This window comes from Sphingobium sp. TomTYG74 (assembly GCF_055393875.1).
In genome coordinates this window covers 218837-275674 of the sequence record NZ_AP027341.1, presented here as the reverse complement: position 1 = coordinate 275674, position 56838 = coordinate 218837, and the positions used below count along the sequence as shown (strand labels likewise).

Below are 56838 nucleotides of genomic sequence, written 5' to 3'. Positions count from 1 at the left end.
GACGATGATGCTGGGCGGCCATGTCATGTGGATTGCGGGACTGACCATGGCCGTCGGCAGCATCACAGGCAGCCAGATCGGATCGCGGCTGGCCATGCGGTTTGGCAGCAAGCTGATACGGCCCCTGCTGATCATCATGTCTCTGGGGCTGACGGCGAAGATGCTGCTCGATCCGGGAAACCCGATGCACGAGTTGCTATTCGGATAAGCTCATTCTTTTCGGCGCTGCCTTTCGCCTCGCACAGCGGGATTGCACCGGATGCCGATTGGCGCGAGAGGGACAGGCATGAATGCCGCGCTGCCGATCCATGATATCCTTCCCCGGCTGCTGGACGCCTTGCGGCGGGGGAATAGCGCCGTTCTGGTCGCGCCGCCGGGAGCAGGCAAGACGACGGCGGTGGCGCCCGCGCTGCTGGATGAGCCATGGTGCACGGGGCAGGTGCTGCTGCTGTCCCCCCGCAGGCTGGCGGCTCGCGCGGCGGCAGAGCGCATTGCCGAACTGATGGGCGGCGTGCCGGGCGGGATCGTCGGCTATGCGACGCGGATGGATAGCAGGCAGTCGGCCGCGACCCGCCTGCTGGTCTTGACGGAGGGCATTTTCGTCCGCCGTATTCAGGATGATCCGGAGCTTGCGGGCGTATCGGCGGTCCTGTTCGATGAAGTGCATGAGCGGAGTTTGGACAGCGACTTTGGCCTGGCATTGGCGCTGGATGCACAGGCGGCATTGCGGCCGGACCTGCGCATCGTGCCGATGTCGGCGACGCTGGACGGGGCGCGTTTTGCTGCGCTGCTGGACGATGCGCCGGTGCTGGAGAGCGAAGGGCGGATACAGCCGCTGGAGCTGCGGCATATCGGCAGGGCTGCGGAAAAGCGGATCGAGGATGAGATGGCCGGGGCCGTGCGAAGGGCGCTGGCTGAGGAGGCAGAGGGCGACCTGCTCGCCTTCCTGCCCGGCGTGGCGGAGATTGAGCGGACGGCGGAACGGCTGGAGGGGCTTGGCGTCGAGGTGCATCGGCTCCACGGCAGTCTGGACCCGGCGGCGCAGCGGGCCGCTATCCGTCCTTCGCGGGAGGGGCGGCGAAAGGTGATCCTTGCCACATCGATCGCCGAGACCAGCCTTACGATTGATGGGGTGCGGATTGTGATCGACTCCGGGCTTGCGCGGCGGCCGCGTTATGACCGGGCGGCGGGGGTGACGCGGCTCGTCACGGAGCGGGCGAGCCAGGCGGCTGCGACCCAGCGCGCGGGGCGTGCCGCAAGGCAACGGCCGGGCGTCGCCTATCGGCTGTGGGAGGCGGCGGCCACGGCGGGCATGCCGCCCTTCGATCCGCCCGAGATATTAGAGAGCGACCTTTCCAGCCTGCTGCTCGATTGCGCACTTTGGGGGGTGAGCGATCCGGCGAGCTTGCGCTGGCTCGACTCGCCGCCGCCCGCTGCGCTGGATGAGGCGCGCAAGCGGCTGACGGTGCTGGAGGCACTGGACGAGGATGGGCGGATCACGGCGCATGGCAAAGCGCTGGCGCGATTGCCGGTGGAGCCGCGTATCGGGCATATGCTGGTGCGCGCGGGCGAGCTGGGACTGGCGGAGGTCGCGGCGGAGGTGGCCGTACTGCTGGGAGAGCGCGGGGTTGGCGGGCAGGATGTGGACCTGTCGCAACGGCGCGTGCGCTGGCGGCGGGAAAGCGGGAAGCGGGCCGATGCGGCGCGGGCGATGGCGAAGCGGTGGGCGAAGCTGGTCGGCTCCGGGCAGAAGGCAGCGGCGGGCGAGCATGATGCGGGGCTATGTCTTGCGCTGGCCTTTCCTGATCGGGTGGCCAAGCGGCGCTCCGCCGATGGTGCGGAATGGGCCAGCGTTGGTGGACGCGGATTCCGGCTTGATCCGTTAAGCCCGCTGGCGCGTGACGAATGGCTCGCGGTGGGGGAAGTGCAGGGTAGCGCGGCTGGGGCGCGCATTCTATCCGCCGCGCCGATCAGCGAAACAGAAGTGCTGCGCCTGTTCAGCGGGCGGGTGAAGGAACATCGGACGGTGCGGTTCCGGGCGGAAACCGGAGGGATCGAGGCTCTGCGGGAAAGGCGGCTGGGTGCGGTACGACTGTCGTCGGGATCGGACGACAGGCCGGACCCGGAGGCTGTCGTCGCGGCTTTACTGGAGGGCGTCAGGCAGGGCGGGATCGACCTGCTGCCTTGGTCCGATGCGGCGCAGTCGTTGCGGATGCGGGCTGGCTTTGCAGGCATAGAGGCGCTGTCGGATGCTTCGATGCTGGCGACGCTCGACGATTGGTTGGCGCCCCTGCTCGCGGGCAAGCGGCGACTGTCCGACATTGACCGATCGCAATTGTCCGGCGTTCTGGAGGGCATCATTGGCTGGGATGGCAAACAGCAGCTCGACAGGCTGGCTCCTCCGGCATTTCAGTCCCCCGCCGGGAGCAGCCATGAGATCGACTATGCGGCCGAGGGCGGGCCGCGCGTAGAGCTTCGGGTGCAGGCGCTGTTTGGGCTTGCCGAGCATCCGGTCGTCGGCAGCGGGCGTATTCCGCTGGTCCTGTCCCTCACATCCCCGGCGGGGCGGCCGATACAAACGACGCGGGACTTGCCGGGTTTCTGGTCGGGAAGCTGGAGCGCGGTCGCAAAGGAGATGCGCGGGCGCTATCCCCGGCATCCCTGGCCCGACGACCCGGCTGGCGCCGCCGCCACGCTGCGCACGAAACGGGCCGATGCCCGTGGCAAGCCTTGACTTCCGCCCGCCCGCTGGTGCAACGGACGCATCGCCCTTCCCAGGAGTTTGACGCCACGATGGCTGCGCGCATCTATCAGATTCAGAAGAACGCCCTTCAGTCCGGCAAGGCACGGACCGACAAATGGGTGCTGGAATTTGCGCCGAGCGAGGCGAAGAAGCCCGACCCGCTGACCGGCTGGGCCGGATCGGGCGATACGCAGAGCCAGGTCAAGCTGACCTTCCCATCGCTGGACGCGGCGCGCGCCTACGCCGACAGATATGAAATCGGCTACACTTTCATCCCGACGCCGCCCAAGACGCTGAAGATCCAGGCCTACGCCGACAATTTCCGCTAAAGGCGCGCACGGGGCGGCTCATAATCGGGCGCGATGCTGCCCGATTGCCGCCTTATTCCCTTGCCAAAAGGCGGGACTTGGGGGCAAAAGTCGCCCTTTCATGGGAAAGCTTTGAACAGATAATGACGGATCGCCAGCAGATTTTCGACAGCATCGCCGCGCAGATCGCTCCTTTCAACAAGAAGGGCGTTGACCTCAGCGAGGCTACCAGCTTTGCGGGCGACCTGGAGTGGGACAGCCTGACCGTCATGGACTTCGTCGCAGCGATCGAGGATGAGTTCGATATCATCATCACGATGAACATGCAGGCTGAGATCGAGAATATCGGCCAGCTTGTGGACGCTGTAGCAAAGTTGAAGGGCTAATCTAGCCTTCCCCGTTCACATCGAGCCGGTTCGCCTTTGCCGAGGACCGATGGTCGAGATGACGGGAAAACTTTCGCCTGACGCATCTCGACATGCTCGATGCTGCTCGAACCGAACGGATATATGCGATGACCGACGCTGCTGAAACCGCCACCGACGCCCACACGCCCGCCGAAGTGGCTGATGCGCGCGACCTCTTCTCCAAATTCGATCCGCTGATCGCCGAGCGCGAGGCGCTGCTGGCGACCGGGGTGCGCGATCCCTTTGCGATCGTGATGGACGAGGTGAAGTCCCCCACCCAGGCGGTGATCAAGGGCAAGGACACGATCCTGCTCGGCACCTATAACTATATGGGCATGACTTTCGACCCGGACGTCGTCGCGGCGGGCAAGAAGGCGTTGGACGAGTTTGGTGCAGGAACGACCGGCAGCCGCGTGCTCAACGGCACCTATCAGGGCCATAAGGAAGTCGAAAACGCGCTGATGGACTTTTACGGCACTTCCGGTGCCATGGTGTTTTCGACCGGCTATCAGGCCAATCTCGGCATGATTTCCACATTGGCGGGCCGGGGCGACTATGTCGTGCTGGATGCCGACAGCCATGCGTCCATCTATGACGGCTGTTTCCTGGGCGATGCGGAAATCGTCCGCTTCCGCCACAACAGCGTCGAGGATCTGGACAAGCGCCTTGGCCGCTTGCCCGCCGACGCACAAAAGCTGGTGGTACTGGAAGGCGTCTATTCGATGCTGGGCGATGTCGCCCCCCTGCCCGAGATGGTGGCGGCGGTGCGCAAGCATCCCAACTGCATGATCCTGGTCGATGAAGCTCACGGCATGGGCTTTTTCGGCGCCAATGGCCGCGGCGTGTATGAGGAGCAAGGCGTCGGGAACGATGTCGACTTCGTCGTCGGCACCTTCTCCAAGTCGGTCGGCACGGTTGGCGGCTTTTGCGTATCCAACCACCCCAAGTTCGAGGTGCTGCGCCTCGTCTGCCGTCCCTATGTCTTCACCGCTTCGCTGCCGCCGAGCGTGGTCGCGACCGCCGCAACGTCCATCCGCAAGCTGATGCACGCGGGCGAAAAGCGCGCACATCTGTGGAAGAATAGCCAGCGGCTGCACAAGGGCCTTACCGATCTTGGCTTCAAGCTCGGCACGGAGACGCCGCAATCGGCGATCATTGCCGTTATCCTGACGGATCAGACGCAGGCGGTCGCCATGTGGCAGGCGCTGCTGGAGTTGGGCCTCTATGTGAATATGGCGCGCCCGCCCGCCACACCGGCAGGGACCTTCCTGCTCCGTTGCTCGCTGTGCGCCGAGCATAGCGACGAGCAGGTTGGCCAGATTATCGGCATGTTCGAGGCAGCAGGCAAGGCAACGAGAGCAATCGGCTGATCGCGAGCGGCCACGATTGCCGCGATAAGAGGAGATAGAAGGGCAGTGAAGCGTAGCTGCCCGTTGGAACCTTTTATTCCTTGATATTTCGTCTGTAATGCTGTTCGACTAAGATCTGGGGTTAATGGCAGACAGCTATTACATGGACGACCAGGATTCTGGCTGGCGGGCTGCGGTAAGACGCTTCCTTCCGCTGGTCCTCGTGATATTGCTGGTAGGGGCGCTTGGCACCCTGCTCTACAGCGCGAGCAACGCGTCGCGCGACCATGAACGAGCGTTGCAGGAACAACGCCGCAGCTTTGAAATCATCGCCCTGGCCAGAGCTTTTGAAGCCAAGACGGCACGCGCCGAAGTCACCCTCGCCCGATATGTGATCAGCCTCGATCCCGATGTCGGCCGTCTCTTTCAGGATCAGTGGCGCACGGCATCCAGCCAGCTCAAGCTGCTGAACTACGCCACCCGCCGGTCAGGATGGCAGCGCACCAATGTCCGCGAATTGCAGCAGGCATTCACACAGCGTGGCAAGACGCTGAGCGAAATCGGGCTGCGCACGACCTATGATCAGAAGATGGCCGCGCTCGCCCAATTCCACAGGGCTGGGCGATCCGAAGACCTGAAACACATCACCACGTTGCTGGATCGCGTCATCCAGGCTGAAAATGCCCGCCTGCGCGAGCGGAGCCTCGCCGTGAAGCTGGCTGGCAACCGGACGCAATCTGTGGACCGCACGTCGCGGCTCTTCGGGCTGGTGCTGCTGATATGCGTCCTCTTCGCGCTTTGGGTCGCCAATGCCGCCTATACAGAGCGGCGCAACGCGCGACGCATGGCTGAGATGGAGACGGAACGCGCCGACCGGCTGGAGGAAGCGGTGACGGCGCGCACGGCCGAGCTGTCCGATGCCTATGAACAATTGAAGAAGGAAACGTCCGAGCGCGCGGTGGCCGAAGAAAATCTGCGCCAGATGCAGAAGATGGACGCGGTCGGCCAGCTGACTGGCGGCATCGCCCATGACTTCAACAATATGTTGGCGGTGGTCGTCGGCGGACTGGAACTGGCCAAGCGCAGATTGCGTCTCAAGCCGCAGGAGGCCGCGCGTCATCTGGACAATGCGATGGAAGGCGCCAATCGGGCCGCCGCCCTGACTCGCCGCCTTCTCGCCTTTGCGCGGTCAGAACCGCTGCTGCCCAGCGCCGTGGACCCTGACGCTCTGGTCAGGGGCATGGTGGAGTTGATCGACCGGTCGATCGGCGATCAAATCACCGTTGCGATCGAGAACCAGGCCAAGGGCTGGCGCATCTTCGTCGATCAGCATCAGATGGAAAATGCCATTCTCAACCTGTGCGTCAATGCGCGGGACGCGATGGATGGACGCGGGCGGCTGGTGATCGGGACGGGCCAGGTGCATCTGGCGGATCATGAAATCGGCGAATGTGCCGAAGGGGATTATGTCACGCTGAGCGTCAAGGACGATGGCTGTGGCATGACGCCCGATGTGCTGGCCCGCGTGTTCGAACCTTTCTTCACCACCAAGCCGGTGGGCAAGGGAACAGGCCTGGGGCTCAGCCAGATTTTCGGCTTCGTCCGACAGAGCCAGGGTGAAATCCGTATCGAATCCCAGGTTGGTGAAGGCACCTGCGTTTCCCTATATCTGCCGCGCAAGGCAGTGGCCGACAGCGCGCTACAAACGGACCCGTCGCTGCCCGAACGCGAACCGGTACTGCATCCGCCGACACGCATATTGGTGGTGGAGGATGATCCCCGCGTGCTGAACCAGACGATGGCGGCTCTCGCGGAACTGGGCCATTTGCCCGTTGCCTGCGATCATCCGTCGAAAGCGGCGAAGCTGCTGACGAGCCATCGCGACATCGGCCTGATCATAAGCGACGTGCTGATGCCAGAAATGACCGGCCCGGAAATGGTCCGCACCCTACCCGCCGCCTATGCCAGCCTGCCAGTGTTGTTCGTCACCGGTTATGCGGGGGACATTGCGGAGGGCACTGACTTTGGCGGACATGAGGTGTTGCGCAAGCCTTACACACTGAAGGGCCTGTCACACGCGCTGTCCAACGCGCTTAGCGGATCGCACCACCCCGGAACAGCCGCGGCAGCAGAGTAAGCGCGCCGATCAGGGGCCAGCGGCGCTGCCAGGGCTTTATCTGGATCGCGGTTCCGGCATGGCGGTTGATCTTCCACGCCAGATAATCGATGCCGCTCGCATAGGTGAAGCTGGCCTTTGCCAGGCGAATGACGGACAGATATTTGCCGCGTCGTTGCAGCGCGCGCCAATGCTTGGCGGGTTTCGGCGGCGATGGCGGCAGGCCCTGTGCCAAGGCGGCTTCTCCGAAGCGGCGATAACGATCGGGGTCGGCATCGACGATCGAAACCGAACGCCCCTTCTTCTCCGCCCGCAATTCGGCGTTGTAGGTGAGCGTAAAGCCAGCTTTCCAGATCGACAGCGCGTCCTGCGCGTCCGTCATGGGGCGGGCGAGCGACAGCAAGGTGGGCGCGGCGCCCGCAACTGCGCTGATCGCTCGCTGCCGGGCGAGGTCGTCCGCTGCCCACAGCAGCCGGGAGGGTTGGGCAAAGCGCGCCCAGACCGAGACATTGTCAGCGGCTGGGCCGTTGAGGCGCGCGAAGTCCGCTTCCGACAGCACAGCATATTTCGCCATCAGGCCATTATGTTCGAACGGAAAGACATTGGGCGGGATCAGCCGGTTGGCCGTGGCGAGCCAGCGCTTTCCATAGGCCGCGCGATAGTCCGACACGATAAGGTAGAAATCGAGCATCAGCCCGTCGAGATTCTGCTCACGCAGACAGGAGCCGTAAAAGAGCACGGCGCGGGCGGCATGCGGATATTGCGCCGCCAGAGCCCCGCCCATCGCCGCCGCGCGTGGATCGGCGGGCGCGGTGAGTTCGGCGGTCACAAGGGGCAGGAGTTGATTGGGCATTGCGCTTCCCATATCCGTTCGGCCTAAGCTTGTCGAAGGGTCAGCGCGGGCCGGCTTTCAGGAAGAAGCCCTTCGGAACAACAGCGACAGATTGTTGGCGGGCATTTCCACAAGCCGCTCCAACGCCAGCCCGCTCGCCCCTGCGGCTGCGACAACATCCTCGACGCGGCGCAAGCCCCATTGCGGATCGCGCGCCTTTAGCGAGGCGTCGAAGGCAAGATTGCTGGGCGCGGTGTCCACATCATCGCGGATGAACGGCCCATAGAGGTAGAGCAATCCGCCCGGCGGCAGCGCCCTCCCCGCCCCCGCCATCAGGCCAAGGGTCGCCGCCCATGGGCTGATATGGGTCATGTTGATGCAAAGGATCGCGTCAGCTGTTGTGACCGGCCATGCGGCGGCGGCATCAAGTCTGATGGGGGCGCGAAGGTTCGGAAGCTGCGCCTCGGCGCGCCATGCCTCGATCGATGCCAGCGCAACGGGATCGGGGTCGCTCGGCTGCCATTCGAGGGCGGGCAGCGCCGCCGCGAAATAGCAGGCATGTTCGCCGCTACCACTCGCCACCTCCAGCACCAGGCCAACGGGCGGGAGCGCCTCACGCAATATCGCAAGGATGGCGTCGCGATTGCGCTGCGTCGCGGGCGCATAGCGCTTGCCCGACGCGACGGGACCGGAGCCGGGTTCCCACGGCTCCGGCCTGTCTGTCATTCGGCCGCTTCCGCGAGTGCCGGGTCGCTCCAGCTAAGGACAGGTTTGCGCGCGGCAAGCGTTTCATCAAGGCGGCGGCGGGGCGCGAAATAGGGCGCGCCCTTCAGCGCTTCGTCACCGGCCTTGGCACGTTCAGCCAGGCTGCGCAGCGCGAGGATGAACTGGTCGAGCACGGCCTTGCTTTCCGTTTCGGTGGGTTCGACCAGCATCGCACCGTGGACAACCAACGGGAAATACATGGTCATCGGGTGGAAGCCTTCGTCGATCAAGCCCTTCGCGATGTCGAGCGTGGTGAAGCCTTCGGCGAGCCCCTTGTCGCTAAACAGCGCCTCATGCATGCAAGGGCCGCTTTGCCCGAACGGTGCGTCCAGCACATCGTCCAGGCTACGTAGAATGTAGTTGGCGTTCAGCACCGCGTCGCTCGCGACCTGACGCAGGCCGTCCGCGCCGTGGCTGAGGATATAGGTCAGCGCGCGGGTGAACATGCCCATCTGGCCGTGGAAGGCGACCATGCGGCCGAAACTGCTGGCATGATGTTCACCGGCGGTTTCTTCCTCGACCAGGACGAACTGGCCGTCCTGCTTTTCCACGAAGGGCAGCGGAGCGAAGGGAGTCAGCGCCTCCGACAGCACGACCGGGCCGGATCCAGGACCGCCGCCACCATGGGGTGTCGAGAAGGTCTTGTGCAGGTTGATGTGCATCGCATCGACGCCGAGGTCGCCGGGGCGAACCCGGCCGACGATGGCGTTGAAGTTCGCGCCGTCGCAATAGACGAAGGCCCCGGCGGCATGGACCGCGTCGGAAATGGTCTTCATGTCGCGCTCGAACAGGCCGCAGGTGTTGGGGTTGGTGATCATCACCGCCGCGACGTCCGGGCCGAGGCGCGCCTTGAGAGCCGCCAGATCGACGCGGCCATCGGGGGTCGCGGGAATATCTTCGACCTTATAGCCGCAGAAGGCTGCGGTCGCCGGGTTGGTGCCGTGCGCGCTTTCCGGGACCAGGATGACACTGCGCGCGTCGCCACGGGCTTCGAGCGCGGCGCGGATCGCGAGCAGGCCGCACAGTTCGCCATGCGCGCCCGCCTTGGGGCTCATCGCGACCGAGTGCATGCCGGTCAGCTTGATCAGCCATTCGGCGAGTTCATGGATCACCGCCAGCGCGCCTTGCACCGTCGACTGCGGGGCAAGTGGGTGAAGGTCGGCAAAACCGGGCATCCGCGCGACCTTTTCATTGAGGCGCGGGTTGTGCTTCATCGTGCAGCTGCCCAGCGGGAACAGGCCAAGGTCGATGGCGTAATTCTGGCGGCTGAGGCGGGTGTAATGGCGCACCGTCTCCTGCTCCGACAGGCCGGGCAAGCCGATGGCGTCGGTGCGAGCGAGATTGCCGAGGCGGCTGGCGACCTTGGGGGCATCGGCGAAGTCAACGCCGGTGGTTTCGGTCGATCCGATCTCGAAGATCAGGGCTTCTTCCAGCATCAGCGCGCGGTTGCCCGTGGCGGTTACGGGGGCGCTATCGGCTCCGGTGATGGCTTGAGGCGCAGTGGGGCGGCCTTCCTTGAGCATAGTCATGCCAGTTCCTCCTCAAGCGCCTGGGCAAAGGCTTCGATATCCTCCGGCGTCACGGTCTCTGTGACGGCGACGACCAGACCGTTGCCGATCTCCGCCGCATCCGGGAACAAGCGGCCGAGAGAAACGCCGCCAAGCACGCCCTTGTCGGCGAGATTGCGGACGACATCGCGGGCATCTTTCGACAGGACCAGCGTGAACTCGTTGAAGAAGCTGTCGTTGAGCAGCTTGACGCCCGGCACCTGTGCCAGACGCTCGGCTGCCTGAACGGCGAGGCCATGGTTGAGCGTCGCGAGGTCCCGCAGACCCTTTTCGCCCAGCAGCGTCATATGGATGCTGAACGCCAGCGCGCAGAGGCCCGAATTGGTGCAGATGTTCGATGTCGCCTTTTCTCGCCGGATGTGCTGCTCGCGGGTCGAAAGGGTCAGCACGAAGCCACGCTTGCCCGCAGCATCCACGGTCTCGCCACAAAGGCGACCGGGCATCTGGCGGACATACTTCTGCTTGCACGCGAAGAGGCCGAGATAAGGACCGCCGAACTGGAGGCCTACGCCGATGGACTGGCCTTCGCCCACGACGATGTCCGCGCCCATATGGCCCGGCGCGCGAATTGCGCCCAGCGCTACCGGCTCGGTCACCACCGCAACCAGCAACGCGCCTACCGCATGGGCGGCGTCGGCGAGCGGTGTCAGGTCGGCAATACGACCGAGAATGTCGGGATATTGAACGACGACGCAGCTCGTATCCTTGTCGATCCCGGCGATCAGCGCATCGATATCGGTGGCAGCGTCGAGCGTAGGCGCCTGATGCACCAGCGCGTCGCCGGTGAACTTCGCCATGGTGTTCGCCACCGAGACATAATGGGGATGCAGACCAGAGGACAGGATCGCCTTGCCACGCTTGGTGATGCGGCGGGCCATGCCGATCGCTTCCCAGCAGGCGGTCGAGCCGTCATACATGGAGGCGTTGGCGACATCGCAGCCCAGCAGACGCGCGACCTGCGTCTGGAATTCGAACAGCACCTGCAAAGTGCCCTGCGCGATTTCGGGCTGGTAGGGCGTGTAGGCGGTCAGGAACTCACCGCGCTGGATCAGATGATCGACGCTGGCGGGAACATGATGCCGATATGCGCCCGCGCCCAGGAAGAAAGGCGCCTCCCCCGCCGACAGGTTTTTCCGCGCGAGGGCCGCCATGTGGCGCTCCACCGCCAGTTCGCTGGCATGATCGGGCAGTCCCGCGATCTTGCCGGAAAGGCGGGCCTCGGCGGGCACGTCCACGAACAGGTCATCGACCGAAGACGCGCCGATGACGGACAGCATGTCCTGCCTGTCTGTGTCGGTAAGGGGTAGGTAGCGCATTCATATCTCCTCTCCCCTCCCCTTCAGGGGAGGGGCCGGGGGTGGGGGCTTACCGCCGGGCACAGTGCGTTGGGCGATCCCCCACTCCAACCCCTCCCCTGAAGGGGAGGGGCTATTTGGTTCTCAAAGCGAGGCCACGAACTTTTTGTAGGCGGCTTCGTTCATCAGTCCTTCCAGCTCGCTCGCGTCGGCGATGCGCAGCTTGAAGAACCAGCCATCCTCTTCGGCATCGCTGTTCACAAGGGCGGGCTCTTCCTCCAGCGCGCCATTTGCTTCGACGACCTCGCCGGAAATCGGCGCATAGACGTCCGAAGCGGCCTTCACGGATTCAACGACGGCGGCATCGTCGCCCTTTTCGAACGTTGCGCCCTCCACAGGCAGTTCGACGAACACGATGTCGCCCAACTGCTCCTGCGCATAATCGGTGATGCCGACGGTGGCGATCTCGCCCTCTACGTCGATCCATTCATGTTCGTCGGTGAAATAACGGCTCATTTTACTGCTCCCCTCGGAGTGATTTACTTGAAAATCACGACCAACAAAAAACCAGGAAATTCAGGCCTTGCGGCGGTAACGATGCGGCACAAACGGCATAGGCGCGACGGTGGCGGCGATGCGCTTGCCGCGCACTTCGATTTCCAGCGCGGTGTCGATGGCGCTGTGCGGCAGACTGACCCAGCCCATGGCGATGGGAGCGCCCACGGTTGGCGCAAAGCCGCCAGAGGTGACCTCTCCCACCTTGACACCATCGGCGAAGATGGGCGCGCCTTCGCGGGCGGGCAGTCGGCCTTCGATCTTCAGGCCCACGCGCTTCGAGCCCGGCCCATCGGCCAGTTCCTTCATAACCCGCGCATGACCGATGAAGCCGCCCTCCTCCCGGCGGCGCTTCTGGATGGCAAAGCCAAGATCCGCGCCGATGGTGCTGACAGCGGGCGTCAGGTCGTGGCCGTAAAGAGGAAGGCCAGCCTCAAGCCGAAGCGAATCGCGCGCGCCCAGCCCGATCGGCTTTACCTGGGGCAGGGCGCATAGCGCATCGGCCAGCAGCACGGCGTCTGCGGCGGGAACGCTGATTTCGAACCCGTCTTCGCCGGTATAACCCGAACGGCTGACCCACAGCGGAACGCCGCGCCAGGTGAAAAGGCCCGACTGCATGAAAATGAGGTCGGCGGTGCCGGGGATCAGGCTGGCCAGCGCCTCGCCCGCTTCAGGACCCTGCAGGGCGAGCAGCGCCTGCTCGTCCATATGGTTCATGACGACCTCATCAGGCAGATGTTCGATCATCCAGCCCATATCGTCATATTTGGTCGCGCCATTGACGACCATATAGATGTCCGCGCCGTCAAACGCCCCCGCACCAAGGCGCGAGACCATGAGGTCGTCAAGGATGCCGCCCTCTTGATCAAGCAGCATCGAGTAACGCTGGCGAAAGGGCTTCAGACCCTTGATGTCGCTGGGCAGCAAATGCTCCAGCGCCTCGTCAACGCCTTCACCGGAAAAGGTGAGCTGACCCATATGGCTGACGTCGAACAGCCCAGCATGCTCGCGAGTCCAGCCATGTTCGGCCATGATGCCTTCATATTGGATGGGCATATGATAGCCCGCAAAGCCGACCATGCGCGCACCCTTGTCGCGATGCCAGGCGTCGAGCGGCAAGTCCTGCAGCGGCAATTCTTCTTCGATATGGGCGATGTCGTCATTGCCGGACATGAGAGCGGCCTTTCGTGGCAAGGGTCATGGCGACAGACTAATGATCCGGAGTCGGAATCCCGGCGTCTGCCACCCCCTCTGTCACGGAACCTGAGAGCTTTGACCACCGGCCCAGCGACCGGATGGCTTACCCCTTCGGTGGGACGGAATGACCCGTCCGCTTTCCAGAGTGCCTGCCCATGATGCGGTCCTTTAGCCTGAGAGATTCCGGGGCGGTTGCTCCTTCGGCGACGGGGTGGCCTGAAAGGCTTCCCATGCTCTCCCGCATCATGTCCGGACCCGAATCTATCGGGCGCCGGTGACCCTCTCGCATTGCGGGAAATGGGAGGCGCCGTCAATTGCTCAATCGGCTGGCTCGTAGTGATGGTCTTGAAAATGGGGTGCGTTCAGACGAGTGCCATCTCTCCGAAAATTTCCGCATGGCGCTTTTCCGCATAACGATCAGTCATGCCCGCGATGAAGTCGCCTATATGCCTGCTGCGACCCGGCTCATTCAGTAGACGCTCGTCCTGCCATTCGGATGGCATGAGTTCCGGTTGCTGCTGATAAGCCCGGAACAGGTCGCGCACGATGATCCGCGCACGGTTCGCGGCGGCGAGTTGCGATGGATGGTGATAGAGCGACGCGTACATGAAGCGCTTCAGGTCGCGTTCCTGCGCGGCGAGTTCAGGCGAGAAGCAGACCAGAGGGCGTCCGGCGGATCGCACATCCTCGACCGTTTCAACGCGGGCCTCGGCGATGTTCCGCCGGGTGGAAGCGATGAGATCGTTTGCCATGAGGCCGATCTGTTCACGCACCAGTTCGCGAAGCAGGCGATCCTGCGGGATGTCCGGATAGCGGGCGCGCACCCGGTCCCAGCAATGTTTGACGACGGGCACGGCAAGCAGCTGATCCAGCGTCAGCAACCCAGCGCGCAGGCCATCGTCAATGTCGTGATTGTCATAAGCGATATCGTCGGCGATCGCCGCCAGTTGCGCCTCCAGCGAGGCATGAGAGGATAGCTCCAGCGGAAAGAGCGCATCGACTTCCCGCATCGCCCAGCCGGGATGATCGACAGGACCATTATGCTTGGCAAGACCCTCCAGCATCTCCCAACTGAGATTAAGCCCCTGGAAACAGGGATAAGGCGATTCAAGCAACATGAGCGTCCGCAGGGTGTGCGCATTATGATCGAAGCCGCCATGATCATCCAGCGCCGCTTCCAACGCATCTTCGCCCGCATGGCCGAAGGGCGGGTGGCCGATATCATGGGCAAGGCACAGCGCCTCGGTCAGATCTTCATTGAGGCCCAGAGTGCGCGCTGTCGTCCGGCCGATCTGCGCCACCTCCAGACTGTGGGTCAGGCGGACACGGAAATGATCGCCATCGGGGGACACGAATACTTGCGTTTTGTGCCGCAACCTACGGAAGGCGATGGAATGGATGATGCGATCGCGATCGCGCTGGAAGATGTCACGGGGGCCGCGCGTCTCGCCTCCCGCTTCGGGATGCAGGCGGCCACGGCTTCGGGCAGGGTGCGCGGCATAGGGGGCGAGCGTCGTCATCGGACGCCCTTACTTGCCTCCGAGCTGTTCGACCACCTCGCCCGCGTCGCTTTGCCAGGCGAAGGCATCGGCACCGGCGGACTTCAGCTTCGCTTCCACCGTCTTGGCGCGCGTGAAGCTGGCGAAGGGACCGATCAGCAGACGGTTGGTGCGGCCCCAGCTGGCGACCCAGCCGTCCTGCGGCGCAACAGCGTCATATTTCCGGCGAAGAGCCTTGAGCGTGAAGCCCAGTGCATTGCGATTGGCACCCGTGCCGATCTGCACCCAATTGCGCGAAGGATTGGCGGCAAGCCGCGCCTTTTCCTCGGCGGCTTTCTTCGCCTTGGCGTCAGCTTCGGCTTTCGCTTTGGCCTTGGCTGCAGCGTCGGCCTTTTCCTTGGCCGCCGTGGTTGCCTTCTTCGCCTTGTCGGCGGCGGCCTGCCGTTCTGCGCGGCGGGCGGCCTGAAGCGCTTCGATCTCGGACAGGTCGACAGCGGCTACGCTCGCCTGGCGTTCGGATTCGGGGACGTCAATGGCATGGATGATGTCGGCCAATGTCCGGGTCGCTTGCGGATCGGGTTGCTGGCGCTGGACGGGGGCGGCGGCAGCGGTCTGCTGCGGCGCTGAAACGGATGCTTGCGCAGGGGCGCGGGGCTGGCTTGCGGGAGCGGCCAGCGAGGCGGCCGGGCGGGCGGACGGCGCCGGAAGCGGGTCAGGCGGCCCCTGTACCTGTGCCGGGCGTGTTTCAGTTGATGTCTGCGCGAAAGTGGAGGGCGCGGGGCTGGCAGGCGCCGGGCGGGCGGACGGCGCGGGGGGCGTTGGCTTGACCGCTATCGAAGGCCGGGTTGGCTGTGGCAGTTGTGCGCGCGCCGCCGGGATGGCGGGCTGCGCGGGGGCCGGGGGCGCTGCCTGAACTGGAGCCGGGGCCACCGCTGGCGCGGAAGGCCGGGGCGTCGCAGCCGCCAGCGACGTCCCCACATTGGTCGGGAAGTGACCGAAATGCACCGCCGCCGCTTTCTGCGCCGGGGTGAGATAGGGCATCTTCTCCATATAGGGCGCCAAAGCTGCGGCAAGTTGCGCGGGCAAGGTCTGGCTGGCGATCTTTCGTGCTTCGGCCTGCTTGTTGTTCATCGCAAGGATGAACGCGCGGTATCGCCATGCGGCGCGATCGCTTTTGTACAGCAGCGGCTGGAGCGTCTTTTCAGCTGCATCGACCTGACCCGAAATCCCCAGCGACGCGGCATAGCGATAGGTTAGTTCGGCATCGTCAGGGGCACGCTTGAGCGCGGCCTGATAATCCCGCTGCGCCCCGGCCTGATCGCCGGTCATGTCCCGTGCAAGGCCACGATCCGCCAACAGCGTCGCCTCGCCGTAGCCAAGGCGTGTAGCCTGATCGAACAAGCGCAAGGCTTCGGCGGGATTTTGCGCTTTGAGCGCGGCCCGGCCAAGACCGGCCTTCACGCGCCCATTATTCGGCTGGATCGCGTCGGCACGCGAGAAGAAGCCCGCCGCAGCGCGCATGTCGTCCATCTCGATCGCAGCCTCACCCGCGCCGATCAACGCATCGACGTCGCGGGGATTGGATGCGAGGCGAGACAGATTCCGGCTGAGATTTTCAGCGCCTGACGGCCTGATCGACTGAATCTGGGCGGGCTGTGCCTGGGCGGTTCCTGTCAGGAGCAGGCCGCCAAGGATCCATAAAGCTGAGCGTTTCACACTAGCCCTTTACCGGATCGATGCGTGAATGGGAAATTTACCGAAAGATAAAGCGCGCCCGACCGCCCGATGCAGTCGATGGCGCGCTTAAAAACATAAAACAGCCTATGGACCGCCGTCTTACTGGTTGCTTTGACGGTTGAGGAAGCGCGGAATGTCGGGCGTCGATCCGGCATCATCGCTCAGTCCGGCATTCTTGTCGGAACCCCGCGTGAGACCGGCCATACGTTCGAACAGGGTTCCGCCAGAAGCGGCGCGCGGCGCAGCCTGAGGCGCGGGAGCGGGAGCCGGTGCAGGCTGTGCTTCGACTTCCTCTGCGCCGAGCAGCAGTTCATCCTGCGACGGGTCCTCATCCGAAAACACGGCAGCAGGACGCGCGGAGGCAGCCGCCGGGGCAGGCCGGGGCGCTGCGGCGGCCCGCTCCTCGACCGGCGCGGCGATCGGCGCAGGTTCAGGCGCGGCAGGCACATCGAGTTCGAGCGTTTCGGGCTCGGCTTCGGGCGCTGAAGCAGGAGCGGGCTGCGGGGCCGGACGCGATGCTGCGGGAGGAACGGCGACAGCCGGGCGGCTGGCGAAGCTGAACGGCTGGGTCAGCGGCGCGGCGCCGCCAGTCGCTTCGCTGTCGATGCCCGTGGCAACAACCGAAACGCGGATCTTGCCGTTGAGGCCGTCATTGAAGGCCGAACCCCAGATGATGTTCGCATCCGGATCAACCAGTTCGCGGATATGATTGGCGGCTTCGTCGACTTCCATCAGGCGCATGTCGTCGCCACCCACGATGGAAACGATAACGCCCTTCGCGCCGCGCATCGACACGCCGTCCAGCAGCGGGTTGGCGATCGCCTTTTCCGCCGCCTGAAGCGCACGGCCGTCGCCCTCGGCTTCGCCCGTACCCATCATCGCCTTGCCCATCTCGCCCATCACTGAACGGACGTCGGCAAAGTCGAGGTTGATGAGGCCCGGCATGACCATGAGGTCGGTGATGCCACGAACGCCCTGCTGCAACACCTCGTCAGCCATCTGGAAGGCTTCTTTGAAGGTGGTGTTGGGGTTGGCGATCAGGAACAGGTTCTGGTTCGGGATGACGATGAGGGTATCGACATGCTTTTGCAGTTCCTCGATGCCACTCTCGGCCGACTTCATGCGGCGATTGCCCTCGAAGGTGAAGGGCTTGGTCACCACGCCGACGGTCAGGATGCCCTTGTCGCGCGCCGCCTTGGCGATGACGGGCGCAGCGCCGGTTCCGGTGCCGCCGCCCATGCCAGCGGCGATAAAGCACATATGCGCGCCGTTCAGCGCTTCTTCGACCGAGACGATAGTTTCCTCAGCCGCCGCTTTGCCGATTTCCGGACGCGAACCTGCGCCCAGACCTTCGGTGATCTGCGGGCCAAGTTGAATACGGCGCTCGGCGGGCGAGGCGTTCAGCGCCTGCGCGTCGGTGTTGGCGACGATGAAATCCACGCCCTCAACCGACGCGGCGATCATGTTCGCGATGGCGTTGCCGCCCGCGCCGCCTACGCCGATCACCGCGATGCGAGGCTTCAACTCGTCCACATGCGGTGGGCTGATCTCAATGCTCATAAATTCTAGCTCCCTCCAGCTTCGGCGACATGAGCGAAACTGTCATCGAAAGTTAATGCAACAGAAAATAGCGTATTTCACTAGCAAAGTTCGTCTGGCTTTAGATTTATTCAATAGTTTGTCTTCATCGCCCGCACCATCCGCTGCCACCATAGCGGCGCATTGATACGATGAACGGTCTGGGGCGCAGGCGCTATCGTTCTAAGATCAACCGGGTTCGATGCGCCGTAAAGCGCCAGACCGGCCAGCGTTGCGAAGGCAGGGCCGCTATGTGCTTCGGGCAATGCGGCCAATCCCCGAGGCCTGCCGATGCGGACGGCCCGGCCGAGCGCACCCTGCGCATAGTCGGCAATGCCCTTCATTTCCGCACCGCCACCGGTCAGCACGACCTGACGCCCGGTCGGCGTGTTGAAACCCATGCCCGCGAGCGCCGCGTTGATTTCCGTCATCAACTGGTTCAGCCGTTCGCAGATGACGGCGACCAGCGCGGCCCGTGTGATCTTGCCGCCGTCCGCATTGGGACCTGCGCTTTGGCCCGGCACGGCCACGTCGCCATGAGGCGCCGCGATCTCGATCATCTCGCGGAAGTCGCGGCGGTTCTGCATGGCCGAACCGTAAAAGCATTTGATGCGCTCAGCCTGGCTGCGGCGAATGCCGAAGGCTGAGGCGATGTCGTCGGTGATGTCCGAGGCGCCGATTGGGATGCTGTGCAGGCCAACCAGCATGCCGCCCGCGTAGAGCGAGACGTTGGTCACGCCCGCGCCCAATTCCACCAGCGCGACGCCGAGGTCCCTTTCCTCTTCGGAAAGGCAAGCAAGGCCTGTCGCGATCGGCGAAGCGACAATCGAATTGACGTTGAGATAGGCCCCGCGCACGCACAGGTCGAGGTTGGCGAGCGGCGCGCCATCCGCCAGCACGACGTGGATATCGACGCCCAACAGGTCCGCATGCATGCCGAGCGGCTTTTTCACCGGTACCTTGCCATTGATGGTGAAGCAGGTTGGCTGGGCATGGAGGACGACCCGCCCATCGGGATCGATGCCCTGCTGACCGGTCGCGAGAAGATCGTCGATGTCGGGCTGCTCGACGCGATAACCGCCCATGTCGCGCTCAACCGTCACAACGTCGCTGACCAGACTACCGCCCGAAAAGCTGACCCACACGTCCTCGATGTTGGTGCCCGCGACGCGTTCCGCCTGCTCGACCGTTTCGCGTACCGCCAACTCGGTGCGCTCCATGTCGGCGATGAAGCCCCGCCGTACACCACGGCTTTCCCGTTGGCCCGTGCCCAAAATGGCCAATTCACCCGTTTCGGTCCGGCCAGCAATAAGCGCGGAAACCTTCCACGATCCGATGTCGATCGCGGTGACGAGTTTATCGACCTTGGGCTGGCCCATGCGCGTCAGCCTTCCTCGCCCTGAGGCGCGGCGGGAGCATTGACTTCGGCTTTATCGCTCACCTGGTTCTGCGGCAGGCGCAGGATGAAGCGATCCGGGTCGCGCATGTCGAACTTCACGATGCCGCGGCCCAATAGGCGGTTGACGCCGTCCATGCGCGCGAAATTGACGAGCGCGGTTGCAGAGGCCCTGTCTCCTTCAGGCAGCGAAAGCGTTTCGCCGGACTGAAAGCGCAAATCCCACCGGCGGTTCCCGACCCAGGTCGCACCGGCCAGCATGGGCTTCAGCGCAGGCGCATTCTCCATGAGCTTGTTGAGGCCCGCAGTCTGGCGATTGGCATCCGGGCCGACGACCAGCGGCAAGTCCGGCATCGCATCCGTAGACACGGATTGAAGCACCACGCCCTGAACGTCGATCAAGTGCAACTGCCCATCATGCTGCCACACAGCGACCGGATCGCGCTCCACAATATCGACCACCAGCGTGTCCGGCAGGCGGCGCGAAATGCGCGCGTCCTTGACCCAACCGAGCTTCAGCATTTCGTCGCGCACCTTGGGCAGGTCGAGCGACAGCATGGAGCGGTCTACCTGACCCAGCGCGATATTATAGACTGGCAGTTCGTCCATGCGCTCGACGCCGCGCACTTCGACCTTCTGAACCTCGAAACCGGCATTGGCTGCGACCTCCGCCGCCTTCTGTCCGGCCATCGCTGGCACGCCCAGCAGCATGGCGATGCCACCGACGGCGGCGACGACGATGCCCACGATGGCCCAGCTCGCCATGCGTTGCAGCGTGTCTTCGCTCACCGGAAGCGCGTGCAGCATGCGGCCGAACCAGGAACGACGCTTGCCCGGCTTGCCCCGGCCCGATCCATTGCGGCCGCGAGGTCCACCCGCACCCGTCAGACGCGCCGTGCTTCCCCGCCGGATGCGTGCTTCAGCCATGCCCTGCCCCCTTTGCGCCTTGTTTCTGGTTGAGCGCGTCCTCGACAATACGCTCGACCAGCTCGGCATAGTCAATGCCCAGTTTCGCCGCCTGCTCCGGCACAAGGCTGAGCGGCGTCATGCCGGGCTGGGTGTTCACCTCCAGCAGGTAGAGCCCCTCGACCCCCTGCGTATCGTCCCAGCGGAAATCGGATCGCGAAGCGCCCTTGCAGCCCAGAAGCTGATGCGCGCGCAGGGCGATGGCCTTGCACGCTTCGCCGATGTCGTCCGGAATTTCGGCCGGGCAGACATGTTCAGTCATGCCGTCGGTATATTTGGCGTCGAAATCATAGAAGCCACTCTTGGGACGCAGTTCGGTCACCAACAGAGCCTCATCGCCCAAGACGGCGGTGGTCAGTTCCCGGCCCCGGATATAGGGCTCGGCAAGGAGCTGATCGAAATGCTGCCACGGACCTTCCACATCGCGGCCAACGGGCGACCCGTAATTGCCGTCCTGCGTGACGATGGCGACGCCGACGGAGCTGCCTTCGTTGACCGGCTTCACCACATAGGGACGCGGCAGGGGATCGGCTTCGAACAGGCTAGCGCTGTCAACGATGTGACCGCCGGGCATTGGGATGCCTTGAGGGACCAGTGCCTGCTTGGTCAGTTGCTTGTCGATCGCGATGACCGAGGTGGCGAGACCCGAATGAGTATAGGTAAGGCCCATCAGGTCCATCATGCCCTGTACCGTGCCATCCTCGCCCGGCACGCCATGAAGCGCGTTGAAAACCACATCTGCTTTGGTTTCGGCGAGCCGGGCGGCGACATTGTGGTCCATGTCGATCCGCGTGACCTGATGCCCACGCGATTCCAGTGCTTTGGCGACCCCCTCGCCGCTCGACAGCGACACTGGGCGCTCGGCGGACCAGCCTCCCATGAGGACGGCGACATGCCAGGGGCCACGGGTCATTTGTAGAACTCCAGAACAAATATATTCGTCATCTCAGCGAAAGCTGGGAAGGAGGAAGGAGATCCCAGCTTCCGCTGGGATGACGGGAAGGAGGAGAGGGTCACTTCTTCACTCCCACCCGCTGAATTTCCCATTCAAGCTCGACGCCGCTCTTTGCCTTCACCCGGCGGCGGACTTCCTCACCCAGCGCCTCGATGTCGGCGCTGCTGGCGTCGCCAAGGTTGAGGAGGAAGTTGGTATGCTTTTCCGAAACCTGAGCGCCACCCAATTGCAGTCCCCGGCAGCCCGCCTCATCAACCAGAGCCCAGGCCTTGTGACCGTCCGGATTCTTGAAGGTCGATCCGCCGGTCTTGCTGCGGAGCGGCTGGCTTTCCTCGCGCGCTGCGGCGATGCGATCCATTTCGGCCTGAATAGCGGCAGGATCACCCGGAACACCCCGGAACACGGCGCTGACCACCACCGCGCCTTCGGGCAGGCTACTGTGCCGATAGGTATAGCCCAAGGCGTCGAGCGGCAGCGTCACCCGCTCGCCGGAGCGCAGCACCACGTCGCACTCGACCAAAATGTCGCAAGTCTCGCGCCCATAGGCGCCGCCATTCATACGCACGAAACCGCCCACCGTGCCGGGGATGGAGCGCAGGAACTCAAGCCCCGCAATGCCCGCATCCCGCGCGGTTGAGGATACGAGGATGCCGGACGCCCCTCCCCCACAGCGGAGCGAGGTCGCGTCGATCTGCTCAACTTTCGCGAAGGGCTTGCCCAGACGCACGACGACGCCCGGAACGCCGCCATCACGCACGATCAGGTTGGAGCCGAGACCAAGCGCCATCACCGGAACCGCCGGGTCCAGATGGGCAAGAAAGTCAGCCAAATCCTCGGCATCCTTGGGCTCGAACAGCCACTGCGCCACGCCACCCGCCTTGAACCAGACGAGCGGAGCCAGCGGGGCGTCAGCCTTCAGCGACCCGCGAACCTGAGGAAGGGGCGCCACTGTCGTGGTCAACCCGATGCCCTCAGCGCCAAGGTTTGAGGCAGGCTCATCAGGCGGCTTCTTTCGCGGCGACGGCTGCGGCCAGACCGGCCGCCCACTTGGTGATGTCACCCGCGCCAAGGCAGATGATCATGTCGTCAGCCTGAAGATCGTCAGCGATCACGCGGGCCAGATCGTCCGCGCCCTCGACCGTAGCGGCGTGGCGATGCCCCCGACGCTTCAGGCCCGCGACAAGCTCAGCACTATCGACACCTTCGATCGGCTGCTCGCCCGCTGGATAGACTGGGGCCGCATAGACGATGTCGGCATCGTTGAACGCCTGCTGAAATTCATCCATCAGGTCACGCAAGCGCGTGAAACGATGCGGCTGGACGACAGCTATGACGCGGCCTTTCGCACCCTCGCGCGCAGCGGCGAGCACGGCCTTTATCTCGACCGGGTGGTGGCCATAATCGTCGATGACGGTCGCGATCCCCCGCCCCGCTGGAATCTCTCCGACTTTGGTGAAACGACGCTTCACCCCGCCGAACTTTGCGAAACCCGTCTGGATCGTCGCGTCATCGATGCCCATTTGCAGGGCCACGCCGATCGCCGCCATGGCGTTCAGCACATTATGACGGCCGGGCATCGGCATTTCGATGCCCTCGATCCGGCGGAGCGAACCGTCGCGCTCCCGAATCTGCACATCGAAGCGGTTGCCACCGGGGATCGGCTGCACATTCTCGCCCCGAATGTCGGCCTGCGCCGAGAAACCATAGGTGACGATGCGCCGGTCCTGCACGCGCGGCAGGATCGCCTGCACTTCGGGATGATCGAGGCAGAGCATCGCCGCGCCGTAGAAGGGCACATTTTCGACGAACTCGACGAAGGCGTCCTTCACCTTCTCGAAGCTGCCATAATGATCGAGATGCTCGGGATCGATGTTGGTGACGACCGCCAGCGTCCCGTCAAGGCGCAGGAAGCTGCCGTCGCTCTCGTCGGCCTCGACAACCATCCAGTCGCTTTTGCCGAGGCGGGCGTTGGAGCCGTAGCTGTTGATGATGCCGCCGTTGATGACGGTCGGATCAACTCCGCCTGCGTCCAGCAAGGCCGCGACCATCGAGGTGGTTGTGGTCTTGCCATGGGTGCCCGCGACCGCGACGGTGGATTTCAGGCGCATCAGTTCGGCCAGCATTTCCGCGCGGCGAATGACGGGCACCCGCTTTTCCAGCGCCAGATCGACTTCCGGATTGCCCTTCTTGATCGCGGTGGAGGTCACGACAACGGCGGCGTCGCCCAGATTTTCGGCTTTATGCCCGATCATCACGTCGATGCCCTTTTTGCGCAGCCCTTCGACGACATAGCCTTCGGCCACGTCGGAACCCTGAACCTTGTAACCCAAATTGTGCATCACCTCAGCGATACCGGACATGCCGATGCCGCCAATGCCGATGAAATGGATCGTGCCGATGTCGGTGCCGACACCCTTCATGCGCGGGATTCCTTGTACAAACATCCGTTCGCCCTGAGCTTGTCGAAGGGCTTCACTTCTTCCTTCAAGGAAGAAAAGGGCTTCGACAGGCTCAGCCCGAACGGGGAGAGGTGGGTACTCATCATGCAGGGACGCCCTGCAAATTCAGGCTGGTCGGGATCGGGCCGACCTTCAAAGGATCGTTCATGATCGGCGCGGGACCGATACTTTCCAGCAGGTCGGCCATGTCACGCGCCGCATTGGGACGGCCACAGGCACGGGCGCGCTTGGCAGCGTTCTGAAGGGCGCCGGGCTCCATCGCCATCTTCTGCATCTGCTTGGCGAGTTCCACGGCGGTGAAGCGGGACTGGGGGATCGTCCGCGCGCCGCCAGCCTCGGTCATCTCGCGCGCGTTCACTGTTTGGTGATCATCCATCGCGCTCGGCAGCGGGACGAGGATGGCGGGACGGCCCGCGCAAGTGAGTTCCGCCAGCGTCGATGCGCCAGCCCGCGCGATCACCAGATGCGACCAGCTCAGTTTTTCCGGCACATCGTTGAAATAGGTTGCCAAATCCGCCGGAATCTCAAGGTCGGCATAGAAGCGCCGCACCCGCTCGATATCTTCGGCGCGGCATTGCTGCGTCACCTGCAAACGGCGGCGCAGGCTGAGCGGCAACATGCCAAGGCCATCCGGCACGACAGAAGAGAGGATGCTGGCGCCCTGGCTGCCGCCGATCACGAGCACGCGGAATACGCTCTCGTCCGTCAGCGCCGGGAATTCCTCGTCCCGCAGCGCCTTTACTTCCTCGCGAACCGGATTGCCGACCAAGTGGACCTTGCCCGCATATTTGTCGCGCAGGCGCTCCACCTTCGGGTAAGCCGTAGCGATCGCATCGACGCGGCGGGCGAGGAAGCGGTTCACGCGGCCCAGCACGGCATTCTGTTCGTGTATGGCGGTCGGGATGCCATCGGCCAGTGCACCCAACAGCGCGGGCATTGCGGGATAGCCGCCAAAGCCGACGACGGCAGTGGGGCGGAAGGTCTCGTTCAAGCGGCGGGCCATGGCGCGGCCTGCGAGAATGGCCTTAAGCGCGCCCAGCCAGCTTTTCGGGTTTTTGGTCATGCGCCCGGCGGGCAGAACATGAACCTGCGCACGATCGAAGATCCCCGGGATTTTCGCCCCGCGCTCGTCCGTGACCAAAGCGACATGATGACCGCGCGCCATCAACTCTTCCGCGACCGCATGCGCCGGAATCATGTGACCGCCCGTCCCACCCGCGGCGAGGACGAAGTGACGGGAAATGCTCATCGACCACTCCATTTGACGACGGTATGCCGCCCCATGAAGGGATTGCGCCGTGTGAACGCAAGCAGCAGGCCGACCCCGATACAAAGGGCCAGCATAGAGGAGCCGCCATAGCTGATAAAGGGCAGCGTCATGCCCTTCGAAGGAAATATCTGGGCATTCACTCCCATGTTGATGATCGCCTGCAACCCGAACTGCGTGGTAAGGCCCGCTGCGGCCAGGATCGTGAAATTATCATCCTCGTCCAGCATGCGCAGCAGCACGCGGACAACGATCGCCAGATAGACGCAGGCGATGCCGATACAGGCGAGCAGTCCGAACTCTTCACCGATCACGGAAAAGATATAGTCTGTATGCGCTTCGGGCAGGCGGAATTTCTCCTGGCCGCCCCCCGGCCCCACTCCCGTGAATCCGCCATGGGTGATCGTACGGAACGCCAGTTCCGTCTGGTCCGGCCCCGTGTCCTGCGCGACGCCGATGCCAAGGAAGTCATTGATGCGCTGACGGCCATTTTCGTAGAACATGTACATGGCGATCAGGCCAGCCAGCGCCACGCCGCCCATCATGCCGATGAACCGCATCGACACGCCGGACAGCAGCAACAGGCATCCCCAGCAGGCAAGGAATATGACCGTCTGGCCGAAGTCCGGCTGCTTCATAAGGATCGCCGCGATCAACAGCGTCAACACGCCGGTCAGCGGAATGACCGGCAGGGACATGTCCTTGCCCCGCAGTGAAAGCAACCAGGCCATCGTGACCACGTAGACAGGCTTCAGGAATTCCGATGGCTGAAAACGGAAGCCGGGCAGGTCGATCCAGCGCCGCGCGCCGTTGACGGTCGATCCCAGGACCGGCACGCACAGCAACATCACGATGAAGAAGGCCGTCATGAACATGGCGAGCCGCCGAGCCTGCTGACGGGGCAACATCGATATGACCAGCATGATCGGCAGGCCGATGAAGACCCACATAAGCTGGCGATAGAAATAGATGAGCGGCGTGACGGATACGCTGCTGGTCGAACGGTCGATCGCCGCCACGGGCGAAGCGGCCGCGACCGCGACCAGCCCGATCGCCATCAGCGCGACGATCAGCGAGAGGAGAACGCGATCAATCTCCCAGAACCAGATGGCCAGGGCCGTGCGTTCGCGCGGAACGGTGCGGTTCTTGAACCCCTTCACCAGTTCGGCTGCCCTGAACATTGTAATCGCCCCTTCTTCGCCCCTGCGCCGCCCTTAACCGTCCAAGCCCCCTTCTTCCAGCGCCGTGACCGCGGCGACGAAGGCATCGCCTCTCGCCTCGAAATCCCGGAATTGGTCGAAACTGGCACAGGCTGGCGAAAGCAGCACCACGTCGCCCGGCTGCGCTACACGCGCCGCGCGGCGAACGGCGGCCGATAGCATCTCGCTGTCATCCACCGCCATATGATCTTTGAGCAGGTCGGCGAACATATGACCCGCTTCGCCGATCGTGTAAGCGGCCGCGACATTGCCGAACCATGGCGCGCATTCGTCCAGATTATCCGTTTTCGCCAGACCCCCGACTATCCAGTGCAGGCGCGGACGCCCGCCGACCGGGGGATAGGCCGCCAACGCGGGCGCGGTGGAGGCAGGATTGGTCGCCTTGCTGTCGTTGACGTAAAGAACGCCGTTCAGCTCCTTCACGCGCTGCATCCGGTGCGGCAGGCTGGCATAGCTGGCCAGACCGGCCTCGATCATCGCTTCATCGATGCCCAGCGCGCGCGCCACGGCCAAGGCAACCGCTGCATTCTGTGCATTGTGCGGCCCTTGAAGCGACAGCCATTTCGCCTGCGCGGCGGGATCGATATCCCCGGCCTTCACCTCTACCCGGCGAGCGCCCGTCTGGGCGGCGATGGACCGGCTCGGCTCATCCTCCGTCGCGATCACCGCGACATGATCAGCTGACTGCATGGAGAACAGCCGAGCCTTCGACGCGACATAGCCTTCAAAGCCATTATAGCGATCGAGATGATCCGGGGTGATATTGAGCAGCACGGCAACGTCGCAGTCCAGGCTCTGCGTCAGGTCGATCTGATAACTCGACAGTTCCAAGACATAGATGCCGCCCTCCGGCAGCGGCTCCTGCCCTAAAATCGGCAGGCCGATATTACCGCCCATGCGGGTCGGGATACCCGCCGTTTCTATGATGTGGTGAACGAGCGCGGTCGTGGTCGACTTGCCGTTGGTGCCGGTAATGCCAACCACGCGATGCGCGGGCAGCGTCGGCCGAGCGAGCGCGAAAAGTTCGATGTCGCCGATGACGGGCACGCCTGCGAGCTTGGCATGCATGGCGATTGGATGCTTGTTGAGCGGCACGCCGGGGGACACGACGACGCCGTCAAAGCCCGCGAGGTCGATCTCCAGCGGGTCGGCCAGTTCGGCCTTGTCCGCGACGGCCGCGCGCGCTTCGTCCCGATTGTCCCAGGCGACAACGCGGGCACCGCTGGCCACAAGTGCCTCTACAGTCGCCAGTCCAGACCGGGCCAGGCCAAGCACCGCATAGGTTTTGCCAGCGAAGGCGGAGGAGGTAAGGGTCATCCCGCTCACCGCAGCTTCAGCGTGGCGAGACCGGCAAGGGCCAGCACGAAAGAGATGATCCAGAAGCGGATCACGACGGTGGGCTCGGCCCAGCCCAACTGCTCGAAATGATGGTGGATCGGCGCCATCTTGAACACACGTTTGCCCGTCCGCTTGTAGAAGAACACTTGGATGATGACGCTCATCGCCTCGACCACGAACAGCCCGCCAATCACGCCCAGCACGATTTCATGATGCGCGGTCACCGCGATGACGCCGATCGTGCCGCCTAGCGCCAAGCTGCCGGTATCGCCCATGAAGACAGCGGCGGGAGGGGCGTTGAACCAGAGGAAAGCAAGGCCCGCGCCAATGATCGCGCCGCACAATATGGTGAGATTGCCCGCGCCCGGCACATGCGGAATGCCAAGATAGGCCGCAAAGTCTGCGCGACCGACCAGATAGACGATCGCCATGAACGCCATGCAGGCAATGATCACCGGCATGGTCGCAAGGCCGTCGAGGCCATCGGTCAGGTTCACAGCGTTGCCGAACGCCACGATCACGAAGGCGGCGAAAAGGAAGTAGAAGGGACCAAGCTCGATGGCCGGGCCATTGTAGAAGGGCAGATAAAGCGCCGTATTTCCGTGCTGATTGACGATCAGCCAGGCCGCTATGCCCGCAATCAGGAACTCGAACGCCAGGCGCATCTTGCCCGACAGCCCCTTGTGGCTGGCCTTCGTCACCTTGTCATAATCGTCCAGGAAACCGATCGCACCAAAACCCAGCGTCACGAACAGGCATGCCCAGACGTAGATGGACGATAGGTCCATCCACAGAAGGACCGATGTGATCATGGAGGTGAGGATCATCAGCCCCCCCATGGTCGGCGTGCCGCGCTTTGCCAGATGGGTTTGCGGACCATCGTCACGGATCGGCTGACCCTTGCCCTGCCGCACCCGCAGCCAGCCGATGAAGCGCGGACCCAGCACAAGGCCAATGATGAAGGCCGTCGCGATGGTCGCGCCCGCGCGGAAGCTCAGATAGCGGATGAGGTTGAAAACCCCCGCGAAATCCATGGTCTGGGCGAGCCAATAGAGCATCAGTTCTTATGTTCCCCAAGCGCGGCAACCAGGCGCGACAGGCCGATGCCGTTCGAGCCCTTGACCAATATGGCGTCGCCAGCGCGCATTTCCGTCCGAATGAGATTGGTGGCGGCCGCCGTATCCGGCACATGATCAAAGGCCAATTGCTGGCCATGCAGCGCCTCGGCCAGCGGTTTCATTTCATCGCCTACCAGAATGGCGTAGTCGACCTGACCGGCGGCAAGCGGCTCGGCGAGCCCGGCATGGAGTTCGTGGCTCCGATCGCCCAATTCCCGCATGCCGCCCAGCACGGCGATGCGGCGCCTCGCATCTTCCTTGCCCAATTGCTTGAGCGTGGCGGCCATGCTCAACGGATTGGCATTATAGCTTTCATCGATCAGCAGCGCTTCGCCGCCCGTGACCGCGACAGACCGCCGCTCGCCACGGCCCGGCAGGCCAGGCATCTCGGCAAGCGCAAGGCCTGCCGCCGCCAGATCGCCGCCCAACGCCTCTACCGCGGCGAGCACGGCCAGCGCGTTCGACACCCAATGTTCGCCGGGTGCGCCCACGGTGAAGCAGAGTTCGGCGCTGGGCAGCGTGGCCGTGACCAATGTCCCCCCATTCGCCGCCGAAACCATGTCACGCGCGCGCACATCGGCCTGTTCGTCGAAACCAAAGGTCAGGATACGGGAGGCGTGCTGCTCCGCCTTGGCGTAGAGCGGCGCGACATGGGGGCTGTCATAGGGAATGACCGCGGTGCCGTCGGGCTCAAGCCCTTCGAATATCTCCGCCTTGGCCTGCGCGATCTTCTCTTCGGTGCCGAAAAATTCGATGTGCGCCGGGGCGATAGCGGTCACGATGGCGACATGCGGTCGCACCTGCCGCGTTAGCTGCGCCAGTTCACCGGCATGATTCATGCCCATTTCGAACACGCCAAAGGCCGACGCACGGGGCATGCGCGACAGGCTGAGCGGCACGCCGACATGATTATTGTAGCTTTTGACCGACCGATGCACCTGACCTGGGTAGATGCGGTCCAGCGCCTGAAACAAGGCTTCCTTGGTGCCCGTCTTGCCGACTGATCCCGTGACTCCGACCACCTTGCCCTGCATGCGCGCGCGGGAAGCACGGCCCAGCGCTTCCAGCGCAGCGGCACTGTCGGGGACCAATATATGAGGTTGCTCGACAGGCTCGCTGACGATCGCGCCAGCGGCGCCCTGACCGAAAGCTTTGTCGATGAAATGATGCCCGTCCGTCGTCTCGCCCTTCATCGCGACGAACAGGTCACCATTCGTCACTTCACGGCTATCGAAGGCAACGCCCGAAACGGCGAAGGGCGCCGAAGCGACGCCCCCCGTGGCCTGCGCTATCTCGTCAGAGGTCCAAAGCTCGCTCACCCAGCGCACTCCCGGGCAACAGTGACATCGTCGAACGGCAACACCCGATCACCGATGATCTGCCCCTGTTCATGCCCCTTGCCCGCGAGCAGCACGATATCATCCCCACCGGCCCGCGCAATGGCGGCGGCGATGGCGGCGCGGCGACCACCGATTTCCTCCGCGCCCGACGCCCCCGCCATGACGGCGGCGCGTATGGCGGACGGGTCCTCTGATCGGGGATTATCGTCCGTGACGATGACATGATCGGCCAACTCTGCGGCAACTTTGCCCATCTGCGGGCGCTTGCCAGCATCGCGATCGCCACCAGCGCCGAACAGCGCAATCAGCTTGCCGCGCGTATGGGGCCGCAACGCTTCGATTGCGGCGCGCAATCCATCGGGCGTATGCGCATAATCGACATAGACTGGCGCGCCCGCCTTGGTGATCACCGCGCGTTCCAGACGACCGCGCACGGGCAGAACCCGGCTCAACAGCTCCAAAACCTTCGCCACATCCTCGCCGCCTGCAATGACGAGCCCGGCGGCGGTCAATGCGTTCGCCGCCTGATATGCCCCGATCAACGGCAAATTGACCTTGTAGAGCTGGCCCCCAGCCTCGACTTCCAGCGTCTGGCCCAACTGGGTCGGGGTGCGGTTGGCAAGACGTAATGCCTGCCCCTGCACCCCGACGCTCAGCACACGAAGCCCCCGCTTCGTAGCTCGCTGGATGACCTTGTCGGACCATGCGTCATCGGCCCAGACGACCGCCGTTCCATCGGATGCGACAACTTCGTCGAACAGCCGCATCTTGGCGTCGAAATAGCTGTCCATATCGCCATGATAATCGAGATGGTCGCGCGACAGGTTGGTGAAGGCGGCGGCCGACACCGGCAGTCCTTCCGTCCGATATTGCGCAAGGCCATGGCTCGACGCTTCGAAGGCTGCGTGAGTAATGCCCTCGCGCTTCAGGCCCGACATGTTGGACAGAAACGTAACGATGTCCGGCGTCGTCAGGCCCGTCGATACCTGATCGACTGAGGTGGTGACGCCGAGCGTGCCGATCGAAGCGGAATGATGCCCAAGCATCCGCCAAAGCTGGCGGGCCAGTTCCACGGTCGACGTCTTTCCGTTGGTGCCAGTGACGGCAACGGTCACTTCGGGGAACGGCGCGAAATAGCGAGCGGCAAGCAAAGCGAAAAAGCGGCGGGGATTGTCATGGGCGATATGGACCGCCCCCTCCACCTTCGCCTCCGGCCGCGCGACGACCGCAACAGCGCCCGCGCGCACGGCGTCGGCAATAAAATCCTCGCCATTCACCCGCAGTCCCTGGAAGGCGCCAAAGACCGTGCCTGGCGCAACCTTCCGGTTATCGATCGCGAAGCCCGACACCGAAGCGTCCAGCGTCGTCCCGGTGTCGAGCTTCACATCCAGCCCCTCGATAAGCGACCCGAGGCGCATCTCAATCCTTGTCCTTATCTTGCCCAAGCAGGGGCATGAGGTCGGAAATATCGACGTCCCGCCGCTCGTCAGGCAGCACGCCCAACATCGGCGCAGTGCGTTCGATCACGCGCTTGACCACCGGCGCGGCGGTCCAGGCAGCCGTGCGCAGACCGAAAGTCTGCGCGTTGCCCTTGGGCTCGTCCATCATCGTCAGCACGACGTAGCGGGGATTATCCATCGGAAATGCGGACGCGAAAGTCGTCACCAGTGAACTCTTATTGTACCGGCCTTCTTCAGGCTTCTCCGCGGAACCCGTCTTGCCGCCCACCCGGAATCCCTTGGCGTCGGCGCTGCGACCTGTACCTGCGGCGACGATCATCCGCAACAGCTGCCGCATCCGCGCGCTGGTGGCGGCGGAAAAGACGCGGTGGCCTTCGGGCACTTCATTCGCGTGCAGCTTGCGCAAGGTGGCAGGCCGCCAGATGCCGCCATTCACCAATGCCGCATAGGCAGTGGCGAGGTGCAGCGGCGTCACGGCGATGCCATGACCATAGGAAACTGTCATCGTCGTTATGCGGCCCCAATTATAAGGCCAGATGCTCTTGGCGCGTTCTTTCAGCTCAATGGGCGCGCGCTGGTCGAATTGCAGGTTGCGGAACATCTGCTGCATCGGCGCGGCGCCCATTTCATCGGCGATCCGCGCCGTGCCAATGTTGGAGCTGTGCACCAAAATTTCGGGCACATTGAGCCAGCGGCCGAGCGCGTGATCGTCCTTGATCTTGAACCCGGCCACCGCGAGCGGTGCGGTCGCGTCGTAGCGCTTCGCCATCGAAGTAACGACGCCACGATTCATCGCCTCGGCGATCGACAGCGGTTTGAAGGTCGAACCCAGTTCGTAGCGCGCCTGAACCATATGGTTGCAGAGGGGCGATTCACTGCATTTCTTGCCCGCGTAATTCTGAAGCTTGTTGGGATCGAACACGGGGATCGACGCCATCGCGATCACTTCGCCGGTGTTCGCGTCCATGATGATGCCGCCTGCGCCCTTGGCATTTTGCGCGACCATCTGCGCGTAAAGCTCGCTTTCAAGGGCGCCCTGCACCCGGCTGTCGATCGAAATGGCAAAAGGCTGACCACGCAGCGCCGGATCGGTCAGCCGGTCATTAAACGCCGCCTCGACCCCCATGCCGCCCTGCCCGTCGGCATTGGGCGCAAAGCCAAGCACATGCGCCGCCAGGCTGCGCTGCGGATACAGGCGTTCCTTCTCACGGGGAAATTCGATGCCGATCTCGCCCAGCGCATTCACCGCCGCAACTTCCTCGGGCAGCGCGCGGCGGCGCAGATAGGCCCAGCCCTTGCCCGTCAGCTTCTTGTAGAAGGCCGCTTCTGGCTCGTCGGGAAAAATTTCGTGCAGCTTGCGCGCAAGCTCGGCAGGTTCACCAATCAGCTTCGACGGGCGCACGGCAATCGAATAGGCATCCATCGTGCGGGCAAGGGGCACGCCATTGCGATCGACAATGTCGGCGCGGGCGGGAAGCAGGCCCGAAACGGCGCCATCGCCGCTTGCGCCATGCGCGAAGATGCCCACCCAGGTGAGCCGCAGAATTACCACCGCCGTGATTGCCATGAACAGGATCAGCAGCAACATCAGTCGGTTGTGCGCGACCGCCGTCAGGTCAACCCGCTGCTTGCCTGCCCTGGCGCCGCCCGGCTGAACGATGATCGTCGCCATCAGCGCGCACCTTTCTTGCGTTCGCGCGCCGCCTTGGCGCTGATGTCGCCGATGGTGCTGTCGTCAAGCAGCTTGGCATCCAGCATCGCCATCCGTTCCGCACGGCGAGCCACCGGATTGGGCTTCGACACGTCGGCATCGTCCTTCGCCTTTTCGGCAGCGGTCTTGGCGGCGGGTTTGACAATCTTTTCGACATTGTCAGCCGCATGCGCTTCACGGATGACCGCGATATCGCTGCGGATCTGGGTGGCTGCGGGACTCGCCGGAGCGGCCTGCGGCGCAGATGGCAGGTCGGCGGGGCTTTCGACCATCGCCACCATCACAGGCGGCGCGATATAATCGGGGCCATTGGGCTGGATGCCGTCGAGGTTAGCCAGCGCCCGCTCACCGCCCAGATATTGCTGGGCGGTCGGCGTCGCGTACATGAAATCATCCTGATTCCACCGCTCCAGCTGCCGCATGCTGGCCCGCGCGCTGAATTCCGTTTCCAGATAGCGAATGTCCGCCCGCGCCCGCGCGATCTGCGCCTGCACCTTCATCAGTTCGTTACGCTCGGTCGCGACCTTCAGCGATACCAGATAGGCGCCAAGCGCACCCAGCGCGACGAGCAGTATCCAGATCAGGCTCTGCAACCTCTTCACCGCGATCATGGGCGGGCGCTCCTGGAACTGGACCGGGAAGGAATGGCGGCTGATGTACGAACGGCGCTGCGCAGGGTCGCGGAGCGTGCACGCGGGTTGCGGGCCAGCTCTGCCTCGCCGGGGCGAATAGCTTTGGCTGGTTTGTGAAAGGTAGGCTCGGCGGCCGCTTTGCGTTCCGGCAGGTGGCGCGATCCAGCGCCTTCACCACCGCTGCGCTGGCGCAAGAACTGCTTGACGATACGATCTTCCAAGCTGTGGAAAGTCACCACGGCCAATCGACCACCCTCTTCCAGCATCGCTTCCGCGGCTTCCAGCCCACGCTCCAATTCTTCCAGCTCGCGATTCACATGGATGCGGATCGCCTGGAAGGTGCGGGTTGCCGGGTCCTTCTTGTCATGCGGCTTGTGGCCCAGTGCCCGACGAACGACGCTGGCAAGCTGACCGGTGCGCTCCAACGGGCGAGCCTCCACGATCGCGCGGGCCACCCGGCGCGAGCGCGGCTCCTCGCCATAGCGATAGAGGACGTCGGCAATCTCCTGCTCAGGGGCATTGTTCAGGAAATCGGCGGCACTCATCCCGCTCTGGCTCATCGTCATGGTGAGGGGGCCGTCCGCCTGAAAGGAAAAGCCGCGCTCCGGCCGGTCGAGCTGCATCGAGGACACGCCGATGTCGAGCGTCACGCCTGCGACGGAATTGATGCCCCGATCAGCCAGCAATTGCTCCATCCGGGAAAATTCCCCGGCGATAAGGGTGATACCCTTCTCCGTCGCCAGCGCCTCGCCTTCCCGAATGGCATCGGGATCGCGGTCGAAGGCAAAAACCTTCGCGCCCTGCGCCGCCATCGCACTGGAATAGCCGCCCGCGCCGAACGTGCCATCCACATGAATCTCGCCGGGGTTGATGGCGAGGGCATGAAGCACTTCATTGAGCAGAACCGGGATGTGACGATCCAGATCGGCAGGAGCGGTCACTTGCCGTCCCCCGCCATCCGCTGGTCCAGCCAGCGACGCACCTTGTTGCGGATCAATTCCGGACGATCCTTGCTATCGACCAGCGTTTCCGGCTTCCAGATCTGGATGTAGCGGCCAACGCCATAGAAGAAGACAGCGTCGGTGATGCCATATTCATCCTTGATGTCCGGATGCATGGCGAAACGGCCGCCGTCGTCGAAATTCACCTCCTCGATCGTGCCGAGTCGGCGTTCCAGCTCCAGATCGGCATTATAGTCGCGACCCTGCGCGCGCGCTTCGCGAGCCAGCTCCTCGACCTCGGTGAACAGGAAACGGCGATGCGATTCTCCAAAGCCCGTGGCGCAGGGGTTGTCGCCATGAACGGAGAGATAAAGCCGCGTTTCGCCGCCGCTGGACAGCTTGACCTGCCGACGCATCTCCAAAGGCAGCACGAAACGGCCTTTGCCGTCCGCTACGCTGAACGCGTTGCCTGTAAAGAGAATGATTTCCGGCACGTGCGGACTGCTGCCCCTCTGTTCGCAGGGCGCAGGCAGCCGCTCACCAACCCGCGTCATTGCGGCCCGGTGCGCAGGACTAGCAAAGCCTGACAAACCCCTATGCGAATTAGATACCAAGCACGGGGCCACAAGAAAAGGGAAAAGTCGGGAGATTTTGGGAAATCCCGTTTTGTTCTGGTTCTAAGTCATGTTTCGGCCACCGGACGGCGTTTTGAACCGGACATATGCAGCTCAGTCGAACCCAGCCTCCGCCTCAAAGCGACCCCTCCCAACATTGCCCAGAATATCCCTCCCCGATGGCACGAAGCGATCGGCGCCTGAGAGTAAATAAAAGAGCGAAGAGAATAAGATTCGACGCTCGCCACATCCAGCTTCGCACGTCCACCTGCCCCATCCGCAACAATGGCGGCAAGCCAGCCAGCAGGACCAGCGTCGGCCCCAGCCAAAGCATTGCAAATGTGCGTAGCGCCGCCTTATGCAATGCGCGGCCCGGTTCGGGTTTTCAGCGGCCGGATGGCTGTGGATCGCGATCCATCGGCTTGCGTAGATTGGGGTCGGGCTGAAGATCCGGAACGATCGGCTGTTGTTCCGGCGCGGGCTGCACGCCCAGCTCCGCCAAAGGCTCCTTGGGCGCGACTGCATTGACGTCCAAAGTGGGCACGGTCGGCGGCGGCACCGCCGGATCATCGATCCGCGCCTTTTCGATCACGATATTCGCCAAACCTACGAGGAGCACCACGCCCGCCAGCCCCGTCAGGCCGATCTGGACACGCTGCAACCCTTCCTGTCGGCGGGGATGTTCAGCCATCAAAGCGCTCTTTATCTTGTCGCCGCGACCCTTGTCGGCGATCAGCGATTGTGCGCGAGCCAGGGGAAGACCGTCAAGCCCTTCGCTTCCAGCCACTCACGATTGTAGAGGGTCGACAGATAACGGAAGCCCGTGTCGCACAGGATGGTGACGATCCGCTTGCCTGGCCCCAGCTCCCTCGCCAGCGCCACCGCGCCTGCGACGTTGATCCCGGAGGACAGGCCAAGGCAAAGCCCCTCCTCCGCCAGCAATCGTTCGACCCAGTGCAGCCCTTCCTCATCCGAGATGCGGAACTGGGTGTCGATCGGCGCGCCTTCCAGATTCGCGGTGATACGACCCTGTCCGATCCCTTCCGCGACTGACGACCCTTCGGCCTTCAACTCGCCATGCGCATAATAATTATAAAGCGCAGCGCCATGGGGATCGGTCAGCGCGATCGTGATATTCTCGTCATGCGCCTTGAGGCCCAGGCCGACACCCGCGATCGTGCCGCCAGTGCCCGCCGCGCAGGTAAAGCCATCAATCTGCCCGTCCAGCTGCTGCCAGATTTCCTCGGCCGTGCCGACGATATGCGCCTTGCGATTCGCGATATTGTCGAACTGATTGGCCCAGACCGCATTCTCCGTCTCTTCGGCAATCCGGCGCGACGTGTGGACGAAATGACCGGGGTTGGAATAGGCTGCGGCAGGCACTGTCACCAGTTCGGCACCCAGTGCGCGCAGCGTGTCCATCTTCTCCCGGCTCTGGGTCTCGGGCATGACGATGATCGTCTTGTAGCCCTTCGCATTGGCGACCAGCGCCAGGCCGATGCCGGTATTGCCCGCCGTCCCTTCCACGATCGTGCCGCCAGGTTTCAGCAGCCCTTTTTCTTCGGCGTCATTGACGATGAAGAGCGCGGCACGGTCTTTCACCGACGCGCCGGGATTGGCGAATTCGCACTTAGCGAAAATGTCGCCGCCCGTCTCTTCCGATGGACCGGCAAGGCGTACCAGCGGCGTGTTGCCAATCAGGGCGAGGCTATCATTCTGAACCAGCATATTCCCCGCATAGCGGAGCGGATGCACGCTTGCCAAGCAAGGGAATGCTCATCCACCCAAAGAGCCGTTTTCATTGCCACGCAATGATCGCAGCGGCCGGGAAGAAAGTGGCAAGGCTTTTGCGCTAAAGAGGGGGCGTGCGGCACACCGTCGCGATGAATTTGTGAAAGCAGACGGCTTCGACATGGCGCGCGCGCGATTATGGCATATCACATTGGCTGCCCTGGCGCTGATCGCGCTTGCCTTGCCGCGCCTGATCACTGCCGCCCCGCTCGACATGCTGGCTGACATGGCGTCACGCGATGCTGTCGCGGAAAAGCCGGGCGAAAATTTCCCCGGTTCCGCCTACTTCTTCGTCGACGGCGTCTTTCAGGATCGGCCCGCTTCACCTGGCAACAGCCAGCATGTCCTGAAGCTCGACACGGTCGATGCCGCTCCGGCCGCCGCCTTTCGCGGGCAAACACCGCTGGACAGCTACCGGGCAATAAACTGCCTGACTTCCGCCATCTATTATGAGGCTGGCAATGAACCCGAGGAAGGCCAGCGCGCCGTCGCTCAGGTCGTTCTCAACCGCGTTCGCAATCCGCTCTGGCCCCATAGCGTCTGCGGCGTCGTCTATCAGGGGTCGGAGCGCACCGATTCCCTTTGCCAGTTCACTTTCAGTTGCGACGGGTCCATGGGCCGGGCCAACCATGTGCAAAGCTGGACGCGCGCCCGACGCGTAGCAGAACAGGCGCTCGCGGGCCGTGTCTATGCCCCGGTGGGGCTCGCGACCTTCTACCACACGCTGGCAGTGCGGCCAGGATGGGCTGCGTCGAAGCGCGCCGTCGCCGTGATCGGCGCGCACATCTTCTATCAGATGCCCGGATTTCACGGTACGGAGGCGGCGTTTCGCATTCCCTATCCCGGCCGGGAATGGCAGTCAGGCCCCTCTCTTCGCGCTTGGCCGAGCAGCCCACGCATCGCTGAACGCTATGCCGAACCCGTCGGCGCGGATGTCACAGCGCCTATCGTCACCCCGCCCCCGGCATCTCAAGACACGCTCCCGCCGTCCACCATCCGGCCCGAATACAGAAACAGCGGGCGACCGCTCATCTGAAGGAAATAGCGTGAGATATTTTCCACGCCTTATCCAAATAACTGATTTTGCTATAAAATAAAAAATATAGCTGAGTTTAAAAACAGCGGAACCAAATATCGCGATGGATGGTTCTGCATACCGGATAGCAAATCTTTTGCCCCCCGCTCTTGCTATCCAAAAAACATGAGCCCGGAACGCATCTCCCCCCCCGACGCGTTCCGGGCTCAGACTTTTCGGGGGTTTTCCATTGAAAACCAGAGATATTTCCGGAAGCGGAACGTATTTCGCGGCCGTGGGTTCTCCTCCTCGCCGCTGGATAGCGACGGCGTCCGGCTCGAGTTTTTTACCAGGAGACGACCATGACCAAGAAGATCCTTGCCGCTCTGCTGCTTACCGGTTCGCTGATGGTAGCTGCGTGCAACACCGTCGAAGGCGCAGGCAAAGACGTGCAGAGCGCTGGCGAGGCTGTGGAAGACGCCGCGAAGTAAACAGCAAAAGGCTCCCACCCTTGCGGCCCGCCTATGGCGGGCCTTTTTTTTAGCTCGTGGAAGCGTCCGCGCTCTCTTCCGTGGCTGCTTCACGCGACTGCTTGCGATCGGTAAACCAGATCGCGACGATCGTGATCTCGTAAAGCAGCAGCAGCGGAATGGCGAGCATCAGCTGAGACACGACGTCGGGCGGCGTCAGTACAGCGGCGAGGATGAAGGCGCCGACGATCATGTAGCGGCGCAGACTGATTAGTTGGGCGCGGGTGACGAAACCAGCGCGGTTGAGCAGCATCAGCAGGACGGGCATCAGGAAACTGATGCCGAATGCAAGAATGAACTGCATGACCAACGTAAGATAGGCGTCAGTACTGGGGAGGGCCTCTACCGCGAGACCCCCACTATCGCCTTGAAATTGCAGGAAAAAATGGAAAGCCGTGGGCATCACCACATAATAAGCGAGGCTCGCGCCCATCAGGAACAGGACCGGCGTCATCACCAAAAACGGCAATAAGGCCTTCTTTTCCTTGGCATAAAGGCCCGGCGCGATGAAGGCCCAGAGCTGGTTCGCGATGATCGGGAAGGACAGGCAGAAAGCGCCGAAGATCGCCACCTTCACCTGCACGAAAAAGGCCTCGTACAGCTTGGTATAGACAAGCCGCCCGCCCCCATCGCCAAAAGCTTCCTTCAACGGATGCACCAGAAAGGCGAACAGCTTGTCCGAAAAGTAAAAGCAGACCACACCGGTAAGCAGCAGCGCCCACACGCATTTCATCAGCCGTCCACGCAGTTCGATCAGATGGTCGAGCAGCGGCGCTTTGGTATCGTCAATGTCCTTCATGCCTGCGCGTCGCCCTTACCGGCCGGAGCGGACTGCGCCGCGATATAGGGTGGGCCGTCAGCGGCGGGGGCCGGAGCAGCGGGTGCCGATTGGGCGACAAAGGGCGGCGGAGGCGTGGTGGCAGGCGCCGCGCCATCGGCCGAGGACTCCGGCAACGGCTCCATCGCGGGAGCGGCGGCCGGATGTTCCTGCATGATCCGCCGGTTCTGGTCAGCCCACTTTTTTTCCAGTTCCTCCATCTCGACTTCCCGCACCATGGCATCGATGCCTGTGCGAAAATGGCGCGCCATTCCACGCGCCTTGCCGACGACCTGCCCGACCTTGTACAAGGCACGCGGCAAATCCTTCGGACCGATCACGATCACCGCAATGATCACGATCAGCAGGAGTTCGGTCGAGCCGATATCGAACATGCGCGCCTACCGCTTGGGCGTGAAATGAAAATCAGGCCTTGGTCTTTTCTTCGGACGTGGCGGTCGGTGCGTCCTGCTCAGGAACACGATGTCCTTCGATCCGCGTAGCGGGCTTGGCGGACGCGGCGTCGTCATCATCGTCGGCCATGCCCTTCTTGAAGCTCTTGATGCCCTTGGCAACGTCGCCCATCAGCCCGGAAATCCGGCCACCACCAAACAGCAGCATGACCACCAGGAGAACGATGACCCAGTGCATCAACGAAAAGGAACCCATTTTAACTTTCTCCTGAAGAAAGCCCTTTCTAGGCTTCTTCCTCATCATTTTCCAGAACGGATTGAGCCCCCAGGCCCTCCAGCGCAAGATCGACCGGATCGAGCAATCCGGCAGCGCGCAGATCATCCATGCCCGGCAGATCCCGGCGGCTGCTAAGCCCGAAATGTGACAGAAATTCGTGCGTGGTGGCATAGATTAGCGGGCGCCCGGGCACTTCCCGCCTGCCCGCTGGCCGGACCCAGCCCGCTTCCATCAGCACGTCCAGCGTTCCCTTGGCCACCTGCACGCCGCGAATAGCCTCTACCTCCGCGCGGCTGACAGGTTCATGATAGGCGATGATGGCGAGCGTCTCCATCGCCGCGCGGGACAGCTTGCGCGTCTCATCCTTTTCCCGCCGCAGGATATGGGCAAGGTCCGCCGCCGTTTGAAAATGCCAGCGCCCGCCGCGTTCGACCAGATTGATGCCCCGCCCGGCATAATGATCCGACAGCGCGGCAAGCACGGCGGCGATGTCCCCGGCATCCCCCACATGTTGCCGCAGTTCGACGGTGGTCAACGGATGTTCAGCAACGAACAGGGCGGCCTCCACCGCGCGCATGAAATCGTCCGGTTCCTGCATTACAACAAACGTCCCCCATTCTGTTCCGGCAGCGCGGCGCGCAAGTAAATGGGCTCGAAAATGCCGTCCTGCTGGATTTCCAGCCGCCCCTGCCGCGCCAGTTCCAGCGCCGCGACAAAGCTGCTGGCGAGCGCGGACTTCGCCATCGGCCCATCCTGACCATCGGGCAGGAAGGATTCCAGCACCGTCCAGTCGATCGCCGACCCGACCAGCGCGCCGACCCGCTGGATGGCTTCGTCAAGGGTCATCACCGGCCGGGCGACGACCATGTGAACGACAGGCTGCGTCCGCGCGCGTACCTGCCCGTAACATTGCAGGAGATCGTAAAGGCTGGCGGCCCATCTCGCCTTGCGCACCAGGCGTAGTCCCTCCGGACGGGGGCGGACGAACACGTCCCGGCCGACGCGGTCGCGCGCCATCAGGCGGGCACCGGCTTCCCGCATGGCCTGCAACCGCTGAAGCCGCAATTGCAGGCGCAGCGCCAGTTCGTCGGGGTTGGGATCAGGCTGGGCTTGCTTGGGCAACAGCAGCGAGGATTTGAGGTAAGCGAGCCACGCCGCCATCACCAGATAATCGGCCGCCAGCTCCAGCTTCAGCTTCCGCGCGCCCTCAATATGAGCCAGATATTGTTCGACCAGCGCGAGGATGGAGATTTCGCGCAGGTCGACCTTCTGCGAGCGGGCCAGCGCGAGGAGAAGATCGAGCGGTCCTTCCCAGCTTTCGAAGCTGACGGTCAACATGTCTTCGCGTGGCTGCGGTGGAGGGATGAAGAGGTCTTCCATGGTTCAGGCGGCTCTCTGGCGTGTAGGCCGTGCGAAGAGCGATTTCTCACGTGGAGGCGCGGAGACGCGGAGGGTTTGGGGCGAGCGCAGCGCTCTGAAAGTTGCCTGGAAAGTGAGAGTGAAGGTAGCGGGATTAGCGGCTTCGCCGGTGACACCGCCCCTCCGCGTCTCCACGCCTCCGCGTGAAAATTTATGTGCGCAGAGCCCGCAGAAGGCGCAGAGAAAGCGCGATGCTGCATCTCTGCGTCCTCGGCGGGCTCTGCGCGAACATTGAAGCGGCTCCGCCGGAAGGTGGCAGATGGCGTTCGCCTTCACGCAGCCACCACGGAGAGCAGGCTGTCGCGGGTGGCAAGCAGTTGTTCAAGGGGCAGGCTGTCCTGATCGAGTTTCGCCGACGCCATGGCGCGGTCCAGCCGGGCTTTTGACTGCGTGCTGATATCGGGAAGACTATTGGCGATGCCGATCATGTCGTCCATCCGCGCCCAGCAGTTGAGCGCCAGGTCACACCCAGCCGCGACGACGCCCGCCGCAAGTTCCGGGATGCTGCCGTTCAGCGCCTTCATGTCGAGGTCGTCCGACATGAGAAGGCCGTCAAAGCCGATCCGCTGGCGAATGATCGTTTCGATCACCGAGGCGGAAAGGCTGGCGGGCAGGTCCGGGTCCCAATTGGTATAGATGACGTGGGCAGTCATGCCGATCGGCGCATCCTTCAACGCCTGGAAGGGCGCGAGGTCGATGGCGAGTTCTTCTTCGCTCGCGGTTACGATGGGCAGCTCATGATGGCTGTCCACCATCGCGCGGCCATGGCCCGGCATATGCTTGACGATGCCGACGACCCCGCCCTTAGCCAATCCTTCGAGAGTGGCGCGGCCAAGCGCCGCGACCCGCATCGGCTCCGCGCCCAAGGTGCGGTCGCCCATGATGTCGCTGGCCCCGTCCTGCCGCACGTCGAGCAGGGGGAGAGCGTCGACGGTAATGCCTGCTTCGGCCAGCGTCACCGCGATGGCATGCGCATTGGCGCGGGCGGCGGCGATCGCGCTGGAGGGGGCGATGTCATATAGGCGATCGAACACGGCGCCGGGCGGGAAGCTGGGCCAGACGGGCGCCTGCATGCGGGCGACGCGGCCCCCTTCCTGATCGATCATGATCAGCAGGTCGTCGCGGCCATGGAGGGCGCGCAGGTCGTCCGTCAGCGTGCGTAATTGGGCGCGGTCGGCGATGTTGCGACGGAAGAGGATATAGCCCGCAGGCTGGGCATCGGCGAAGAAGGCGCGTTCGTCAGCAGTGAGCGTCTCGCCAGAGAGGCCGAAGATTACCGGTTTCATGAGGCAGGATGGTAGCGGCGAAGGAGCGTCGTGTCGAAGGGGTTGTTGGGGGTACGAGGCGCGGATTACTCCCTCTCCCCTTCAGGGGAGAGGGTTGGGGAGAGGGGAAAGCGCTGCGCTATCGTGGATAGGACGGCTTCAAGGTTGTGTATAACATCGGCGTTGGTGAAGCGGATGACGCTCCAGCCTTGTTGTTTGAGATAGAGGGTGCGTTCCGCGTCATATTCGACGGTCGAGCCATGGGTGTCGCCGTCAATCTCTATTATGAGCATCGAGGCTCGACAGGTGAAATCGGCTATGAACGGGCCGATCACGGTCTGGCGGCGGAACTTGGCCCCGGAGAAGCGCTTCGCGCGCAGGTGATACCAGAGGCGAGCTTCGGCAGGGGTTAGGGTAGATCGCAGCTGCTTTGCAAAACCTAGCGATTTTCGATCTCGCACCGTTGTTCCCCTCTCCCCAGCCCTCTCCCCTGAAGGGGAGAGGGAGTTAGGGGCAGCTTAGTTCACCACGATGCAACTCTCACCAGCAACCTTGAGCTTGCCGCAGAGGGTGTTCGCTTGAGCCCCCGCCGTCGCGCGCAGGCGGTAGAGGGTGCTGCCACCGACTTCGGTGGGCTCTACCGACATGGTGAGCGGAGCGAGATAGGCGAAGCGTTTGGAGAGGCGCGCCCAGGCGTCGCGCGCGCCGGACTGGCTGCCATAGGCGCCGAGCTGGATCACCGCGCCGCCCTTGCGGACGGGCTGGGTTGCAGCGGGCCGGACGTTAGTTTCGTCAGCCACACGCGCGGTCACGCTCTGCGACGGCTTGCCGGGCACGGCCTGACGCGTTTTTGCGGGCGTGGTGGTGGTCACGGGCGCTTCGGGCACCCGGCTGGGATCGATGCGGCCGTCGCGTGCGACGCCTTCGCTGGCGGCGAAGCTCGCATCGCCCTCACCCTCGAACTTCCTGGCATCGGCCTCGCGCGCGGGAACCTTGTAATCGCCAGCAGGTGCGGCGATCAGCTTGCCTTCGCCGCCGTCGGTCGACCGATTCTTCAGCAGCCAGACGCCAGCAATCACGCCGCCGAACAGGACAAGCGCAATCAGGATGAAGCCGAGCAGGCGGACGGGGGACAGGCCCTCATCCTCCTCATCCTCGATACCAGGCTCCAGCCAGGGCAGACGCTCGTCATCGTCGAGATCGAGCCGCCCCCTCGCAAAGTCGCCCATTTATCCGTGCCTCCGCCTGGCTATTGCATTTCCGTCAACGCGGCCACGCCCATCAGGGCAAGGCCATTACGGATGATTTGCCCGATTCCACGGCTTAAGAAAAGGCGCGCAGAAGTTACGTCCGGATCGTCCGTCAGGATGACGCGGGCGCGCGGATTGTCGTTCCCCAAATTCCACCAGCTGTGGAATTCTGAAGCCAAGTCGTTGAGATAAAAAGCGATTCTATGCGGCTCGCGGGCCGATGCAGCCCCTTCGACCACCCGTGGGAACTGCGCCGCCAACTTAACAAGGTTAAGTTCTTCAGTCCCAAGGCGGGACAGGTCGGGCGCAGGAAGTGCGATTTGTGCCTCCTCCGCCCGGCGGCCGAGCGAGGAAATGCGGGCGTGGGCATATTGGACGTAGAAAACCGGGTTGTCTTTCGATGCTTCCACCACCTTAGCGAAGTCGAAGTCCATCTGGGCATCGGCCTTGCGCGTCAGCATGGTGAAGCGGACGACGTCCTTGCCCACTTCGCGCACCACATCGGCCAGCGTCACGAAATTGCCCGCGCGCTTGGACATCTTCACCGGCTCGCCTTCGCGCAGCAGGCGGACCATCTGGATGAGCTTGACGTCGAAGCGCGCCTTGCCCTCGGTCAGCGCGGCCACGGCGGCCTGGATGCGCTTCACCGTACCGGCATGGTCGGCGCCCCAGATGTCGATCAGCTGGTCAGCGGTCTGCGCCTTCTGGAAATGATAGGCCATGTCGGCGCCGAAATAGGTCCAGGCGCCGTTCGACTTCTTGATCGGGCGGTCCTGATCGTCGCCGAATTTGGTGGAGCGGAACAAGGGAAGTTCGACCGGCTCCCAATCTTCGGGCGTTTCGCCCTTGGGCGCTTCGAGGACGCCGTCATAGACGAGATCATGCTCACGCAGCCATTTCTCGGCGGCTTCGGGCTTTCCGGCGGCCTGTAGTTCGGCTTCGGACGCGAAGATATCGTGGTGGATGCCGAGCAGGGCAAGGTCGCTGCGGATCATCTCCATCATTGCGGCGACGGCTTTGGTGCGGAAGGCGACGAGCCATTCGCTTTCGGGTGCGCCTACGAACTTGTCGCCATATTCGGCGGCCAGCGCCTGGCCGACGGGGACCAGATAGTCCCCGGGATAGAGGCCTTCCGGGATCGCGCCGACATCCTCGCCCAGCGCCTCGCGGTAGCGGACATGGGCTGAGCGGGCGAGGACGTCGACCTGGCCGCCTGCGTCGTTGATATAATATTCGCGGATGACCTTGTGCCCGGCATATTCGAGCAGGGTGGCAAGCGCGTCGCCGACTACCGCGCCCCGGCAGTGACCCATATGCATGGGGCCGGTGGGGTTGGCGGAGACATATTCGACGTTGACGGTGACGCCCTTGCCCATATCTGACCGGCCGTAATCCGCGCCCTCAGCGTCGATCGCGGCCAGCTCGGCGCGCCAGGTGGCGTCGGTCGGCGTCAGGTTGATGAAGCCGGGGCCAGCGATGGTGGCGCTTTCCACCTCGTCCAGCTTTTGTAGGCCAGCGACGATCTTTTCCGCCAGTGCGCGCGGGTTGGTGCCTGCGGGCTTGGCAAGCACCATGGCTGCGTTGGTGGCGAGGTCGCCATGGCTGGGATCGCGGGGCGGCTCGACGGTGACGGGCTTGCGGTTGAGGCCAGCGGGCAGCGTGCCGTCCGCCTCCAGCGCGTCGAGCACGGCGTTCAGATGGGCAGTGAAACGAATGTAGAGAGACAAGGGTGTTTCCTCGAAAAAGCACAAGACCCGTCCGGGCTGGGCTAAAATCGAAGCCTCATCCTTCCCTGCAAGAAGTAGAGCCCTTCGACAAGCTCAGGGCGAACGGAAGATTAAGGTTCGCTCTTAACGTGTCGCGTTATATCGGAGCTGGTCCTGGGTCAGGTTGAAACCCACGAGCAGTTCAAAGCTGGTGCGTTGCAGCGCCGCCTTGACGTCGGGCTGGGCGAAGGGGTCGATCGCCGCGTCGGCATCGCCCGCCTTGCGCTTCTGCGTGATCTTCGCCTGAATGTCGGCGGGCAACGTCGCTGCGGCCTTGTCAACGAAAGAGCCTGCCTTGGCGGTCGCGCTGGCGCGATACTGGCCTGCGGGGAAGTCCAGCACGACCTGGCCGACGCGCTTGGCGACGACGGCGTTGCCGCCACGCACCACGGCGGAGAAGTAGGGCAGCGTCACCTGCCGCGCGGCGGTGGCGTCGGAACGGCGGGCGTTCACGGTGAAGGTCGCCTCGCTGTAGAATTGCGCCCCTTCCGAACAGGTGGCGCGCAGGTCGGTGATGTTCGCCACCACATCGATTGCGCGGGCGTCGGTGCTGCCAGCGGGATTGAAGAGCGTAATGTCGCCCGTATAGGCGGGGATCGCGGCGGTCGGGCAGGCCGATCGGACGGCGACGATGCCACCCGTAGGATCGATTTCTCCCCGGCGCGAGCAGCCCGCAAGGGCAAGGGCGAGCATTCCGGTCAGCGCAAGTCGAGAAAAGGTCACGAGGCAATCCCTTGGGAACAGGCTGGGGCTTCTTATCCGCACCCCGCCGCTCACGCAACCGAAAGGAACGCGTCTCCCCTCACCCCTTCCTTCCGGCGCTACATTGGCCTAAGCGGCTGGCATGACCGCCCGTCTTCCCTTAAAGCTATTGATCGCCGCCCCGCGCGGCTTTTGCGCTGGCGTGGACCGCGCCATCATCATCGTCGAAAAGGCGATCGAGAAATATGGCGCGCCCGTCTATGTCCGGCACGAGATCGTCCATAATAAATATGTCGTGGACAATTTGCGGGCGCAGGGCGCGATTTTCGTAGAGGAACTGGATCAGGTGCCCGACGGCGTGCCCGTGGTCTTTTCCGCCCATGGCGTGCCCAAGGCGGTGCCCGCAAAGGCGGAAGAACGCGGCCTTGATTATCTGGACGCCACCTGCCCATTGGTCAGCAAGGTGCACCGGCAGGCCGAACGGCAAGTCGAGGCAGGGCGCCATATCCTGTTCATTGGTCACAAGGGGCATCCGGAGGTCGTCGGCACCTTCGGGCAGGTTGACGCGGGCAACATGACATTGATCGAAACGGTCGAGGATGCGGAGAGCTTTACGCCCGAAAATCCCGACAATCTTGCTTTCCTGACCCAGACCACCCTGTCGGTGGACGATACCGCCGCGATTGTCGAAACGCTTCAGCGCCGATTCCCGTCGATCCACGCGCCCAAGGGCGAGGACATCTGCTACGCAACGTCGAACCGACAGGCAGCGGTGAAGGCGATCGCCGCCGCCTGCGATGCGGTCTATGTGATCGGCGCGCCCAACAGCTCCAACTCGCTGCGCCTGGTCGAGGTCGCCGAGCGCGAGGGCACGCCAGCCCGACTGATCCAGCGCGCGGACGACATCGATTTTGCGTGGCTGGAGAATGTAGCGACCCTCGGCCTGACCGCAGGCGCCTCCGCCCCCGAAATATTGGTGCGCGAAGTCGTGGACCGGCTCGCCGCCCGATTCGACGTGACGGAGGAGCAGGTGGAGACGGCGCGCGAGACCATCTCGTTCAAACTTCCCCGCGAATTGGGAGCGGCGTAAGGCTATGGCGGTCTATACCCATGTCCCGGCCGAGGAAATCGACGCCTTCCTGACCCGCTATGACGCGGGACGGCTGGTCTCCGCCAAGGGGATCGCCGAAGGGGTGGAAAACAGCAACTATCTGCTGGAAACCACCGGCGCCGATGGCAATGGCCACCGCTATATCCTCACTCTCTACGAAAAGCGGGTGGATGAGGCCGACCTCCCCTTCTTCATGGACCTGCTCGATCATCTGGGCGCGCGCGGCTGTCTGGTGCCGCGCTTCATCGCTGATCGGGAGGGCAAGCGCCTGCAACAGCTGGGCGGAAGGCCCGCCTGCCTGATCGAGTTCCTCACCGGCATATCCGTCACCGAACCGACCGCCGGACAGGCGAAAGCCGCAGGCGCGGCGCTGGGCCAGTTGCATCGCGCAGCGGAAGGCTTTGCGGGCGAACGCCGCAACGCGCTCGACATCGCTGGCTGGCACGATCTGGCGGCAAAGTGCGGCGATCATTTCGATGATATCGCGCCCGGCCTTGGCCAGCGGGTCACGGATGAACTTGCCTATCTCGACGCGCACTGGCCCGCCGAACTGCCACGCGCGGTGATCCATGCGGACCTCTTCCCGGACAATGTCCTGATGCTGGGCGATGAGGTTACGGGCCTGATCGACTTCTACTTCAGCTGCACCGATATTCGCGCCTATGACCTGGCCGTCACGCACAGCGCATGGGTGTTCAGCAATGATGGCGCGCACTTCTTTGCCGATCGGTCGGCCGCAATGCTCGCTGGCTATCAGGCGGCGCATGGGCTTTCGGATGCCGAGCAGGCCGCCTTCCCGATCCTGTGCCGGGGTGCGGCGCTCCGCTTCCTGCTGACGCGGGCCTATGACTGGATCAACACGCCCGCCGACGCGCTGGTGACGCGCAAGGACCCGCTGGCCTATCTGCGGCGCCTGGATTTCTATGCGCAGACTGTGCCGTCGGAGTTGTTGCGGGCGTGAGCGCGCTTTCAAAGGTCGAAATCTTCACCGACGGCGCGTGCAAGGGCAATCCCGGCCCTGGCGGCTGGGGCGCGGTGATGCGCTCTGGAGCCACGGAAAAGGAAATTTCCGGTGGAGAGGCGCAAACGACCAATAACCGCATGGAAATGACGGCCGCCATCGAAGCGCTGAATGCGCTCAAGCGGCCTTGTCAGGTGACGCTCTACACCGACAGCAAATATGTGATGGACGGCATCACCAAATGGGTGTTCGGCTGGCAAAAGAACGGCTGGAAGACCGCCGATCGCAAGCCGGTAAAGAATGCCGAGCTATGGCAGGCGCTACTCGCCGCCGCCGCGCCGCATAAGGTCAGCTGGCAATGGGTGAAGGGCCATGCCGGTCACCCTGAAAATGAGCGCGCCGATCAGCTGGCCTGCGCGGCCGCCGAACTCTTCCGCGTCTGAACGGGGGAGCGATACGCCGCTCCCACTGCAAGGGTCGAAAAAGGAGGCGGGGCGATGACGCTATGTCCGATTCGCTCGACTTGCCGCAAAGCATAGCTGACGCCCTGCGAAAGGACTGTCCGTTCGTTCACTTGAAACGGGCGGGAGAATAAGCGGCGGGATCAATCCCGCCCACCGCTTCGGGCATCGATCCGCCGGTCACCAGCACCGATCCCAGCAATGCCGCTGCGGGTGCAGTCTGGATGCCGAAACCGCCCTGCCCCGCGAACCAGAAAAAACCCGCCGCGTCGGCGTCAAAGCCATAAACGGGCGCGCGATCCGGCGCGAAGCTGCGCAGCCCCGCCCATTTGCGTTCCACCGCCTCGACCGGCCAATCCACGACATCTTCGAAACGGGCGATCGCCTGCGCCACCGCCAGTTCTTCGGGTGCGGCGTCGCAGGGTGGCGAAGGTTCTTCATCATGCGGGGTCAGCCAGATGCGCCCCTCCCCCTCCGGCTTGAAATAGAAGCTGGAACCAAGGTCCATGACCAGTGGCAAGTCGGGTGACGGCATCGCGGGCACGCGCAATTGCACGACAGTGCGGCGCAAGGGGGCTATGCCGATAGGCGCGACGCCGCTGCGCCGTGCGATATCATCGGCCCATGCCCCAGCGGCGTTCACGATGATGCCGCAATCGATGACCCCGCCGTTCGTGTGAATGCGCCAGCCGCCCGGCGTTGCGGTTGCCTGTTCGAAAGCAGTGCCCAGCCGCGATTTGCCGCCCTGCGCGTGGAAGCGCCGCAGATACGCCTGGTGCAGCGCGGCGACATCGATGTCGCACACGCCCGGTTCCAGCAGGCCGATCGTCCAATGGGGTCGCAGCCCCTTTACCAGCGCGGCGGGATCAACAGGACGCAGGTCGACGCAGCCCGAAAATTCCCGCATCAACCGGTCGCGCTCTGCCCCATCGGCCTCCCGCCCGACGAACAGCGTCTGTCGGGGGGTGAGGAAGGATCGGCTTGCAAAGGCCGGATCGGACGAGCGCAACAACGGCCCGGACGCCGTGGTCAGCGGCTGTACCCGCCGCCCGCCATAGGTCTCCTCCCAGAAAGCGACGGATCGGCCGGTGGCGTGATAGCCAGCGCTTTCCTCCCGTTCCAGGATCAGCACGGATGCGTGGCCCGCCAGTTCCGCGCCCAGGCTGGCGCCCGCTATGCCGCCGCCGACGATCACAATGTCGAAACGGCTCATGCTGGCGCGTTCTCATCCAGAAAAGCGTCGATGCGCCGCAGAGCATCAAGGCGCACCGAATCGGTTTCGCGCAGTATCTCATGCGCCGCCTCCGGCCCATAGACGTGCAGGCGCGCGCCCCGAATGCGCGCGGCGATGCGGCGGATGGCAGGCGTGGACACCAGCCGGTCGGCACTGGTGGCAAGGATCAGCAGCGGCACAGCTATGCGCTCCAGCTTCCCGCCCTTCTCCAGCGCGAAGGTCGATTGCAGCGCCTCCACCACCCAGCGCCAACTGGGCGATCCAAGCGCCACGTCCCGACTATGATCGCGCCACCAGAGTTCGTCGGCATAACGTTCCGGATCATGCGTCAGCCGCTTCTGCCGCATGGCCCGTTGCCGCTGCGAATTCTCCTTCTGCGTCCAGGCCTGCCGGTCGGAAAAGCCGAACGCGCACATGGACCGGGCGATCAGCACCGCCAGCCAGCGTGGCAGCGGGGCGGTATGGACGCCCATCATTGGCGCGACGGCGACCGCAGCGTCAGGCGGCGCCATGCCCTCGGCCAGCGCGCGCAGCAGCAGATGCCCGCCCATGCTGTGCGCTACGATCACGCATGGCCCTGTCCCCTGCGTCCGCCAATCGGTGACGAAAGCTCCAAGGTCCGCAACCCATAGCGCGAAATCGTCGATATGGCCGCAGAGCGGATCGCTGCTCAGCCTGCCCGAGCCGCCCTGTCCGCGCCAGTCGAAGGCGGTGACCGCCCAGCCCTGTCTCGCCCAGTGATGGATGACTTCGAGATATTTCTCGATCATGTCGCCGCGCCCGCCAAGCATCAGCAGCCGCCCGCGCTGTCCCTCGCCCAGCCGATAGCGGCGCAACGGCCAGCCATCGGGCGCGGCCCAGTAATCGAGCCGCCCATCCATCGGCCATGCGCGGCGGTCAAAGGCCGGGGGAACAGACACGGGCGAATCCATGGGGCGCATGGTTACGGTTTGGTAAGCCATTCGGTCTAGGGTTTAGATTCATGACGGGGGAATTTTTCACGACGGCGCTGCTGTGCGCCCTTGGCGTGCTGCTGGTCATCGCATCGGTGACGGATTTGCGGTCGCGGATCATATCCAACCGGCTGAACCTGACCATCGCTGCGCTGGCTCCACTGTGGTGGATCGCCAATGGCATGCCGGTCTGGCCAGGCATGCTGTTGCAGGTCGCACTGGCGCTCGCCGTGTTCGCACTTTTCGCCGCGCTCTTCGCGATGGGATGCATGGGCGGGGGCGACGTCAAGCTGCTGGGCGCGCTGGCGCTGTGGTTCCCATGGGAGGCCGTGCTGTCGATGTTGATGGTCATGGCCATGGTCGGGGGCGTGGTGACGATCGTCACCGTGGTCCACCACCGGACGACCCGACGGCTGGGCCAGCCCCAAATTCCTTACGGTATCGCAATATCGGTCGCGGCGCTTTGGTTGATTGGCGAACGATATCTTAACCATTTTGCGTAAAATTCGGGGCTCGGGCGACACTTGCCTGACTGAGGGAGGCGAATTTCATCATGGACGGCAAGAAAATCGTGCTGCTGGTGGGGGCGCTTATCATAGCGGTCACAACAGCTCTTCTCGCGCGCAACATGCTGAGTTCGTCTAGCGCGCCCCAGGCCAACGCTTCTAACATGCCGGTGGCAGCGGATCAGCCTCATGTGCTGGTCGCGACCAAGGCATTGCCGGTGGGCACCATCCTCGACGCGGAAAGCTTCCGCTTCCAGCCATGGCCGAAAGATCTGGTCGAACAAGCCTATTATATTCAGGGCCAGGCCGATCCCGCCAAGCTGGTGGGCAGCGTCGTGCGCACCGCCATCTCCGCCGGTCAGCCGATGACCGTCGGTTCGGTGATCAAGCCGGGTGAGCGCGGCTTCCTCGCCGCGGCGCTCGGGCCGGGCATGCGGGCTGTCACCGTGCCGGTGTCGGCGCAGAATTCGGTCGCGGGCTTCGTCTTTCCGGGCGACCGCGTCGACCTGATGCTGACGCAAAGCGTGGCGGGCGGCGGCGACGGTGAAGCGCTCAAGGTATCCGAAACCATCCTGCGCAACCTGCGCGTGCTCGCCACCGACCAGCGCATGGACGCGCTGGGCGCGGACGGCAAGCCGGTCGTGCAAACCTATTCCAACGTCACCATCGAAGTGACGCCCAAGATCGCGGAAAAGATCGCGGTGGCGCAGACCATCGGTTCGCTCTCGCTGACGCTACGGTCGATCGCCGACAATGCGTCGGACCTCGACGCCGCCATCGCTGGCGCTGACATCGATCTGCCCGATGGCGCCAATCCGAACGCGGAAAAGAAGATCATTGCCAAGCTGGCCGCTCGCCCGGTCGACAAGGGCAGCACCTTTTCAACCGGCGCCGACGTGTCTCGCTACCAGCGCAGCTCCGTCCCCGCCAAGCCGTTGCAGTCCGCAGGGGTCGCAGTGCCCGCAGGTGGCTCGTCGGCAGCGCCGGGGGGCGTCAGCGGACCGGTTATCCGTATTGCGCGCGGCACCAATGTGACCGTCGTTCCGGTCGGGGGGAAGTAAGATGAAGCCTATCAACCTTCAGGCGGGCAAGAAGGCGGTGAAGCCGCTCATCGCTCCCGCGATCGCGCTGGGCCTCGCCGCCGCCATGGCTGCGGCGCCGACCACCGCGCTCAACGCCGCGCCTTCCTCGATGCAGGACAATGCGATCCTGATGTCGGTGGGTGGCAGCAAGGTCATCAACCTCGGCGCAAAGATGTCCGACGTGGTGATCGGCGACCCCAATGTGGTCGACGTCCATGTCCGCGCCCAGAACCAGCTTTACCTGATCGCGAAGGCAGCGGGCGAAACCACCGTCTTCGCCACGGCGACCAACGGCAAGGTGCTGTTTTCCGGCACCGTCCGCGTCGGCAACAACCTGTCGAACATCGACGACATGCTGAAGCTGGCCATGCCGGGCGCGCAGATCGCGGTGAACAAGATGAACGGCATGGTCCTGCTGACGGGCACCGTCGCCGCGCCCGAAGATGCCGCCGAGGCCGAAAGGCTGACGCAGGCTTTCGTGGGCAAGGAAGTGACCGTGGTCAGCCGCCTGCGCACCGCGACCCCGCTTCAGGTCAATCTTCAGGTCAAGATCGCCGAAGTCAGCCGTGACCTGGGGCATCAGATCGGCATGAACCTGTCCGCGCTGGCGAACGGCAACGGCCGCATCATCGACAGCATCAGCCGCGCCGACCGCAACTTCGTCACGCGTGGCAGCAATGCGAACGGCACGACCTACACGTTCAACACGCCGACCGACGGCAGCACCTCGCTCGGCTTCGTCGCCAATCTGCTGGGCATGGACGTCGCGGGCGCGCTGGACCTTGCCGAATCGAGCGGTCTTGCCACCGCCTTGGCTCAGCCGAACCTGACCGCGCTGTCAGGTGAGACGGCCAGCTTCCTGGCGGGCGGCGAATATCCCTACACGGTCAGCAACGGCACGCAGGGCAACAGCATCGAGTTCAAGCAATATGGCGTGCAGCTGGCCTTCACGCCGACCGTGCTGGCCGATGGCCGCATCTCGCTGCGCGTACGCCCGACGGTGTCGAGCCTCGACTTCTCGGTGAACACGTCCGTGCCCGCGCTCAAGAGCCGGACGGCCGAAACCACCGTCGAACTGGGTTCGGGTCAGGCCTTCATGATCGCTGGCCTGCTCAATAACGACACCGCCAATTCGATCAGCAAGACGCCGGGCTTCGGTGAAATCCCGATCCTTGGCAGCCTGTTCAAGTCGCGCCGGTTCCAGCGTCATGAGACCGAACTGGTCATCGTTGTCACCCCCTATCTGGTGAAGCCGATGAACGCGTCCGACGTGCGCCTCCCGACCGACGGCTACCGCGCCGCCAATGTCGCCCAAGGCCTCCTGCTCCAGCAGGGCAGCGACGGGGTGAGCGGAGCGCGCGCGCCCATGCCGCACCGCGATCCCGTCAGCCCGACTCCAGCGCCCGGTCCGCAGGCGGCGGCTCCCCGCGACACAGGCAAGCGTTCGGCGAAGACCGCCGCCGCGCCCGGCTTCAGCTTCTGATCGGAAGGACGACAGTCATGACTTCCCTGTCCGCAAAAAATATTGTCCGGATCGGCACACTCGCCCTGCTGGCGCTGCCGCTTGCTGCCTGCAATTCCAGCGTCAATCGCGGCGTTGAATCGGTGCATCAGCCGGTCGTCAGCCACGATGCCTACACCTTCGACGTTCAGGCTGGCCCTGACGGCGCCCTCGCCGCTTCGGAGGCGCGCCGCCTGGAAGATTGGTTCACCTCCATCGGCCTTGGCTATGGCGATCAGGTCGCGATCGTGACCGACGCCTATTACAGCCCGGAACTGCGCGAAGGCATCGCGGACGTTGTCGCTCGTCACGGCATGCTGGTGGGTGAGGACAGCTCCGCCGCCGCAGGCTCCGCGCCTGCTGGCAGCGTCCGCCTGGTGGTGCGTCGTGCGACGGCCCGCGTGCCGGGCTGCCCCGACTGGTCCAGCAGGCAGGAAACCGAATTCCAGCTTGGCACCACCTCCAATTTTGGGTGCGGCGTCAATGGCAACCTCGCCGCGATGGTCGCCAATCCGGAAGATCTGGTGCGCGGCCAGAGCAGCGCAAGCGACCTGCGCACCGCCACTTCGAACCGGGCCATTTCGACCTATCGCGAAAAGACCCCGACCGGTTCGGGCGATCTTAAATCGCTGTCGGGAGGCAACTGATCATGAACGCACCCTGGAAACCTGCCATGTCTGGACAGCGCGACCCCTTCCACGCCTTTGTTTGCGACGATCATAGCCATGACCTGCTGGCCATGGTCGCGGCCGAGATGGGCTGGGCACCGGAAAAGGTGAACAAGGGCGGCATGCGCAATGCCGTGCAGAGCCTGTCGGTCAGCGCCAGCCCGCAAATCCTGTTCGTCGATATGTCCGAAAGCGGCGACCCGCTGAACGACATCAACAGTCTGGCCGAGGTATGCGAGCCCGGCACGGTTGTGATCGCCGCCGGTCAGGTCAATGACGTCCGGCTTTACCGCGACCTCGTCGCCAGCGGCATTCAGGATTATCTGCTGAAACCCTTTGGCGCGGATCAGCTTCGCGACGCGCTGGCACAGGCGCAGGCCGTGTTCTTCGCCCCGCGCGACGCAGGCCCCGAGCGACCGCACCTCACCACAGCCGTCATCGGCACGCGTGGTGGCGTGGGCGCTTCCAGCATTGCGACTTCGCTCGCCTGGCTGCTGAGTGACAAGCAGAAGCGGCCGACCGCGCTGCTCGACCTCGACGTCCACTTCGGCACCAACGCGCTGGCGATGGACCTGGAGCCGGGCCGTGGCCTGACCGACGCGATCGATAACCCCAGCCGTATCGATGGCCTTTTCATCGAACGCGCGATGGTGCGCGCCAGCGACACACTGGCCATCCTGTCGGCCGAAGCGCCCATCAGCCAGCCGATGCTGACCGACGGCGGCGCCTTCTACCAGCTGCTGGAGGAATTCCGCGCCGCTTTCGAATGCAGCGTCGTCGACCTGCCGCGCCATATGCTGATCCAGCATCCGCACCTGATGAGCGACGTGAATGTCGCCGTGGTGGTCACGGAACTGACGCTGGCGGCGGCGCGCGATTCGATCCGCATCCTGTCCTGGTTGAAGAGCAATGCGCCCCAAACGCGCGTGATCGTGGTTGCCAACCGCGTTCACGCGGGCGCCCAGGAAATCAGCCGCAAGGATTTCGAAACCTCGATCGAGCGCAAGGTGGACATCCTCGTGCCGTTCGACCTGCGGATCGCGGCGCAGTCCGCAAAACTCGGCAAGACATTGGCCGAAACCGCCAAGGGCAACAAGGTTGGCGCGGCTTGCATGTCACTGCTCGACGCCATCATGGGGGCCGCCGAGGATGGCGAAGCCGTGGATGGCAAGCCCGCGAAGAAAAAGGGCGACTCCCTGCTCGGCAAGATCGGTGACCTCAGGGGGCTGATCCCGGCGCGCAAGGACAAGGCCAAGGCCTAGATTTGGTTCTGGCATGCCGTCATCTGGCGGCATGCCCCTTTACGGAACGGGCGATATCATGAGCAATTCCATATTGCTGATCATGCTGCTGACGGCCTTCCTCGGCCTGATAGCGATGGCCTTTGCTGGCCCCTCGGCTGAAAAGGCCAGCAAGCGCCGTGTCGCCCTGATCCGCGAACGTCACAGCGGATCGACCGATGCGCTGATGGAAGCGCGCATGCGCAAGGCCATTTCCAACCGGCAGCCGGGCAGCGAGATGAAGATGCTCGTGTCGCTGGTTCCCAACCCGGAAAACCTGGCCAAACGTATCCGCATGACCGGCAAGAAATGGACGGTCAGCCAATATATGACCTCCTGCGCCTTCATTGCGCTGGGCATGTGCGCCTTTCTGTTCGTGCGCGGCTTCGCGCCGCTGCTCGCCATCATGATGAGCCTGGCGGCAGGACTTGCGCTGCCGCACATGTGGGTCGGCCGCCTGATCAACAAGC

Annotated in this window: 55 protein-coding genes and 1 riboswitch (2 of these 56 only partly in view); of the genes, 17 read left to right on the top strand and 38 right to left on the bottom strand. The window is 63.8% G+C overall.

The annotated features are described in order from the left end of the window. The 6 genes from ACZ5TB_RS01455 to ACZ5TB_RS01430 form a co-directional block, all read left to right on the top strand. Positions 1 to 208, top strand: partial view of a TSUP family transporter gene (locus tag ACZ5TB_RS01455; protein WP_464791741.1) — the final stretch only. 539 nt of this gene lie to the left of the window's left edge; 208 of the gene's 747 nt are visible here — the last part of the coding sequence; the start codon falls outside the window, past its left edge; its stop codon occupies positions 206 to 208. Between the two features lie 78 nt (positions 209 to 286). Next, positions 287 to 2734 (top strand): ATP-dependent helicase HrpB, encoded by a 2448-nt coding sequence (hrpB, locus tag ACZ5TB_RS01450; protein WP_464791740.1) that lies wholly within the window; start codon positions 287 to 289, stop codon positions 2732 to 2734. Between the two features lie 59 nt (positions 2735 to 2793). Beyond that, on the top strand, positions 2794 to 3072 hold the full coding sequence (locus ACZ5TB_RS01445; RefSeq protein WP_196225468.1) for an ETC complex I subunit: 279 nt from the start codon (positions 2794 to 2796) through the stop codon (positions 3070 to 3072). 122 nt (positions 3073 to 3194) lie between these two features. Continuing rightward, on the top strand, positions 3195 to 3437 hold the full coding sequence (locus ACZ5TB_RS01440) for an acyl carrier protein (RefSeq protein WP_464791739.1): 243 nt from the start codon (positions 3195 to 3197) through the stop codon (positions 3435 to 3437). A gap of 128 nt (positions 3438 to 3565) precedes the next feature. Further along, on the top strand, positions 3566 to 4828 hold the full coding sequence (spt, locus tag ACZ5TB_RS01435; RefSeq protein WP_464791738.1) for a serine palmitoyltransferase: 1263 nt from the start codon (positions 3566 to 3568) through the stop codon (positions 4826 to 4828). A gap of 142 nt (positions 4829 to 4970) precedes the next feature. Further along, on the top strand, positions 4971 to 6944 hold the full coding sequence (locus tag ACZ5TB_RS01430; RefSeq protein WP_464792460.1) for an ATP-binding protein: 1974 nt from the start codon (positions 4971 to 4973) through the stop codon (positions 6942 to 6944). Here ACZ5TB_RS01430 and ACZ5TB_RS01425 read toward each other — a convergent pair. The 26 genes from ACZ5TB_RS01425 to ACZ5TB_RS01300 form a co-directional block, all read right to left on the bottom strand. Then, entirely contained in the window at positions 6901 to 7776 is an 876-nt protein-coding gene (locus ACZ5TB_RS01425) for a hypothetical protein (RefSeq protein WP_464791737.1), read from the bottom strand. The two genes, ACZ5TB_RS01430 and ACZ5TB_RS01425, sit on opposite strands and share 44 nt — an antisense overlap. A 57-nt stretch (positions 7777 to 7833) precedes the next feature. Next, positions 7834 to 8481, bottom strand: coding sequence for a DUF938 domain-containing protein (locus tag ACZ5TB_RS01420; protein ID WP_464791736.1), 648 nt, complete (start codon positions 8479 to 8481; stop codon positions 7834 to 7836). After that, complete coding sequence (gcvPB, locus tag ACZ5TB_RS01415) at positions 8478 to 10049, bottom strand: aminomethyl-transferring glycine dehydrogenase subunit GcvPB (RefSeq protein WP_464791735.1); 1572 nt, start codon at positions 10047 to 10049, stop codon at positions 8478 to 8480. Before gcvPB ends, ACZ5TB_RS01420 begins: the two co-directional genes overlap by 4 nt. After that, positions 10046 to 11404: an aminomethyl-transferring glycine dehydrogenase subunit GcvPA gene (gene gcvPA / locus ACZ5TB_RS01410; RefSeq protein WP_464791734.1), complete on the bottom strand. Its 1359-nt coding sequence runs from the start codon at positions 11402 to 11404 to the stop codon at positions 10046 to 10048. Before gcvPA ends, gcvPB begins: the two co-directional genes overlap by 4 nt. Positions 11405 to 11527: 123 nt before the next feature. Continuing rightward, positions 11528 to 11899 (bottom strand): glycine cleavage system protein GcvH, encoded by a 372-nt coding sequence (gene gcvH / locus ACZ5TB_RS01405; RefSeq protein WP_464791733.1) that lies wholly within the window; start codon positions 11897 to 11899, stop codon positions 11528 to 11530. Between the two features lie 60 nt (positions 11900 to 11959). Further along, a complete protein-coding gene (gene gcvT / locus ACZ5TB_RS01400; protein WP_464791732.1) occupies positions 11960 to 13111 on the bottom strand; it encodes a glycine cleavage system aminomethyltransferase GcvT in 1152 nt (383 codons plus the stop codon). A gap of 175 nt (positions 13112 to 13286) precedes the next feature. After that, a riboswitch (glycine riboswitch) is annotated at positions 13287 to 13386 on the bottom strand. 111 nt (positions 13387 to 13497) lie between these two features. Next, a complete protein-coding gene (locus tag ACZ5TB_RS01395; RefSeq protein ID WP_464791731.1) occupies positions 13498 to 14655 on the bottom strand; it encodes a deoxyguanosinetriphosphate triphosphohydrolase in 1158 nt (385 codons plus the stop codon). 9 nt (positions 14656 to 14664) lie between these two features. Then, entirely contained in the window at positions 14665 to 16350 is a 1686-nt protein-coding gene (locus ACZ5TB_RS01390; protein WP_464791730.1) for a tetratricopeptide repeat protein, read from the bottom strand. A gap of 120 nt (positions 16351 to 16470) precedes the next feature. Continuing rightward, the gene (gene ftsZ / locus ACZ5TB_RS01385) at positions 16471 to 17931 is read right to left on the bottom strand and encodes a cell division protein FtsZ (RefSeq protein WP_464791729.1); all 1461 of its coding nucleotides are present in this window, start codon (positions 17929 to 17931) and stop codon (positions 16471 to 16473) included. Positions 17932 to 18041: 110 nt separating this feature from the next. Continuing rightward, positions 18042 to 19328 (bottom strand): cell division protein FtsA, encoded by a 1287-nt coding sequence (ftsA, locus tag ACZ5TB_RS01380; protein ID WP_464791728.1) that lies wholly within the window; start codon positions 19326 to 19328, stop codon positions 18042 to 18044. 5 nt (positions 19329 to 19333) lie between these two features. Continuing rightward, complete coding sequence (locus tag ACZ5TB_RS01375) at positions 19334 to 20272, bottom strand: cell division protein FtsQ/DivIB (RefSeq protein WP_464791727.1); 939 nt, start codon at positions 20270 to 20272, stop codon at positions 19334 to 19336. Then, a complete protein-coding gene (locus ACZ5TB_RS01370) occupies positions 20265 to 21224 on the bottom strand; it encodes a D-alanine--D-alanine ligase (protein ID WP_464791726.1) in 960 nt (319 codons plus the stop codon). The genes ACZ5TB_RS01375 and ACZ5TB_RS01370 overlap by 8 nt, the downstream gene beginning before the upstream one ends. Before the next feature lie 100 nt (positions 21225 to 21324). Continuing rightward, positions 21325 to 22215 carry a UDP-N-acetylmuramate dehydrogenase gene (gene murB / locus ACZ5TB_RS01365; RefSeq protein WP_464792459.1) on the bottom strand — a complete coding sequence of 297 codons (891 nt, stop codon included), beginning with the start codon at positions 22213 to 22215 and terminating at the stop codon, positions 21325 to 21327. A 49-nt stretch (positions 22216 to 22264) separates the two neighbouring features. After that, positions 22265 to 23686, bottom strand: a complete 1422-nt coding sequence (gene murC / locus ACZ5TB_RS01360; protein WP_464791725.1) for a UDP-N-acetylmuramate--L-alanine ligase — start codon at positions 23684 to 23686, stop codon at positions 22265 to 22267. Between the two features lie 121 nt (positions 23687 to 23807). Beyond that, positions 23808 to 24974: an undecaprenyldiphospho-muramoylpentapeptide beta-N-acetylglucosaminyltransferase gene (gene murG, locus ACZ5TB_RS01355; protein WP_464779049.1), complete on the bottom strand. Its 1167-nt coding sequence runs from the start codon at positions 24972 to 24974 to the stop codon at positions 23808 to 23810. Further along, entirely contained in the window at positions 24971 to 26173 is a 1203-nt protein-coding gene (gene ftsW, locus ACZ5TB_RS01350; RefSeq protein WP_464791724.1) for a putative lipid II flippase FtsW, read from the bottom strand. Before ftsW ends, murG begins: the two co-directional genes overlap by 4 nt. Before the next feature lie 33 nt (positions 26174 to 26206). Next, positions 26207 to 27529: a UDP-N-acetylmuramoyl-L-alanine--D-glutamate ligase gene (gene murD, locus ACZ5TB_RS01345; protein WP_464791723.1), complete on the bottom strand. Its 1323-nt coding sequence runs from the start codon at positions 27527 to 27529 to the stop codon at positions 26207 to 26209. Between the two features lie 5 nt (positions 27530 to 27534). Further along, the gene (gene mraY, locus ACZ5TB_RS01340; RefSeq protein ID WP_449471341.1) at positions 27535 to 28608 is read right to left on the bottom strand and encodes a phospho-N-acetylmuramoyl-pentapeptide-transferase; all 1074 of its coding nucleotides are present in this window, start codon (positions 28606 to 28608) and stop codon (positions 27535 to 27537) included. Beyond that, entirely contained in the window at positions 28608 to 29987 is a 1380-nt protein-coding gene (locus ACZ5TB_RS01335) for a UDP-N-acetylmuramoyl-tripeptide--D-alanyl-D-alanine ligase (RefSeq protein ID WP_464791722.1), read from the bottom strand. Before ACZ5TB_RS01335 ends, mraY begins: the two co-directional genes overlap by 1 nt. Then, on the bottom strand, positions 29984 to 31426 hold the full coding sequence (locus tag ACZ5TB_RS01330; RefSeq protein WP_464791721.1) for a UDP-N-acetylmuramoyl-L-alanyl-D-glutamate--2,6-diaminopimelate ligase: 1443 nt from the start codon (positions 31424 to 31426) through the stop codon (positions 29984 to 29986). The genes ACZ5TB_RS01335 and ACZ5TB_RS01330 overlap by 4 nt, the downstream gene beginning before the upstream one ends. Before the next feature lies 1 nt (position 31427). Beyond that, positions 31428 to 33140, bottom strand: coding sequence for a peptidoglycan D,D-transpeptidase FtsI family protein (locus ACZ5TB_RS01325; RefSeq protein WP_464791720.1), 1713 nt, complete (start codon positions 33138 to 33140; stop codon positions 31428 to 31430). Continuing rightward, entirely contained in the window at positions 33140 to 33790 is a 651-nt protein-coding gene (locus tag ACZ5TB_RS01320; RefSeq protein WP_464791719.1) for a colicin transporter, read from the bottom strand. The genes ACZ5TB_RS01325 and ACZ5TB_RS01320 overlap by 1 nt, the downstream gene beginning before the upstream one ends. Beyond that, positions 33787 to 34752, bottom strand: a complete 966-nt coding sequence (gene rsmH, locus ACZ5TB_RS01315) for a 16S rRNA (cytosine(1402)-N(4))-methyltransferase RsmH (RefSeq protein WP_464779042.1) — start codon at positions 34750 to 34752, stop codon at positions 33787 to 33789. The genes ACZ5TB_RS01320 and rsmH overlap by 4 nt, the downstream gene beginning before the upstream one ends. Next, positions 34749 to 35306, bottom strand: a complete 558-nt coding sequence (locus tag ACZ5TB_RS01310; protein ID WP_464791718.1) for a division/cell wall cluster transcriptional repressor MraZ — start codon at positions 35304 to 35306, stop codon at positions 34749 to 34751. Before ACZ5TB_RS01310 ends, rsmH begins: the two co-directional genes overlap by 4 nt. A 445-nt stretch (positions 35307 to 35751) precedes the next feature. Beyond that, positions 35752 to 36057: a hypothetical protein gene (locus ACZ5TB_RS01305; RefSeq protein WP_464779040.1), complete on the bottom strand. Its 306-nt coding sequence runs from the start codon at positions 36055 to 36057 to the stop codon at positions 35752 to 35754. Between the two features lie 41 nt (positions 36058 to 36098). Further along, a complete protein-coding gene (locus tag ACZ5TB_RS01300; protein WP_464791717.1) occupies positions 36099 to 37094 on the bottom strand; it encodes a cysteine synthase A in 996 nt (331 codons plus the stop codon). Positions 37095 to 37278: 184 nt separating this feature from the next. Between ACZ5TB_RS01300 and ACZ5TB_RS01295 the strand changes: the two genes are divergently transcribed. Both ACZ5TB_RS01295 and ACZ5TB_RS01290 read left to right on the top strand, forming a co-directional pair. After that, complete coding sequence (locus ACZ5TB_RS01295; protein ID WP_464792458.1) at positions 37279 to 38193, top strand: cell wall hydrolase; 915 nt, start codon at positions 37279 to 37281, stop codon at positions 38191 to 38193. A 341-nt stretch (positions 38194 to 38534) separates the two neighbouring features. Continuing rightward, positions 38535 to 38663, top strand: a complete 129-nt coding sequence (locus ACZ5TB_RS01290; RefSeq protein WP_464779038.1) for an entericidin A/B family lipoprotein — start codon at positions 38535 to 38537, stop codon at positions 38661 to 38663. A gap of 49 nt (positions 38664 to 38712) precedes the next feature. On the opposite strand, the gene tatC is transcribed toward ACZ5TB_RS01290, so the two are convergent. The 10 genes from tatC to ACZ5TB_RS01240 form a co-directional block, all read right to left on the bottom strand. Next, entirely contained in the window at positions 38713 to 39501 is a 789-nt protein-coding gene (gene tatC / locus ACZ5TB_RS01285; protein ID WP_464779037.1) for a twin-arginine translocase subunit TatC, read from the bottom strand. Continuing rightward, positions 39498 to 39914 carry a Sec-independent protein translocase protein TatB gene (gene tatB, locus ACZ5TB_RS01280; RefSeq protein ID WP_464779036.1) on the bottom strand — a complete coding sequence of 139 codons (417 nt, stop codon included), beginning with the start codon at positions 39912 to 39914 and terminating at the stop codon, positions 39498 to 39500. Before tatB ends, tatC begins: the two co-directional genes overlap by 4 nt. Before the next feature lie 31 nt (positions 39915 to 39945). Further along, a complete protein-coding gene (locus tag ACZ5TB_RS01275; protein WP_464779035.1) occupies positions 39946 to 40188 on the bottom strand; it encodes a twin-arginine translocase TatA/TatE family subunit in 243 nt (80 codons plus the stop codon). Between the two features lie 28 nt (positions 40189 to 40216). Beyond that, entirely contained in the window at positions 40217 to 40807 is a 591-nt protein-coding gene (scpB, locus tag ACZ5TB_RS01270; protein ID WP_449471322.1) for an SMC-Scp complex subunit ScpB, read from the bottom strand. Then, entirely contained in the window at positions 40807 to 41589 is a 783-nt protein-coding gene (locus tag ACZ5TB_RS01265; RefSeq protein WP_464791716.1) for a segregation and condensation protein A, read from the bottom strand. Before ACZ5TB_RS01265 ends, scpB begins: the two co-directional genes overlap by 1 nt. Positions 41590 to 41900: 311 nt before the next feature. Further along, on the bottom strand, positions 41901 to 42914 hold the full coding sequence (gene nagZ, locus ACZ5TB_RS01260; protein WP_464791715.1) for a beta-N-acetylhexosaminidase: 1014 nt from the start codon (positions 42912 to 42914) through the stop codon (positions 41901 to 41903). Between the two features lie 65 nt (positions 42915 to 42979). After that, positions 42980 to 43354 (bottom strand): endonuclease domain-containing protein, encoded by a 375-nt coding sequence (locus ACZ5TB_RS01255; RefSeq protein ID WP_464791714.1) that lies wholly within the window; start codon positions 43352 to 43354, stop codon positions 42980 to 42982. 57 nt (positions 43355 to 43411) lie between these two features. Next, positions 43412 to 44122, bottom strand: a complete 711-nt coding sequence (locus tag ACZ5TB_RS01250; protein ID WP_464791713.1) for an SPOR domain-containing protein — start codon at positions 44120 to 44122, stop codon at positions 43412 to 43414. A 20-nt stretch (positions 44123 to 44142) separates the two neighbouring features. After that, the gene (argS, locus tag ACZ5TB_RS01245; protein WP_464791712.1) at positions 44143 to 45870 is read right to left on the bottom strand and encodes an arginine--tRNA ligase; all 1728 of its coding nucleotides are present in this window, start codon (positions 45868 to 45870) and stop codon (positions 44143 to 44145) included. Positions 45871 to 45993: 123 nt separating this feature from the next. After that, positions 45994 to 46602, bottom strand: coding sequence for a hypothetical protein (locus tag ACZ5TB_RS01240; RefSeq protein WP_464792457.1), 609 nt, complete (start codon positions 46600 to 46602; stop codon positions 45994 to 45996). 151 nt (positions 46603 to 46753) lie between these two features. On the opposite strand from ACZ5TB_RS01240, the gene ispH reads away from it, so the two are divergent. From ispH to rnhA, 3 genes are read left to right on the top strand one after another with little or no spacing between them, the layout of a single operon-like run. Next, the gene (gene ispH, locus ACZ5TB_RS01235) at positions 46754 to 47701 is read left to right on the top strand and encodes a 4-hydroxy-3-methylbut-2-enyl diphosphate reductase (RefSeq protein ID WP_464791711.1); all 948 of its coding nucleotides are present in this window, start codon (positions 46754 to 46756) and stop codon (positions 47699 to 47701) included. A 4-nt stretch (positions 47702 to 47705) separates the two neighbouring features. Continuing rightward, positions 47706 to 48683 carry a homoserine kinase gene (gene thrB, locus ACZ5TB_RS01230; RefSeq protein ID WP_464779028.1) on the top strand — a complete coding sequence of 326 codons (978 nt, stop codon included), beginning with the start codon at positions 47706 to 47708 and terminating at the stop codon, positions 48681 to 48683. Continuing rightward, entirely contained in the window at positions 48680 to 49126 is a 447-nt protein-coding gene (gene rnhA, locus ACZ5TB_RS01225) for a ribonuclease HI (RefSeq protein WP_464779027.1), read from the top strand. Before thrB ends, rnhA begins: the two co-directional genes overlap by 4 nt. A 127-nt stretch (positions 49127 to 49253) precedes the next feature. Here the strand turns inward: rnhA and ACZ5TB_RS01220 are convergent, their stop codons facing one another. Both ACZ5TB_RS01220 and ACZ5TB_RS01215 read right to left on the bottom strand, forming a co-directional pair. Continuing rightward, positions 49254 to 50357, bottom strand: a complete 1104-nt coding sequence (locus ACZ5TB_RS01220) for an NAD(P)/FAD-dependent oxidoreductase (RefSeq protein ID WP_464791710.1) — start codon at positions 50355 to 50357, stop codon at positions 49254 to 49256. After that, positions 50354 to 51319, bottom strand: coding sequence for an alpha/beta hydrolase (locus ACZ5TB_RS01215; protein ID WP_464792456.1), 966 nt, complete (start codon positions 51317 to 51319; stop codon positions 50354 to 50356). Before ACZ5TB_RS01215 ends, ACZ5TB_RS01220 begins: the two co-directional genes overlap by 4 nt. 41 nt (positions 51320 to 51360) lie before the next feature. Between ACZ5TB_RS01215 and ACZ5TB_RS01210 the strand changes: the two genes are divergently transcribed. The 6 genes in view from ACZ5TB_RS01210 to ACZ5TB_RS01185 are tightly spaced (at most 58 nt apart) and all read left to right on the top strand, a layout consistent with a single transcriptional unit that may run on beyond the window. Further along, complete coding sequence (locus tag ACZ5TB_RS01210) at positions 51361 to 51834, top strand: A24 family peptidase (protein WP_464791709.1); 474 nt, start codon at positions 51361 to 51363, stop codon at positions 51832 to 51834. A gap of 50 nt (positions 51835 to 51884) precedes the next feature. After that, the gene (gene cpaB / locus ACZ5TB_RS01205) at positions 51885 to 52898 is read left to right on the top strand and encodes a Flp pilus assembly protein CpaB (protein ID WP_464791708.1); all 1014 of its coding nucleotides are present in this window, start codon (positions 51885 to 51887) and stop codon (positions 52896 to 52898) included. A gap of 1 nt (position 52899) precedes the next feature. Continuing rightward, a complete protein-coding gene (locus tag ACZ5TB_RS01200) occupies positions 52900 to 54402 on the top strand; it encodes a type II and III secretion system protein family protein (protein WP_464791707.1) in 1503 nt (500 codons plus the stop codon). A 17-nt stretch (positions 54403 to 54419) separates the two neighbouring features. Next, on the top strand, positions 54420 to 55067 hold the full coding sequence (locus tag ACZ5TB_RS01195; protein ID WP_464791706.1) for a CpaD family pilus assembly protein: 648 nt from the start codon (positions 54420 to 54422) through the stop codon (positions 55065 to 55067). Positions 55068 to 55069: 2 nt separating this feature from the next. Beyond that, the gene (locus ACZ5TB_RS01190; protein WP_464791705.1) at positions 55070 to 56350 is read left to right on the top strand and encodes an AAA family ATPase; all 1281 of its coding nucleotides are present in this window, start codon (positions 55070 to 55072) and stop codon (positions 56348 to 56350) included. A 58-nt stretch (positions 56351 to 56408) separates the two neighbouring features. Next, positions 56409 to 56838: the start of a type II secretion system F family protein gene (locus ACZ5TB_RS01185; protein ID WP_464779020.1), read on the top strand. Its footprint extends 566 nt past the window's final position; the window shows 430 of its 996 coding nt (coding positions 1-430); the start codon lies at positions 56409 to 56411; the stop codon falls past the right edge of the window.

Coding starts and splice junctions, on each gene's coding strand:
- hrpB (WP_464791740.1), top strand. CDS start 287: ATGAATGCCGCGCTGCCGATCCATGATATCCTTCCCCGGCTGCTGGAC.
- ACZ5TB_RS01445 (WP_196225468.1), top strand. CDS start 2,794: ATGGCTGCGCGCATCTATCAGATTCAGAAGAACGCCCTTCAGTCCGGC.
- ACZ5TB_RS01440 (WP_464791739.1), top strand. CDS start 3,195: ATGACGGATCGCCAGCAGATTTTCGACAGCATCGCCGCGCAGATCGCT.
- spt (WP_464791738.1), top strand. CDS start 3,566: ATGACCGACGCTGCTGAAACCGCCACCGACGCCCACACGCCCGCCGAA.
- ACZ5TB_RS01430 (WP_464792460.1), top strand. CDS start 4,971: ATGGACGACCAGGATTCTGGCTGGCGGGCTGCGGTAAGACGCTTCCTT.
- ACZ5TB_RS01425 (WP_464791737.1), bottom strand. CDS start 7,776: ATGCCCAATCAACTCCTGCCCCTTGTGACCGCCGAACTCACCGCGCCC.
- ACZ5TB_RS01420 (WP_464791736.1), bottom strand. CDS start 8,481: ATGACAGACAGGCCGGAGCCGTGGGAACCCGGCTCCGGTCCCGTCGCG.
- gcvPB (WP_464791735.1), bottom strand. CDS start 10,049: ATGACTATGCTCAAGGAAGGCCGCCCCACTGCGCCTCAAGCCATCACC.
- gcvPA (WP_464791734.1), bottom strand. CDS start 11,404: ATGCGCTACCTACCCCTTACCGACACAGACAGGCAGGACATGCTGTCC.
- gcvH (WP_464791733.1), bottom strand. CDS start 11,899: ATGAGCCGTTATTTCACCGACGAACATGAATGGATCGACGTAGAGGGC.
- gcvT (WP_464791732.1), bottom strand. CDS start 13,111: ATGTCCGGCAATGACGACATCGCCCATATCGAAGAAGAATTGCCGCTG.
- ACZ5TB_RS01395 (WP_464791731.1), bottom strand. CDS start 14,655: ATGACGACGCTCGCCCCCTATGCCGCGCACCCTGCCCGAAGCCGTGGC.
- ftsZ (WP_464791729.1), bottom strand. CDS start 17,931: ATGAGCATTGAGATCAGCCCACCGCATGTGGACGAGTTGAAGCCTCGC.
- ftsA (WP_464791728.1), bottom strand. CDS start 19,328: ATGGGCCAGCCCAAGGTCGATAAACTCGTCACCGCGATCGACATCGGA.
- ACZ5TB_RS01375 (WP_464791727.1), bottom strand. CDS start 20,272: ATGGCTGAAGCACGCATCCGGCGGGGAAGCACGGCGCGTCTGACGGGT.
- ACZ5TB_RS01370 (WP_464791726.1), bottom strand. CDS start 21,224: ATGACCCGTGGCCCCTGGCATGTCGCCGTCCTCATGGGAGGCTGGTCC.
- murC (WP_464791725.1), bottom strand. CDS start 23,686: ATGAAGGGTGTCGGCACCGACATCGGCACGATCCATTTCATCGGCATT.
- murG (WP_464779049.1), bottom strand. CDS start 24,974: ATGAGCATTTCCCGTCACTTCGTCCTCGCCGCGGGTGGGACGGGCGGT.
- ftsW (WP_464791724.1), bottom strand. CDS start 26,173: ATGTTCAGGGCAGCCGAACTGGTGAAGGGGTTCAAGAACCGCACCGTT.
- murD (WP_464791723.1), bottom strand. CDS start 27,529: ATGACCCTTACCTCCTCCGCCTTCGCTGGCAAAACCTATGCGGTGCTT.
- mraY (WP_449471341.1), bottom strand. CDS start 28,608: ATGCTCTATTGGCTCGCCCAGACCATGGATTTCGCGGGGGTTTTCAAC.
- ACZ5TB_RS01330 (WP_464791721.1), bottom strand. CDS start 31,426: ATGCGCCTCGGGTCGCTTATCGAGGGGCTGGATGTGAAGCTCGACACC.
- ACZ5TB_RS01325 (WP_464791720.1), bottom strand. CDS start 33,140: ATGGCGACGATCATCGTTCAGCCGGGCGGCGCCAGGGCAGGCAAGCAG.
- ACZ5TB_RS01320 (WP_464791719.1), bottom strand. CDS start 33,790: ATGATCGCGGTGAAGAGGTTGCAGAGCCTGATCTGGATACTGCTCGTC.
- ACZ5TB_RS01310 (WP_464791718.1), bottom strand. CDS start 35,306: ATGACGCGGGTTGGTGAGCGGCTGCCTGCGCCCTGCGAACAGAGGGGC.
- ACZ5TB_RS01305 (WP_464779040.1), bottom strand. CDS start 36,057: ATGGCTGAACATCCCCGCCGACAGGAAGGGTTGCAGCGTGTCCAGATC.
- ACZ5TB_RS01300 (WP_464791717.1), bottom strand. CDS start 37,094: ATGCTGGTTCAGAATGATAGCCTCGCCCTGATTGGCAACACGCCGCTG.
- ACZ5TB_RS01295 (WP_464792458.1), top strand. CDS start 37,279: ATGGCGCGCGCGCGATTATGGCATATCACATTGGCTGCCCTGGCGCTG.
- ACZ5TB_RS01290 (WP_464779038.1), top strand. CDS start 38,535: ATGACCAAGAAGATCCTTGCCGCTCTGCTGCTTACCGGTTCGCTGATG.
- tatC (WP_464779037.1), bottom strand. CDS start 39,501: ATGAAGGACATTGACGATACCAAAGCGCCGCTGCTCGACCATCTGATC.
- tatB (WP_464779036.1), bottom strand. CDS start 39,914: ATGTTCGATATCGGCTCGACCGAACTCCTGCTGATCGTGATCATTGCG.
- ACZ5TB_RS01275 (WP_464779035.1), bottom strand. CDS start 40,188: ATGGGTTCCTTTTCGTTGATGCACTGGGTCATCGTTCTCCTGGTGGTC.
- scpB (WP_449471322.1), bottom strand. CDS start 40,807: ATGCAGGAACCGGACGATTTCATGCGCGCGGTGGAGGCCGCCCTGTTC.
- ACZ5TB_RS01265 (WP_464791716.1), bottom strand. CDS start 41,589: ATGGAAGACCTCTTCATCCCTCCACCGCAGCCACGCGAAGACATGTTG.
- nagZ (WP_464791715.1), bottom strand. CDS start 42,914: ATGAAACCGGTAATCTTCGGCCTCTCTGGCGAGACGCTCACTGCTGAC.
- ACZ5TB_RS01250 (WP_464791713.1), bottom strand. CDS start 44,122: ATGGGCGACTTTGCGAGGGGGCGGCTCGATCTCGACGATGACGAGCGT.
- ACZ5TB_RS01240 (WP_464792457.1), bottom strand. CDS start 46,602: ATGCTCGCCCTTGCCCTTGCGGGCTGCTCGCGCCGGGGAGAAATCGAT.
- ispH (WP_464791711.1), top strand. CDS start 46,754: ATGACCGCCCGTCTTCCCTTAAAGCTATTGATCGCCGCCCCGCGCGGC.
- thrB (WP_464779028.1), top strand. CDS start 47,706: ATGGCGGTCTATACCCATGTCCCGGCCGAGGAAATCGACGCCTTCCTG.
- ACZ5TB_RS01220 (WP_464791710.1), bottom strand. CDS start 50,357: ATGAGCCGTTTCGACATTGTGATCGTCGGCGGCGGCATAGCGGGCGCC.
- ACZ5TB_RS01215 (WP_464792456.1), bottom strand. CDS start 51,319: ATGCGCCCCATGGATTCGCCCGTGTCTGTTCCCCCGGCCTTTGACCGC.
- ACZ5TB_RS01210 (WP_464791709.1), top strand. CDS start 51,361: ATGACGGGGGAATTTTTCACGACGGCGCTGCTGTGCGCCCTTGGCGTG.
- cpaB (WP_464791708.1), top strand. CDS start 51,885: ATGGACGGCAAGAAAATCGTGCTGCTGGTGGGGGCGCTTATCATAGCG.
- ACZ5TB_RS01200 (WP_464791707.1), top strand. CDS start 52,900: ATGAAGCCTATCAACCTTCAGGCGGGCAAGAAGGCGGTGAAGCCGCTC.
- ACZ5TB_RS01195 (WP_464791706.1), top strand. CDS start 54,420: ATGACTTCCCTGTCCGCAAAAAATATTGTCCGGATCGGCACACTCGCC.
- ACZ5TB_RS01190 (WP_464791705.1), top strand. CDS start 55,070: ATGAACGCACCCTGGAAACCTGCCATGTCTGGACAGCGCGACCCCTTC.